We start from the raw sequence: 56,046 nt of genomic DNA, 5'->3' as shown, positions 1-56,046 counted from the left end.
TCAGGTACGCCAGGATCGGCGCCATGGAGCTTCTCGACAGGCTGGTGGAGAAGGGGCTGCGGCGCGAGCCGCCGACCCGGGACGAGGCGCTGGCGGTTCTGGCGACCTCCGACGACGACGTACTCGATGTGGTGGCCGCGGCGGGCCGGGTGCGCCGTCAGTGGTTCGGGCGGCGGGTGAAACTCAACTATCTCGTCAATCTCAAGTCGGGGCTCTGTCCCGAGGACTGCTCGTACTGCTCGCAGCGGCTGGGGTCGACCGCGGGCATTCTCAAGTACACCTGGCTCAAGCCGGAGGAGGCGTCCGACGCGGCCGCCGCGGGGGTCGCGGGCGGCGCCAAGCGGGTCTGCCTGGTGGCGAGCGGCCGGGGCCCGACGGACCGCGATGTGGAGCGGGTCTCCCGCACCATCGAGACGATCAAGGAACGGAACGAGGACGTCGAGGTCTGCGCCTGTCTCGGGCTGCTCTCCGACGGGCAGGCGGAGCGGCTGCGGGCGGCGGGCGCCGATGCGTACAACCACAATCTGAACACCTCCGAGGCGACTTACGCGGGCATCACCACCACCCATACCTACGCGGACCGGGTGGACACCGTCGGGCGGGCCCGGACGGCCGGGCTCTCCCCCTGCTCGGGGCTGATCGCCGGGATGGGCGAGACGGACGAGGACCTGGTCGGTGTGGTCTTCGCCCTGCGGGCGCTGGATCCGGACTCCGTTCCGGTGAACTTCCTGATCCCCTTCGAGGGCACTCCGCTGGCGAAGGACTGGCATCTGTCGCCGCAGCGCTGTCTGCGGATCCTGGCGATGGTCCGGTTCGTCTGCCCCGATGTGGAGGTACGGCTCGGCGCGGGCCGGGAGATCCATCTGCGCACCCTGCAGCCGCTCGCGCTCCATCCGGCCAACTCGGTCTTCCTCGGCGACTACCTGACGAGCGAGGGGCAGGCGGGCCGGGCCGATCTGGAGATGATCGCCGACGCGGGCTTCGAGGTGGAGGGCGCCGGGACGACGACACTGCCGCCGCACCGGGCGGCCGCCGGGGGCTGCGGCGGCGCCCACGCGCACGCGCCGTCCGGGGCCGGGGACGCCGCCGGTACCGCCGAGGCGGCCGGTGGCTGCGGCGGGACGGCCGGATGCGGCTCGGTATGCGGCCCGTCCGCCGAGGGCACCGATGATTCCCCGGCGGCCGAGGACCTTCGGGGCGCGGCGGCCGTGGATGCCGGGACTACCGGGGAAAGCGGGGAGGGTACGGTGCCGGACGCGCCCGGCGCCGGATCGCGGCCGCGCCCCGATCTGGTGGCGGTGCGCCGCCGGGGCGCGGGTACCGGGGTGGCCCCCAATGCCTGAGCTGCCGGTCCCCGAACTGCTGGCGCTCGACCGGGCCCATGTCTGGCATCCGTACGCCCCGATGCCCGGCCGGACCGACCCGCTCGTGGTCTCCTCGGCGTCCGGTGTACGGCTGCGGCTCGCGGAGCCCGTACACGGCCGCCGCGAGCTGATCGACGGCATGGCGTCCTGGTGGTCGGCGCTGCACGGCTACAACCATCCCGTCCTCAACGAGGCCGCGCGGGGCCAGCTGGACCGGATGAGCCATGTGATGTTCGGCGGGCTCACCCACGAGCCCGCCGTCCGGCTCGCGACCCGGCTGGTGGAGATCACCCCCGAACCGCTGCGCCATGTCTTCCTCAGCGACTCGGGATCGGTCTCCGTCGAGGTCGCGGTGAAGATGTGCCTCCAGTACTGGCGCTCGGCCGGGCGGCCCGCGAAGCGGCGGCTGCTGACCTGGCGCGGCGGCTACCACGGCGACACCTGGCAGCCGATGTCGGTCTGCGACCCGGGCGGCGGGATGCACCGGCTCTGGTCCGGGGTACTGCCCGAGCAGTTGTTCGCCGACGCGCCGCCGTCCGGTTTCGACGACTACGACGCGTCGTACGCGGAGCATCTGCGGGAGATGGTGGCCCGGCACGCCGACGAGGTGGCCGCGGTCGTCGTGGAGCCGGTGGTGCAGAACGCGGGCGGGATGCGGTTCCACTCCCCGGCCTATCTGCGGGTGCTGCGAGAGGCGTGCGACGAGTACGGCGTCCTGCTGGTCTTCGACGAGATAGCGACCGGATTCGGCCGTACGGGAACCCTGTTCGCGGCGGAGCACGCCGGGGTCTCGCCCGATGTGATGTGTCTGGGCAAGGCGCTGACCGGCGGCTATGTCTCGATGGCGGCGACGCTCTGTACGCCGCGGATCGCCGACGGGATCTCCCGGGGCGAGTTCCCGGTCCTGGCGCACGGACCCACGTTCATGGCCAATCCGCTGGCGGCGTCGATCGCGTACGCCTCGATCGGGCTGCTGCTGGACCAGGACTGGGCGTTCGAGGTCAAGCGGATCGAGGGCGCGCTGCGGGAGGGCCTGGCACCCGCGGCGGAGCTGCCGGGGGTGGCCGACGTCCGGGTACTCGGTGCGATCGGGGTGGTCCAGCTCGACCACCCGGTGGACATGGCGGCGGCCACGGCGGCGGCGGTCCGCGCGGGTGTCTGGCTGCGGCCGTTCAACGATCTGGTCTATGTGATGCCGCCGTTCGTGATGGACGACGAAGACCTCGGCACCCTGTGCGAGGCGGTCGTCGCGGCGGCGACGGCGGGATGAGGGACGTGATGCGGAACGGTACGGACCCGGCGGTCGTGGTGGTCTCCGGGACGGGCACCGAGATCGGGAAGACCGTGGTCACGGCCGCGATCGCGGCGCTCGCGCGGGGGCGCGGGCGGAGCGTGGCGGTGGTGAAACCGGCCCAGACCGGAGTCGGGCCCGGAGAGCCCGGCGATGTGGCCGAGGTGGTACGGCTGGCGGGCCCGGTGCACGGCGTCGAGCTGGCCCGCTACCCGGAACCACTGGCTCCGGCGACGGCGGCGCGGCGGGCGGGAGCGGTGGCCGTACGGCCCGGGGACGCGGCGGACGCGGTCGCGAAGGCGGCGGTCGAACACGACCTGGTGCTGGTGGAGGGCGCGGGCGGGCTGCTCGTCCGGTTCGACGAGGACGGCGGCACCCTGGCGGACGTCGCCGTACTGCTGGCCGCGCCGGTACTGATCGTGGCGCCGGCCGGGCTCGGCACCCTCAACGGCGTGGCCCTCACGGCGGAGGCGCTGCGGGCGCGGGGGGTCGAGCCGCTGGGCGTCGTCGTGGGCAGCTGGCCGGACGAACCCGGTCTGGCGGCACGGTGCAATCCGGCCGACCTTCCCGTGGTCGCGGACGCGCCGCTGCTGGGCGCGGTGCCCGAGGGGGCGGGCGCTCTGCCGCCCGGGGTGTTCCGGGACCGCGCGGCCCGGTGGCTGGCCCCGGCACTGGGCGGGGTGTGGGACGCGGCGGCCTTCACGGCGGGCCTCGCCGTCGCCTTCACGGCCGCGGAATAGGCCCCGGGGCGGCGGGCGCCCGGCCGCCGGCCCGCCGTGGGGCGCCCCGTGGTGGTGTCCCGTACCGGGACCGGAGGAGAATGGGGCTGACGCGCCCGCCCGCCGAGGAGGCCCGCGATGACCGTGCGCAGAACGTCCGCGCCACCCCGGGACGCCGTGCACCACCCCGTCTTCGCCCGGTTCTACGCCCGCTTCAGCACCCGGCTCGACACCCGGGCCGGGGTCGCGGACCACCGTCGCGAACTGCTCGCCGGGCTCTCCGGCCGGGTGATCGAGATCGGCGCGGGCAACGGTCTGAACTTCGCGCACTACCCGCGGGCCGTGTCGGAGGTCGTGGCCGTCGAGCCGGAGCCGGTCCTGCGGGGGCTGGCGCTGGAGGCGGCGCGGCGGGCCGGGGTGCCGGTCGACGTGGTGCCGGGGACGGCGGAGGCGCTGCCGGTGAAGTCCGAGGCGTTCGACGCCGCCGTGGTGTCGCTGGTGCTCTGCTCCGTACGGAACGTCCCGCGCGCCCTCGCGGAGCTGCACCGGGTCCTGCGGCCCGGCGGTGAGCTGCGGTTCTTCGAGCACGGACCGGCTGCGTCCCGGGGCATGGCCCGGGTGCAGCGGGCTCTGGACGCGACGGTGTGGCCCCGGCTGTTCGGGGGCTGCCACACGTCCCGGGACACCCTGGCGGCGCTGGACGCCGCGGGCTTCGAGCTGGGCGCGTACCGGCGGCTGACGGTGCCCGAGGGCGGCGAGCGGCTACCGACGTCCGCCTGTGTGCTGGGGGTGGCCCGGCGGCCGTTCCCGGCTCCGGGCCCGGAGGGCCGGGGTGCCGCTCCCGGCGGGGAGCCGGGGACGCCCGGAACTGCCGGGACATCAGGGATACCAGGAGCACCCGGCTGACCGTTCTCGTACGGACGGCGGAACGGGGAACCCCGTTACCGGGCCCGTCCGTTGGGCGGATGTGCTGACCACCGTGCTGTGGACGACCGGCGGACTGGCCGCCGCGGGCTCGGCCGCCCTGCTCGCGGACCGGGTGCTGTTGTGGATGGAGGCTCGCGGCTGGATCTACTGGCGGAGAACGAAGACGCTCTCGTCCATCGGCGCCGACTTCCTCCAGGAGTCGGACCCGACGGCGCGGGCCGTCAGCACCTCCATGGAACAGGAGCGGGTCCGGCGGAACGTCCGGCCGGCCGACGAGCCGCCGTTCCGGGGTGGATCTGGACGCGGGGACGGTCGTGGTCCGCCGCCGGCAGGGCGACGCGGCCGGATGACGGCGGGCTCCCCCGGCCGGGGCCGTATCCCGGCACCGGGCGCCCCGCCGGAGCCGGGCCGCAATCCGGTGGCGGGCCGAACCCCCGCCGTGTTTGGGTCCCGCCATGAGCGATCCCCGCATACACACCCGTACCGCCCGCATCGACGAGGCCGGAACCGTGCTGCGGTTCTGGCGGGAAGCGGCCGAGGGGACGAGTATCACGGACGATCCCGAGGGCGTCACCGCGTTGATCACCCGGGATCCGGAGGCGCTCATTCTCGCCGAGACCTCGGACGGCACCCTGGTCGGTACGGTCATCGCCGGGTACGACGGGTGGCGCTGCTCCCTCTACCGGCTCGCCGTGCTGCCCTCGCACCGCAGGCGTGGCGTGGGCTCGGCGCTGCTGGCGGCGGCCGAGTGGCGGTTCACGGCCGTGGGCGGACGGCGGGGCGACGCGATGGTGCTGGAGAGCAATGAGCCCGCGCACCGGGCCTGGGCCTCCGCCGGATATCACCGCGAGGACCACTGGCGGCGCTGGGTGAAGCCCTTCGCCCCGTCGGAGGTCTGAGCCCCGGAAGGCCGGCCCTCCCCGGGGAGTCCGGAACCCCGGAGCCCGGGGCCGTGTCCCTCGTACGGGGGACACGGCCCGTGGGACCCGCCGGGCGGCGGGCCGGACCGCCGCGCCGCCCGTGGCGTACACCACGAGCCCTCGGCACGGAGGGGTCGGGGATGTCACGATGGAACGGGTGCCGTCGCACCCGGTCCACTCCCCCGGCTCCGCCCGCGATCCGTCACCGGGACTCCGCGAAGCAACTTTGCCGGTCCTTTACTATGGGTGGGCCAACTGTCGTCATCGAGGAAAGGTGTGAGCGTCCGTCCATGGACGAGCCTCCCAGTAGCAGACATCGATTCCGCCTCCCGACCCCGCCCCGCCGTGGGACGGAGGTGACCCGATGACCGAATTGCTCCTCCTGTTCGTGGCGCTGCTGCTCTCCCTCGCGTGCGGTGTCTTCGTCGCGGCCGAGTTCTCCCTCACCACCGTGGAGCGCTCGGATCTCGAAGCCGCCGTCGCCCGCGGTGAACGGGGCGCCGCCGGTGCCCTCAAGGCCGTGAAGGGTCTGACCTTCCAGCTCTCGGGCGCCCAGCTCGGCATCACGGTGACCAACCTGATCGTCGGCATGCTCTCCGAGCCGTCGATCGCCAAGATCATCCGAGGCCCGGTCGAGGACCTCGGTCTCTCGCCGTCCGTGGCGTCCTCCGTGGCGCTCGTCCTCGGTACGGCCGTCTCGACGGTCGTCCTGATGGTCGTCGGCGAGCTGGTCCCGAAGAACTGGGCGATCTCCTCGCCCCTCGCGGTGGCGAAGGTGGTGGCGCCCTTCCAGCGGTTCTTCACCGCCGCCTTCAAGCCGCTGATCAGCCATCTCAACAACACGGCCAACCGGATCCTGCGGCGGCTCGGCATGGAGCCGACCGAGGAGCTGGCCTCCGCGCGCAGCCCCCAGGAGCTGGTCGCCCTCGCCCGGCACTCGGCGAAGGAGGGCGCGCTGGAGGCGGACACCGCCGAGCTGTTCGTCCGTACGCTGAATCTGGCCGAGCTGACGTCGGAGAACGTGATGACCCCCCGGGTCCAGGTCACCGCCCTCGACGTCCAGGCCACCGTGGAGGACGTGGCCAACGCGACCCGGGCCACCGGTCTCTCCCGCTTCCCGGTCTACCGCGGCAATCTGGACACCGTCGTCGGTATCGCCCATATCAAGGACGTCCTGGCGATCCCCGCCGACCAGCGCCCCCGCAAGAGCGTCTCCGAAGTGCTGCGCGAACCGCTGCTGGTCCCGGAGACACTGACCGTGGACCGGCTCCTCGACCGGCTCGGCGGCCGCTCCACCATGGCCGTCGTCATCGACGAGTACGGCGGCACCGCCGGTGTCGTGACGATGGAGGACATCGTCGAGGAGGTCGTCGGCGAGGTCCGTGACGAGCACGACCCGCAGGAGACCCCGGATCTCGCCCCCGCCGGGCGGGACGCCGACGGCCGCGCCCTGTGGTCGGCGGACGGCGCCGCCCGCACCGACCAGTTGGTCCGGATCGGCCTCAAGGCCCCCGATGGGCCGTACGAGACACTGGCCGGACTGATCGCCACCGAACTCGGCCGGATCCCGGTCGAGGGCGACCGGATCGACCTGCTGGACTGGCGCCTCGACGTGGTCGACGCGTCGGGACGGCGGGCCGCGCGGGTACTGATGCACGCACCGCTGCCAGCGGTGGACGACGAGCCGGAGGACGGCGTACGGAAGGCCAGGGCGGGGCACGGCACCGCCGGTCCCGGCTCCGGCCGTGACGGCGGGGAGGCCGGACGATGACCACGATCCAGTTGCTCATCGGTCTGGCGACCCTGGTCGTCAACGCCTTCTTCGTCGGCGCGGAGTTCGCCCTGATCTCCGTGCGCCGCAGCCAGATCGAGCCGGAGGCCGAGGCGGGCAACCGCCGGGCCAAGAGCGTCCTGTGGGGTCTGGAGCACGTCTCCGCCCTGCTGGCCGCCGCCCAGCTCGGCATCACCCTGTGCACCCTGGTGCTCGGTATCGTCGTCGAGCCCGCCATCGCTCATCTGCTGGAGCCGGTCTTCCACTCCCTGGGCGTGCCGGAGGGGCTGATCCATCCGATCTCGTTCGTGATCGCGCTGGCTCTCGCCACCTATCTGCACATGCTCCTCGGCGAGATGGTGCCGAAGAACATCGCCCTGGCCGAACCGACCCGCACGGCGCTGATCCTCGGCCCGCCGCTGGTCGCCATCGCCCGGGCGCTGCGTCCGGTGATCTTCACGATCAACGCCTTCGCCAACACCCTGCTGAAGCTGATGCGGGTGGAGACGAAGGACGAGGTCGCGGCGACCTTCTCGGACGACGAGCTGGCCCGGATGGTCGACGACTCGGGTGACGCGGGGCTGCTGGACGGCCGGGCCGCCGGACGGCTCCGGGACGCCCTGGAGCTGGGCCGCCGCCCGGTCCGGGACGTGGTGATGCCGGAGGAGCGGGTGGTGTACGCCCGGGCCGGGACGACTCCGGAGCAGCTGGAGCTGCTGTCGGCGGAGTCCGGCTTCTCCCGCTTCCCGGTGATCGACTCCAGCCGCACCATCCTCGGCTACCTCCATGTGAAGGACGCCCTGGACGCGGTACCGCGCGATGTCGCCTTCCCGGTGACGGCCATGCGGCCGATCGCCCGGGTCCGGGCGACGACCCCGCTGGACGACGTCCTGACGGCGATGCAGCGCAGCGGTACGCATCTGGCCGCGGTCCTCGACGAGGACGGCGCCCCGGAGGGCCTGGTGACCATGGAGGACGTCCTCCGCGAGCTGGTCGGCCGCACGGACTGACGTCCCGCACGGCCTCGCGTTACGGCGGCCCGTTCCGTACTCCCCCCGGGGAGCCGGGGCGGGCCGCCGCCGTTTCCCGCCTCCGGGCGGAAGGTCCGGGACGCCGGACCGTCCCGGACCTTCCGCCCGGAGGGAGACGAGCGCCCACCAGGGGCGGGGACGAGCAGTGGCCGGGTGCCCGCCCTCTCGTGCCGGGGCGCGGCCCGGGAGCGGAGGCGGGCCGATCCCGGGCCTCCGCTCCCGGGCGGGGGCGGACCGCCGCCGAATCCCGCCCGGTGTCCGCACAGCCGAACCCCGCCCGGCACCAGCGGCGGTGCGTCCCCGAGATCCCACCCACCCCGAGGCGGGGCGGGTGTTCCGTCGTACTCCGCCCGGAGCCGGGGCGAGCCGGACCGGCCCCTCTCCGGGGAGCACCGGCGGTCCGCCGCCGGCTTTCCGCCCGGAGCCCGGCAGGCCGCCCGGCCGAGGGGCAAGCGACCCCGTACTTCGCCCGGAGCCGGGGCGTACCGCCGGGTTCCCCGCCCTCCGGGCGGCGGCCGTCAGGCACCGTTCCACGTTCCGCGACCCCCGCGGCCGGGCGGCTACCGCGCGGTAGGATCGCACCGCCATGGAGATCAGCAGCGACCCCGCGACCCACCCGGGCCCCAGCAGCCTCGTCGCCCTCGGCGACTCCTTCACGGAGGGCATGTCGGATCTGCGGCCGGACGGCTCGTACCGCGGCTGGGCCGATCTGCTGGCCGCCCGGCTCGCCGCCCGCTCCCCCGGCTTCCGCTACGCCAATCTGGCGGTACGCGGCAAGCTCCTCGGGCAGATCGTCGACGACCAGGTCGCCCCGGCGGCGGCCATGCGGGCCGATGTGGTGACCTTCGTCGGCGGGCTCAACGACGTACTGCGGCCCCGGATCGACATGGACCGGGTACGCGCTCTGCTGGACCGGGCGGTCGGCGCCCTCGCCCCCGGCTGCGGCCGGCTCGTCCTGATGCACAGCCCCGGCCGCCACGGACCGCTGCTGGACGCGGGCAGGCCGCGGATGGAGGAGCTGTACGCCCATCTGGACACCCTGGCCGCCCGGCACGGCGCGGTGGTCGTCGATCTGTACGGCGCCCCGGTGCTGGGCGATCCCCGGCTCTGGGACGCGGACCGGCTGCATCTGACCGCCGGGGGACACCGCAGGGTGGCCGAGGCGGTCTGGCAGGCCCTCGGACTGCCCGCCGAGGAGGACTGGCGGGCCCCGCTGCCGCCGGCCGCCCCGCCGGGCTGGGGCGGCCGGCGCGCGGCGGACCTCCGGTTCGCCCGGCGCCATCTCGCGCCCTGGATCGGCCGCCGACTGACCGGCCGGTCCTCGGGCGACGGCCGTCCGGCCAAGCGCCCCGAGCTGCTCCCGTACGACTCCGGTACCGAGGGCCTCCCCCGCTGACCGGGCCCGGAGCGGCGGGGCCCGCTGGCCCGGCGGCGGGTCCGTACCGCGGACCGGCGCACCGGCCCGGACGGATCGCCAGTAGAATCCGGCCACGTGACTGCTGTGTCTGCGAAGCCCCGCATCCCCAATGTCCTGGCCGGCCGGTACGCCTCCGCCGAACTGGCCGCCCTGTGGTCCCCCGAGCAGAAGGTGAGGCTGGAGCGGCGGCTCTGGCTCGCGGTGCTGCGCGCGCAGCGCGACCTGGGGATCGATGTCCCCGAGGCCGCCCTCTCCGACTACGAGCGGGTACTCGACCAGGTCGATCTGGCGTCGATCGCGGACCGCGAGAAGGTCACCCGGCACGATGTGAAGGCGCGGATCGAGGAGTTCAACGCGCTCGCGGGTCACGAGCAGGTCCACAAGGGCATGACCTCCCGCGATCTCACCGAGAACGTGGAGCAGCTCCAGATCCGGCTCTCCCTCGAGCTGGTCCGGGACCGTACGGTCGCCGTGCTCTCCCGGCTCTCCCGGCTCGCCGCCGACAACTCCGAGCTGGTGATCGCGGGCCGTTCCCACAATGTCGCCGCGCAGGCGACGACGCTGGGCAAGCGGTTCGCGACCGCCGCCGACGAGCTGCTGGTGGCGTTCGGACGACTGGAGGAGCTGATCGCCCGCTATCCGCTGCGCGGCGTCAAGGGCCCGGTCGGCACCGCCCAGGACATGCTGGATCTGCTCGGCGGCGACGCGGAGAAGCTGGCGGAGCTGGAGCGGCGGGTCGCCGGGCATCTGGGCTTCGGCCGGGCGTTCACCTCGGTGGGCCAGGTCTATCCCCGCTCCCTCGACTACGACGTCGTGACGGCCCTGGTCCAGCTGGCCGGGGCGCCCTCGTCGCTGGCGAAGACGATCCGGCTGATGGCCGGTCACGAACTGGTCACCGAGGGCTTCAAGCCGGGGCAGGTCGGCTCGTCCGCGATGCCGCACAAGATGAACACCCGCTCCTGCGAGCGCGTCAACGGCCTGATGGTGATCCTGCGCGGCTACGCCTCGATGACCGGGGAGCTGGCGGGCGACCAGTGGAACGAGGGCGATGTGTCCTGCTCGGTGGTGCGCCGGGTCGCGCTGCCGGACGCCTTCTTCGCCCTCGACGGGCTGCTGGAGACGTTTCTGACGGTCCTGGACGAGTTCGGCGCCTTCCCGGCGGTGATCGCCCGGGAGCTGGACCGCTATCTGCCGTTCCTGGCCACCACCAAGGTCCTGATGGGCGCGGTGCGCGCCGGGGTGGGCCGGGAGGAGGCGCACGAGGTCATCAAGGAGCACGCGGTGGCGTCGGCGCTGGCGATGCGGGAGCGGGGCGCCGAGCGGAACGAGCTGCTCGATCTGCTGGCGGCGGACACCCGGATCCCGCTGGACCGGGCGGCGCTGGACGCGCTGATGGCGGACCGGCTGTCGTTCACGGGTGCCGCCGCCGCGCAGGTCGCCGAGGTGGTGTCGCGGGTGGACGAGGTCGTGAAGCGGTATCCGGCCGCCGCCGGGTACGCTCCCGGCGCGATCCTCTGACGGCCGTCGGCGTCCGTGCCGCTGCCGTCGCCGGAGGAGCTGCGGGCCGCCCGTGACGGCACCGTGGACGATGTCGTCGCACCGGGGCTCTCGGTGCTGTTCTGCGGGATCAACCCGAGTCTGATGTCCGCGGTGACCGGCCACCACTTCGCCCGGCCCGGCAACCGGTTCTGGCCGGTGCTCCAGTTGTCGGGGTTCACGCCCCGGCGGCTGGCCCCGGCCGAGCAGGGCGAGCTGCTCTCGTACGGGCTGGGGATCACCAATGTGGTGGCGCGGGCTACCGCGCGGGCCGACGAGGTGTCCGCGACCGAGTTCCGCGAGGGCGGCCGGGTCCTGCGGGAGAAGGTGGCGCGGCTGCGGCCCGGTTGGCTCGCGGTGGTCGGTGTGACGGCCTACCGGGTCGCCTTCGCGGAGCCGAAGGCCCGGATCGGCCCGCAGGAGCGGGCGATCGGCGAGACCGGGATCTGGGTGCTGCCGAACCCGAGCGGGCTCAACGCGCACTGGACCGCGCGGGCCATGGCCGAGGAGTACGGGCGGCTGCGGACGGCCGCCGGATGACCGGCCGGCCGGGCTCGTCTCCGGAACCTCCGGAAGAGCCGTTCCCGGGGCGGCCGAGGGACCTGTTCCCGGGGTGACGGAAGGGTTCGTTCCCGGCGTGCCGCCTTGCCCCGGGGACATGGACGGTGCGAGGGGGGCGGTCAACGAGTACCATCCGGCAGACAACGCGCCCGGGCTGCACGAGCCGGGGCTGGAAGGACACACGGTGGGGCGGCTGACCGGCGGAGACCCGTCCTTGCTGCGGCGGATCAACTCCGCGGTGGTACTCCATGCGCTGCGGGGCGCGGGATCCCCCACGCTCACGGATCTGACCCGGGCCACGGGTCTGTCCCGGCCCACGGTCGAGGGCGTGGTCGAGGGGCTCATCGAAGCGGGTCTGGTGGCCGAGAGCGTGCCCGAGGAGGGCGGTGCCCGGCGCCAGGGCCGGCCCGCGCGCCGATTCCGGTTCCGGGTGGAGGCGGGGCATCTGCTGGGGATCGAGATCGGCCCGCACCGGGTGGCGGCGCTGCTCTCGGGTCTGGACGGGCGGATCATCGGCGCGGCGTCGCGCGATGTGTCGGACACCGCGTCGGCCGACGACCGGCTGGACCGGGTCCGGGTGGTGGTCGCCGACGTACTGCGGCGGACCGGGGTCTCCCGGTCCAATCTGCGGGCCGTCGGGGTGGGTTGTCCGGGAATCGTCGAGACCGACGGAACGGTTCGGCTGGGGGTGGCGCTGCCCGGCTGGACAGGGCTCGCCCTCGGCCAGCGGATCCAGCGCTCGTTCCGCTGCCCGGTCCTGGTCGAGAACGACGCCAACGCCGCCGTCGTGGCCGAACACTGGAAGGGCGTCGCCAAGGACTGCGACGACGTGGTGTTCGTCCTGGCCGGGCTGAGCCCCGGGGCGGGCTCACTGATCAACGGGCGGCTGCACCGGGGCTTCGGGGGCGCCGCCGGGGAGATCGGGGCGCTGCACCTGCTGGGCCGGGAGATGCGGCCGGAGAAGCTGCTGTCGCCGACGGACGAGCCGCTGCACCCGCTGGACGAGCAGGCCGTGACCGAGGTCTTCGCCCTGGCAAAGCACGGGGACGTACGGGCCCAGGCGGCCGTAGACCGCTATCTCCAGCGGCTGGTGCACGATGTGGCGGCGCTGGTGCTGGCGCTCGATCCCGAGCTGGTGGTGATCGGCGGCTGGGCGGCCGGGCTCGACGGGATCCTCGCCCCGCTCCGGAGCGAGCTGTCGCGCTACTGTCTGCGCCCGCCGCGGGTGGTGCTCTCCCTGCTGCGGGAGGCGGCGGTGGCGACCGGTGCGCTGCGGATCGCCCTCGACCATGTCGAGGACGAGCTGTTCGCGGTGGAGGCCATGGCGTCGCGCAGCTGACGGCGGGAGCCGTGAGGGGCGCGATGGCCGGGGCGCCGGGGGCGAGGCCGGCCATCGGGACGCGCGGCCGGCTATCGGGGCCCTGGGCCGTGTCGTCAAAGTCCCGCCTGGCTCGCGACGCCCGGCACGCGCACTCTCCCCCGTAGTCCTTCGGGCGCGGGAGGTGCCCCCGGCGTTGCCGGGGTTTCCCCAGTACGTCCCGTACGGGGGAGACCGCCCCCCGGCTTCGCCGGGCCCCGGCTTCGCCGGGGGACCCCCACCGCTGTCGCGAATCCGCACGCACCGGACGCCGCGGGCCCCGCCCTCCGGGCGGACGGCGCCATGGTGACGACACGGCCCAGCGGGCCCGGTGCGCCACGCCCCGCGCCGGGCGGAAGCCGTACGGGAGAGCCCTGCCGCGCCCGTCGCCGGGCCGGGGTCGTATCGAGGAGCCCGCCGAGATCTCCGCCGGGCCGTACGGCGCCGAACGCGAACCGGCCGCCGCAGGACCCTGATCCGGTGGGGGACGGATCGGGCACCGGCGGCGGCCGGTCGGTGAGCTGTCGGGTCCCGGGCGGACGGTGATCCTCCGCCCCGAGCCGCGTAGGGCGACTGCCCCATGACTGGTTCCGGGAAGTTCCGAACAGTGACGCGGGTACGTGAGTTGCCCTGCGGCGGTCGCCGTACGAGGGTCACCGTGGGGGGCGGACGCCGTACGGAAACCGGCTCAGGAGGCCCGGCGTTCCTCGGTGTGGTGGCTGATCCGGACATCGCCGGAGTCGCCGAAGGTCAGCCGGCAGGTGTCCGCCCGGTAGGTGGCGACGGAGACCGCGACCGTACGACCCCGGGAGAAGTAGCGGGTCGTGACGACGAGCACGGGCGAGCCGGGCAGCCGGTCCAGTTCCCGGGCGTCGTCGGCCCGGGCCGAGCCCAGTTCGACGGCGCGGTCCTGGCCGTCGAGTTCGAGGCGCTGCAACTCGCGCAGGACGCACCGGGCACGGGCCGCGCCCGAGGGCGCGTCTATGGCCGTCAGGTCGGGCACGGAAGCGGCGGGCACATAGAGCTGTTCGGCCGCGAGCGGCTGGCCGTGGGTGACCCGAAGCCGCCGCAGGGCGTACGTCTCCTCCCCGGCCGCCGTCCCCAGGATCCCGGCCACCGCCGCGGGCGGTACCGTACGGTCGCAGTCGAATGCCTGCCAGGCGTCCTGGGGGGCGCCGGGCCAGGTGTGCTGGGTCGTCGAGACGTCCACACCGAGCCGGGGCGGGGCGACCGTGGTGCCCACTCCGCGACGGCGCTGGAGACGTCCTTCCAGTTCGAGCTGTTCGAGGGCCTGACGGAGCGTCGCGCGGGCGACCCCGAAACGGGCCGCCAGTTCACGCTCGTTGGGCAGGATCTCCCCGACCGCGAAGTCCGAGTCGAGGGCTTCACCGATCACGTTCTTCAGGTGCCAGTACTTCGGCTCCGGCACAGTTTCCAGCTGCGTGGTCCCCACCCTGATCCTCCGCGATCGCCGTGTCAGCGGCGGCTATTCCGCGCCTTCGGTTACGTTCTTTTTTAAAGGTTCCTGCACTATGCCCTGTGACGATAGGGCGGCCCGGAAACTTGGTCAAGACCAATCCTGCCCTGGTTACGCTCTGAAGTCGACCGGTTCCCCTGCGCGTTCACGAGCTGTTAGCACCCCGGACAGGAAGATGCGGAAACCCTTCCGAAGGTTTCCGGACACCGCCCCCGACGTGCGGGAAATCCGCGTCAGACCAGCATGGGGACGGGGCGGTTTCCGGACGGCGGAAGATCCTTCAGCGCACCCAGCTTGTCGGGGTTGCGAAGGATGTACACACACGCGATCCGCTCGTCCACAACACCCAATTGGAGTACGGAGTCGGGCATTCCGGCGGAGAGCACGAGAATCGAGGGGACACCGTTGACCACCACGGGCCGGAACTCCATGTCCACGGGCGGGCGTCCGGCCGCGCCGACGAGGAACCGGCCCACCTTGTCGGCGCCCGCGATGACCCGCAGCGGCGCCTTGGACTTGCCGCCGCTGTCGCCGACCAGGGTCGCGTCGGGGGCGAGCAGTACGAGGAGTTCACCGAGATCGCCGCCGCCGGCGGCGGCCAGGAACCGCTCGGTCACCTCACGGCACCGGACGGGGTCGACGTCGTACCGGGGCCTGCCGTCCTCGACATGGCGGCGGGCCCGGCCCGCCAGCTGCCGTACGGCGGCCTCGGAACGGTCGAGCGCGGCGGCGATCTCCGCGTACGGGAAGCCGAACGCCTCGCGCAGGACGAACACCGCGCGCTCGGCGGGCGACAGCGCCTCCAGCACCACCAGGACGGCGAGGGAGACGGTGTCGGTGAGCACGGCCCGCTCGGCCGTGTCGGGGACCGTGCCGCCCGGCGCCCCGAGATCACCGGTGGGGACGGGTTCGGGCAGCCACGGGCCGGGGTACGACTCGCGCCGGGCGCCGATCTGCCGCAGCCGGTCGACGGCCAATCGCGTGGTGATCCGTACCAGGAAGGCCCGCGGCTCCAGGACGCCGGAACGGTCTTTGGCCGACCACCGCAGCCATGCCTCCTGGACCACGTCCTCGGCGTCGGCGACCCGGCCGAGCATCCGGTAGGCCACACCCGTCAGCAGCGGACGGTGCTCCTCGAAGACATCGGTCCGTGGGTCGGCAGCGGGGTCGTTCACCACCGTCCCATCCCAGCTCACGGGAGTCGGTGTGTCCAGGAGAACGGGGCCGTGCGGGCGTCGGCGTGACGGGATTCACGGTCCGGGGGCGCGGACGGCGGATGCGCCGGCGCCGGGAGTCGGGCGAGGGCGGGGCGGGAGGCACGGACGGGCGGGGCGCCCGGTGAGCCGGTGGCGCCGACGGGGACCTGTCACAGGGTCCCCGTCGGCGTTCGGCGGCGACGCTCCGCCGCCGGTCCCCCGAGGGGTCGGGCGGGCCGTCACCGGAGGGTGACGGTCCGCCCCGGGGGCCGCTGTCACCGCTTCCCGGGTGCGGGAGCGGGGGCCGGGCAGGCGTCGGGCGCCGCCGTGCGGGAGTCGCCGGAGGCTTCGGCTCCGGATGGTCCGGTCGCCCCGGTCGGGGCGGTTCCGCGGGCTTCGGCTCCGGCGGAATCAGGTGCTCGGGTCCGGGAGTCGCCGGGTGCTCCTGGTGCTCCGGAGGCTTCTGGTGCTCCGGTCCGGGCGTCCCCGGACGCTCGCGCGCGGGAGCGGCGCAGGGTGAGGACTCCGGAGCCCAGCGCCGCCCCGGCGCCGACCAGGACCCCGCCCGCGGCCTGGGCGGCGCCGAACGCGCCCACCCCCACCAGCGGCGCGGTCAGGGCGGCGGAGACCGGGATCATCCCGGTGAAGAGGGTGGCGCGTTCGGTCCCGATCCGCTGGACGCCCATGTACCAGGCGACGAAACCGATCACGGTGACCACCGCCGCCTGCCAGAGCAGGGCGGCCGTCTCGGCGCCTGTCGGCACCCGGACCAGACCGGCGCCGTCCACGATCAACCCGATCAGCACGGACTCGACAGCGGCCACGGCGCAGACACAGGCCGTCAGCAGCCGGGGGCCGAGGGGCCGCAGGACGGGCGCCGCCAGTACGGCGAAGCCGACCTCGCCGACGAGCGCGGCCACCGACCAGACGATGCCCGCCGTGTCGGTACGCCCCCAGCCCTGGACGGTGAAGGCCCCGGCGGCCACCAGCAGCGCCCCGTACAGCACCGGCCGGGTGGGGCGGCGGCGGCTCGTCAGCGGCACCAGGACGGCGACCACGACCGGCGCGCAGCCGACGAAAACCCCCGGAACGGCTGGTTCCGCGGTGCGTTCGGCGGCCAGTACCGCCAGATTGAATCCAACCATGCCGATCCCCGCGACCAGCCCGATCCGGCCCCATTGGCGGGCCGTGAGGGCCCGGACGGGGCCGAGGGCCGCGCGGCCGCCGACGAGGGGCAGCAGGAGCAGGAAGGCGAGGCCGTAGCGGAGGGCCTGGCCGCCCGCGTAGGGGTAGTCGCCGAGCACGCTGTTGGCGGTGAAGGAGGCCCCGACCAGGGCGTAGGCGAAGGTGACGAGGAGGATGCCCCGGACGGCAGCGGCCCGGCCGGGGACGGGGGCCGGATCCGCCGCTGCGGGGGTCCGGGTGGCGCGTTGCTTCATGGACACGACGCTAGGGAGCGGGGCGGTCCCCTTTAAGGTCCACTTCCATGACGTCATCGAGGACCACTTCGGGCCGCCCGGCGGCGGACGGATCGCCACCGGGCGGCGGATTCGCCTGGGAGCTGCTGCTGCCGACGGCCGCCGCCCCGGCCCGGCGGCGCGGCCGGGCCCTCCAGGAGGCGCTGCGGGACGCCGTCCGGTCGGGGCGGCTGGCGGCGGGCACCCGGCTGCCTTCCAGCCGGGCCCTCGCGGCCGATCTGGGGGTCTCCCGGGGGCTGGTCACGGAGGCGTACGAACAGCTCGTCGCGGAGGGGTACCTCCGCAGCGACCGGGGTTCGGGCACCTGGGTCGGGGACGCGGTACGCGGTGGTGTTCCGGCAGCTCAGGGGCGCGTACGAGGGCGGCGGTCGACTGTGGTGGACTTCCGGCCGGGATCGCCCGACCTGTCGCTCTTCCCGAGAGCGGCGTGGGCGGCGGCCTTCCGGACCGTGGTCGGCGAGCTGCCGCACCGGGGGCTGAGCTATCCGGACCCGCGAGGACTGCCCGGGCTGCGGACGGCGCTGGCGGCGCTGCTGACCCGGCGGCGCGGAGTGGTCGCCGACCCGGACTGTCTGGTGGTGTGTGCGGGCGTCACCCAGGCCACGGCGCTGCTCGGGCTCGTCCTGCACGGGCACGGGGAGCGGGCGATCGGGGTGGAGGATCCGGGCAGCCCGGTCCACGGTCCGGTGTTCGCGGCGTGCGGTCTGCGGATGACGGGGCTGCCGCTGGACTCGGAGGGGCTGGCGACCGGGCCGTTGCTGCGGTCGGGGGTGCGGACGGTGATGACCACACCGTCGCACCAGTTCCCGACCGGGATCGCCTACTCGGCCCGGCGCCGGGTCGAACTCCTCGACTGGGCACGGTCCGTGGACGGGCTGGTGGTGGAGGACGACTACGACGGGGACTTCCGGTACGACCGGGCCCCGGTGGGCGCGCTCCAGGGTCTCGACCCGGACCGGGTGGCGTACACCGGTTCGGTGAGCAAGTCCCTGGCGCCGGGGCTGCGAATGGGCTGGCTGCTGGTGCCGCCGCGGCTGCTCGACGAGGTCGTGGAGCGCAAACGCACCATCGATCTCGGGAATCCCTCCCTCGACCAGGCCGTGATGGCGCGGTTCGTCGAGCACGGGGACTACGACCGGCAGCTCCGGCGGTGCCAGCGGGCCTACCGGGAGCGGCGGGACATCCTGGTCGGGGCGTTGACGGAGCGGTTCCCCGGGGTCGAGGTGAGCGGGATCGCCGCCGGGCTGCACATCATCGCCCGGCTGCCGGAACGGTACGGTCCGCAGGACCGGTTCATGGCGGCGGCCCGGGCGGCGGGGGTGTCCGTACGGCCGCTGACGGAGCACGAGCTGACCCCGGTGGCGGACCCGGGCCCGGGGGTGCGGCTGGTGCTGGGCTACGCCCATCTGGCGCCGTCCGAGATCGTCCGGGGGGTGGATCTGCTGGCGGCGGGGGCCGGCGGCTGAGGCCGTGCGGAGGTGGCGGTCCGGCCGGTCGGCGGGGGTGTCCGGCCCGGTTGTCCGGCCGTTCATCCGGGGTTGGGGTGGCCGTACGGCCGGAACGTCAGGCAGGGACCGCCACCGTTTCCGGCTCCTCTCGGAGGTTGACGATGCCCCTCGGCACAGGCGATTCCCCCGGTGCGTCCACCCCTCCCCCGCCCGCCCGGGGTGACACGGCGGGTACGGGTACGGGGCGGCGGGCCCTGCTCCGGGGTACGGCCGCCGCGTCCGCCGCGCTGGTGGTGCCGTTCGCGGCGGCGCCGGGCGCGGGGGCCGTCCCGGGCCCGGCGCCGGGGCCGGCGCTGAGGGGACGGCCCCGGGCGTCCTGGGGCGTCCAGTCCGGTGGTGTGACGTCGTCGTCCGGGCTGGTGTGGGCGCGTTCGGACCGGCCCGCGCGGATGGTGGTGGAGCTCTCCCCGACCCGTTCGTTCCGGCGGGTACGACGGGTACCGGGGCCGCTGCTGACTCCTGGCACCGACTTCACCGGGACGGCGGCGCTGCGCGGGCTGCCCGCCGGCGAGGAGGTCCACTACCGGGTCGTCCTCGCGGACCCCGACGACGGGCGCCGGACCGGGGAGCCGGTGTACGGCTCGTTCCGTACCGCGCCGGAACGGCGCCGGGACGGGGTCCGCTTCCTCTGGTCGGGCGATATCGCGGGTCAGGGCTGGGGCATCAACCCCGATATCGGCGGCTTCCGGGTCTACGACGAGATGCTGCGGCTGGATCCGGACTTCTTCCTCTGCAGCGGCGACACGATCTACGCGGACGGGGTGGTCGAACCGTCCGTGACCCTGCCCGACGGCCGGATCTGGCGCAATGTCACCACCGAGGAGAAGTCCCGGGTGGCGCAGTCGCTCGACGACTTCCGGGGCAACTTCCGCTACAACCTGCTCGACGCGAACGTCCGCCGGTTCAACGCGCGGGTTCCCACCGTGGCGCAGTGGGACGACCACGAGGTACGGAACAACTGGTATCCGGGGCAGATCCTGGACGATCCCCGCTATGCGGAGAAGGACGTGGACGTTCTGGCGCGACGGGCGCTGCGGGCCTTCGCGGAGTACTTCCCGACCCCGACGCTGCCGGTCTCCGGAGGGACCGGCGGGCTCGGCGGGTCCACCGGCATCGACGCGTCCGGCGGGCTCGGCCGGTCCGGCGGGCGGATGCACCGGGTCGTCCGGTACGGGCCGCTGCTGGACGTCTTCGTCCTCGACATGCGCGCGTACCGGAATCCGAACTCGCCGGGGCGACGGGCCGATGACGAGCAGGGCGTTCTCGGCGCCGGACAACTCGCCTGGCTGAAGCGGGAGCTGGCCCGGTCGCGGGCGGTCTGGAAGGTACTCGCGGCCGATCTGCCGATCGGGCTGGTCGTTCCCGACGGCGCGGCGGACTTCGAGGCGATCGCCCAGGGCGATCCGGGCGCGCCGCTCGGGCGGGAGCTGCAGATCGCCGAGCTGCTGCGGTTCGTCAAACACCGGCGGATCACCGGCACGCTCTGGCTGACGGCCGATGTGCACTACACCTCCGCCCAGCACTACGCGCCGGAACGGGCCGCGTTCAAGGACTTCGCCCCGTTCTGGGAGTTCGTCTCCGGGCCGCTGGCGGCGGGCGGCTTCCCGGCCAACGCGCTGGACGCCACGTTCGGGCCCGAGCGGGTCTTCGTCCGGGCACCCGAGCGGGCCGATGTCTCGCCGATGGAGTCGCCGCAGTACTTCGGTGAGGTGGAGATCGACGGCGGCAGCGGCTCGCTGACGGTAAGACTGCGGGCCGAGGGCGGGAAGGTGCTGTTCAGCCGGGTGCTGGAGCCGGGGCGCGTAGGGCAGTGACGGCGGTACGGCGCCGAGCGCGTCGCCGCCCCCGGCGGGCGGGGCGGGTCGGCGGCGCCGGGCCTGCGGCAGATCGCGCTGGATCGCGGTGGATCGCGGCGGCCCGCAGCGGTGGGGCCGCCTCCGCGATCACGGGCACGGGCTGGCGAGTTCTCGCCAAACCGGGCTCAGGCACGGACAATCGGCCCTGGTCGTACCGTGTTCCCCGGGGTAAGGACCCCGGGGGCACCGAAGGTGCGAACCCTCCAGGAGGCCCCCGGGCGGGGTCCGTTGTCAGTGCCGGGCCCTACGGTCCGTTCCATGACACGAACAGTGCAGGCGCTCGCCTACACCCGTCCCTCCGCGCTCAGCGCCGCGGCCGACGGGGACCTTCTCGGCCTGGAGACCTCCGGGGGACTGACCCCGGCCGGGGCCGAGGCCAGCCCGACCTTCTTCTCCGGTTTCCTGGAGTCGCCGCGGACGGCGGCCCGGGGGCTGCTGGCCGTGGCCGATGTGGCGGCGGCCCGCTATGTCCGGCCGGAGCTGCGGCGGCTGCTGGACCCGGTGGTGACGGGGAACGGTGACCGGCTGCGCTTCGAGTCGTTCTCGGGCTGCTGCGGGGTGTACGCACGGCTCGACGTACTGCGGGACGGTCTCGGCGGCGCGGAGACCGGGCGCGGCACGACCAATGTGGATGTCAACGATCCGCTGCGGAACGCCCTGTCCCGGCTGACCGGGGACAGCCCGCTCCATCTGCGGGTGGGTCCCGGCGAGATGGCGGTGACGACCCTCGACGGTTCGGTCGTGGAGAAGAAGGTCCCGCTGCCGGACCGCTGGCTGCGCGGGTTCGCGGAGGCCCAGGTGGCGACGGCCGGGTTCGATCTGCGGGCCGAGCTGTCGGCGGCGGAGGCGGTGCGGTTCCTGCGGTCGCTGCCCCGGTCCCGGACGGGCGGCTCCTCGCGGGGCGCGATCTGGGTGGTGCCGTCGGGCCGGACCCTGCGGCCGACGACCCGGCCGGTGGCGGGCGCGGTGTGCCTGCCGGGGCCGGAGCGGCTGGAGGCGTTCGGACGGCTGCTGCGGCAGGCGGAGTCCCTGCGGGTGTACGGGCCTCCGGTGGCCGACGGCGCGCCGGTGCCGACGGCGTGGGAGCTGACGCTCCCCGGGATGCGGCTGACGCTGACGCTCTCGCCGGACGCCTGGCGGGGCTTCTCCGGCGAGGGCGGAGTGCTGGAGTCGCTCTCCACCGACGAGGCCGAGCAGGACGCCGAGCTGCTGTCGGTACTGCTCGCCTGGGAGCCGGAGATCGATCCGGCGGAGCTGGCGGACCGCTCCGGTCTGCCGGTCGCCCGGGTGAAGGCGGGGCTGGTGCGGCTGGGGACCTCGGGCCGGGTGGGGTACGACGTCGCGGACGCGGCCTACTTCCACCGCGAGCTGCCGTACGACGCCGGGCGGGTGGAGCGGCACAACCCCCGGCTGGCCTCGGCCCGGGAGCTGCTGGCGGCGGGCGCGGTCACCGCGGACCCGGACGGCCGGTCGGCCGCGGTGGCCTCGGGGGACCGGGTCTACCGGGTACGGGACACGGGCGGGCGGATGAGTTGTACCTGTGTCTGGTGGGCGGAGCATCAAGGGGGGCGGGGGCCCTGCAAACACGCCCTGGCGGTCCGGATGGCCCGGCGGAGCCCGGCGGCCGGGGGCGGGGAGTCCGGCGGAGCCGTGGCCGTGCCGTCGGGCGCGGCGGTGACCGGCGGGACCGTGACGGGCCGGGGAGGCGCGCGATGAAGGAGCTCATGGAGGCGGTCCGCGAGGGCCGGGCGCACAAGGTCCCCGGGCTGCTGGAGCCGCTCGGACCGGCGGAGCGCAAGGAAGTGCTGGCGGAACTGAAGAAGTTCCGGGCCGAACTGCGCGACTGGTCCTGGCAGCGGTGGGAGGAGCGGTCGAAGGCATCGATCGCCGTCCTGGTCGCGGGAGCGGGCTGCCAGCCGGGCGCGGTGGCGGCGGCGACCTGGATCGGGGCCGCCCAGCTGCGCCTCGGGCGGGCCGTGCCGTCCAAGCTGATCCTGGAGGTGCTGGCGCACCGGGACGACGTATGGGTGGGGAAGGTGGCGCACAAGCTCGCGACCCGCGCCTCCACCACCGCGGACGACGTCCGGCTGATCGAGGCGCTGGTGGCCCGCTCGGGCTGTGAGATCCCCACCGCCGACGGGCATGTGACGGGCTGGGTGGGGATGATCGCCCGGCGGGGCGCCCAGGTGATCGCCGCGATGGGCGAGGACCCCAGGGCCGCGGTGCTGGCGCCCCGGATCTTCGAGCTGTCCCGCATCCCGGCCGCCGTCCTGTGGGAGGGCTTCCGCGAGCCCGGTGACCCCTGGCCCGCCGGCATCGCGGACCTGGCCCGGCGGGGGCTGGTGGAGCGGGCGGCGCTGCTCGACGCCTGTACCGCCCGGATCCTGCGCGGAGGGCGGCCGGGCGAGATGGCGTTCTGTCTGGCGGTGCTGCGCGCCCTGGAGCCGGACGACACGGAGCTGCGGGCCGGGATCCCGGACTGGCTCGGCATGGTCTCCGACGGCACCCCGATGGTGGCGGCGTACGCGCAGAAGGCCCTGACCGGACTGGAGCAGCGGGGCGAGCTGCCGGAGGACGCGCTGGCGGCGATGTCGGAAGCCGTGCTGTTCCGGCCGGAGAAGGCCCTGGTGCGCTCGCAGCTGACCCTGGTCGACCGGGTGCTGAAGCGGCGTCCTGAGGCGGCGGAGCGACTGCTGCCGGTGGTCGGCGAGGCGTTCGGCCAGCCGGACACCGGGCTCCAGGAGCGGGCGCTGAAGCTGGTGGCCCGTCATCTGAAGGACGTAGGGGCGACGGTCCGTGAGGACCTGGCCCTGGCCGCGGAGCGGTTGAGTCCGGCCCAGCGGGAGGAGGCCCGAGCCCTGCTGGGCGGCTACGGGATGGCGGAGGACGAGCCGTACCAGGAGGCGCTTCCGCCGGTCGTGCCCCCACGGGCCGTCGAACCGGCGCCGACGTCGGTGGCCGAGTTGGTGGAGCGGTTGCTGGTGGTCCGCTGGTCCGGGGAGCGCGCCCTGGACTTCGAGCGGGTCGTCGACGGGATGGTCCGGCTGGGCGCCGAGGACCGGCCGGCCCTCGCGGCGGCGCTGCGCGAGGCGATGCCGGAGCGCTGGTGGGCCGCCGAGCCGGACGGCGGGACCGCCGGTCGGGAGCATCATTTCCGGGAGGAGGATCCGCGACTGGAGTTCCTGATGGCCGTCGTCGCGACCCGGCTCCCCTTCGACGTCGAGACGCTGCGGAAGGACGGCAAGGACGCCAGATGCCCGAGTGAGGCGCTGGAGGCGCTGCTCTCGGCCCGGCTCCGGGAGATCGGCTACCGGCTGTTGACGGATCCGCAGCCGTTCCTGCTGGCCACCCCCACCCTGGACACCGGGGCGCTCGATCCGCTGGTGCTGGTGGAGCGGCTGCGGGAGTACGGTCGGCTCGGGGCCGAACCCGGTCCGGTGGACTTCGGCCAGGCCCTGCTGCGGGTCCGGCGGGGCGCGGGTGGCGTCGCGGCCGAGCGGGCCGCGGAACTGGGCACCGCCGAAGGCGACCGGCTCGCCGCCTGGCTGCGGGGCGAGGGGCCGGAACTTCCGGCGCTGCGGACGCCGAGTTCGGGGTCCGGTCCGGCTGCGGGCGGGGACACCGGTGTCGTGGCGCGGATGGTGCTGAACCCGTTGCGCGACGTCCGGGAGCTGCTGACGGTGAAGCAGTCGTTCCCGCGCCCGTTCCACTGGCTCGGCCGCGAGGTGCGACTGCATCCCTGGTGCCGTCGTATGACCCAATGGCAGTCCTTCTGGCGGTTCGCCCTGCCGTACGAGCGAGAGGCGCTCGCGTACTGGCTGCGGGACGGGCTGGACATGTGCGGTATCGGGGAGAGCCGTGGGATCACGGCCGGGCTGCTCGCGTTCGCCGAGGCGGAGGCCGATGACGGGCCCGCCGGGCCGGAGTTGCACCGGGCGCTGGGCATCGGGCTGAACGCCGAGCGCTCCGACGACCGGTTGGCGGCGGTGGACGCCCTGCTGTCGCTGGCCGCCCGGGAGCAGCTCGATCACGCCCGATTGGCGGTGGAGCTGGCCGATTTGGTGGATCATGGGGTGGTGAAACCGACCCGGCTCGCCGACGCGCTGGACACGGCCGCGTCGGGCGGGGCGTACGGGACCGTCTGGTCGGTCCTCGGCCCCGCCCTGCCCGGTCTGGTGCGGTCCGTCCCGGGCAACCGGGGTCTGGGCCGGATCCTCGCGGTCGCGGCGGAGTGCGCCGAACGCAGCCGTCCGGCGGTCGCCGAGGAGATACCGGGTCTGGCGGAGCTGGCCGGGCGGAAGGGCACCTCGCAGGTGGCGGTGCAGGCCGCACGGCTGGCCCGGGCTCTCTCCGGCACGGCTTCCCCGGCGGTGCCCGTACTGGCGGACACCATTGACCAAAAGAGCACATAGGACATCGAATGCACGCTTTACCCATCAGTCACACATCGTTTGTGATCACGCAACACGCCACCGCCACAGTGGTGGGCATGACTGATGCGAACTCACCGGTACGCGCCCGCCGATCCCACGACCGACGACGGGCCCTCATCGGACTGACCGCGGTGCTCACGGCGGCGATCGCCGCCGGGGCGCTCGCCCATCGGACCGAACAGACCGCACACACCCCGGCCGGTCCCGCTTTACTGATGGCGGCCTTCCTCGCCGCCGGGGCCGCCGTGACCGTGCGGCGGTGGGCACGACGGCGCGGCGCGCACCCGCCGGACGGTACGCCCGGTGCCGGTGATCCCGGCACCCCGGGCGGCGCACGGGCCGACGGCGCCGCGGACGGCACCGGACCCGGTGGCCCGGAGGGGCAGGCGGGCGGCGGAGCCGTCCTGAGACGGGTACGGACGACCGTCCGGGACGAACCCGGCGCCCTGGCGGCGCTCTGCGCGGCCCTCGCCGACCTGCGGGTCGACGTGATCACCCTCCAGACGCATCCACTGACCCGGGGCACCGTGGACGAGTTCCTGCTCCGCACTCCCGGGTCGCTGCAGCCGGACGCGCTCCGGGCGATGATCCTGCGGGCGGGCGGCACGGATGTGTGGATCGAGCGCGCCGACGAGCACGACCTGGTCGACACCCCCACCCGGGTCCTGGGGCTGGCGACCCGGACGGCTCTCGACCCGGCGGAGCTGCCGCTGGCGCTGCGGCAGTTGCTCGGCCGCTGCACCGTCCGCTCCCGGCCGGACCCGGCACCGGAGGCCGACCCGGCCGGGGAACGGGCGCCGGTTGAGGGCGTACTGGAGGGGACCGTGATCCGGCTGCGTGATCCGCGGGGCGGCACGGTCACCGTCGAACGGCCGTATCTGCCCTTCACACCGACCGAGTTCGCCCGGGCCAGGGCCCTGATGGAGCTGGACGCCCGGCTGGATCCCCGGACCCCGCGCGGCGAGGAGCCGCACACCTTGCCGGAGGGCGAGGAGATCGTGGTGCGCCGGGCCGACGAGAGCGATCTGGAGGCCGCGAAAGAGCTGCATCTGCGGTGCTCGGAGAGGACCCTGCGGGCGCGGTACCACGGCCCCGTCGGCGATGCCCACCGCTATCTGGACCATCTGCTGAGCCCGCGCCACGGGCGGACCCTCGCCGTGGAGACCACGGCCGGGCGGCTGGTGGCGCTGGGGCATCTGCTGTGGGACGGGGACGAGACGGAGATCGCTCTCCTGGTGGAGGACGCCTGGCAGCGCAGGGGTATCGGCTCCGAACTCCTGGGGCGACTGGTCCTGCTGGCCGTGGAGACCGGTTCCCGGGGGGTGTACGCGGTGACCCGTTCGTCGAACACGGGCATGGTCGCCGCGATGCGGAGCCTCCGGCTGCCCCTCGACTACCAGCTGGAGGAGGGCACCCTGGTGATCACCGCCCGGCTGGACACCGCCACGGGGGACTCGCTCCTGCTCTGCGAAGCCGCGGAGCACTGAAGACCGCCGAGAACCGCGGAACACCGCGGAAGACGGCCGAGAACCGCTGAAAGGGGCCGGGTCCGGGGCGCAGAGGGGGCGGGGCCGACCGAGGCCCGGCCGTGCGACCGGGCCCGTACCGGCCACCGGTGGGCTTCGGGACCGGGCACGGGACCGTCGAGAACGCGCCAAAGATCCCACCGCCGCATCCGGACAGGAACAGGGCCCCGGCAGCCGTCCGGGGCCGACGGCCGACTCCCCTCCGGGCGGGGGCGATCCGGTCGCCGGATGAGGCGCGGGGGGTACGGGTGACGGGGTCCGGGCCGGTGCCGGGCGCCCGGGAGCGAGCGCGGGAGGGCCGGTGCCGCGCCGGTGCCGGAGCCACGTCCGAAAACCGGTGGCCCCGTGAAAAGGCCGGGATCCCGGGGGCACCGTCCGGCCGGAGCGGACCGACCGGTTCGTCCGCATTACCCGAACGGGTGATGAGGCCGGGTTCGTTCACCCACCGGCGGGCCCGCCCCGGACACCGTCGACGGAGCCGCCCCGGCGGCGGGTGGAACCGTACGGTGGCCGCCGAGGGCCCTGGCACGGCCCCGGGCGCGGCGGCCGGAGCACCGGGGCGGGGCTCGCCCTCCTTCGGGGCGGCGCGGGCGCACGGTGGTTCACCGGCCATCGGGCGGTCGTTCGGAGGGCCGCGGGTCCCTCACGATGGTGACGCCGCCACCCCCGCTCATAGAGGATGTGTGCATGTCAGTCACCGCCAGCACCCCGCTGCCCCGTCAGGTCGCCGACAGCTATCTCGACGCGCTCATCGCCCTCGATCCGATCACCGGCACCTATCTCGGGGTCAAGGAAAGCGCCGCGCTTCTGCCCGACTTCTCCCCCGAGGGCCAGGAGGCCCGCGCCGCCCTCGCCCGGCGGACCCTCGCCGAACTGGCGGAGGCCGAGAAACGTCCCGGCGCGGAGAGCGACGCCGAGCGGCGCTGCGGCCGCCTGCTGCGGGAGCGGCTCACGGCGGAACTCGGGGTGTACGAGGCGGAGGAGGGCCTGCGGGCGGGAAGCATCCTGGACTCCCCGGTCCACCTGGTGCGTACGGTGTTCACGGTGACCCCGACCGCCACCGAGGAGGACTGGGCGGCCGTCGTCCGGCGGCTGCACGCCGTCCCGGCCGCCCTGGCGAGCTATCGCGCCGCCCTCGCGGAGGGCCTGGAGCGCAAGCTGTACGCCGGGCCCCGGGCCACCCGCGCCACCGTCGGCCAGCTGACGGAGTGGATCGGGACGGGCAGCGGCTGGTTCGGGGAGTTCGCGGCCGACGGCCCGGAATCCCTCGCCGACGAGCTGGCCGAGGCGGCCGGGGCCGCCACCGACGCGCTGGCCGCGCTCCGGGACTGGATGCGCGATGTCTACGCCCCGGCGGTGGCCGACGCCCCCGACATCGTGGGGCGGGAGCGCTACGCCCGCTGGTCGCGCTACTACAACGGGACCGATCTCGACCTGGACGAGGCGTACGCGTACGGCTGGGCGGAGTACCACCGGCTGCTGGCGGAGATGCGGATCGAGGCCGACCGGATCCTGCCGGGCGCGGGCCCCTGGGAGGCGCTGGCCCATCTCGATGTCCACGGCCGCCACATCGAGGGCGTCGAGGAGGTCCGGAACTGGCTGCAGGGCCTGATGGACCAGGCGATCGAGGCGCTGGACGGCACCCACTTCGAACTCGCCGAGCGGGTCCGCCGGGTGGAGTCGCGGATCGCCCCGTCGGGCAGTGCGGCGGCCCCGTACTACACCGGCCCGTCGGAGGACTTCTCCCGGCCCGGGCAGACCTGGCTGCCGACCATGGGCGCCACCCGGTTCCCGGTCTACGACCTGGTCTCGACCTGGTATCACGAGGGTGTGCCCGGCCACCATCTCCAGCTGGCCCAGTGGGCGCATGTGGCGGACCAGCTCTCCCGCTACCAGGCGACGGCAGGCGGTGTCAGCGCCAACTGCGAGGGATGGGCGCTCTACGCGGAGCGGCTCATGGACGAACTGGGCTTCCTCGCCGACTCCGAGCAGCGGCTGGGCTATCTGGACGCGCAGATGATGCGCGCCTGCCGGGTGATCGTGGACATCGGTATGCATCTGGAGCTGGAGATCCCGGCGGACTCGCCGTACCACCCCGGGGAACGCTGGACGCCGGAGCTGGCGCAGGAGTTCTTCGGGCGGCACAGCGGGCGCCCGGCGGAGTTCGTGGAGAGCGAGCTGACCCGCTATCTGTCGACGCCCGGCCAGGCGATCGGCTACAAGCTCGGCGAACGGGCCTGGCTGCTGGGGCGGGAGAAGGCGCGGGCGGCACGCGGTGACGCCTTCGACGCGAAGGCGTGGCACATGGCGGCGCTGTCGCAGGGCTCGCTCGGTCTCGACGATCTCGTGGACGAGCTGTCGAAGCTGTGATCCGCGGCGGCCGGCGGACGGGTCCGTCCGCCAGCCGTTCCCGGCGGCGGGAGGCACGGCCCCCGTGGGTCCCGCCCGCCGGTATCACCGGGCGTCAGCGGGTCAGCGGCGGAAGCCGCCCTCGGAGTTGATCACCTCGCCGGTGATCCACTCGGCTTCGTCGGTGGCCAGCCAGGCGATCAGCCGGGCGGGATCGTCCGGCATGCCCCAGCGCCCGCCCGGGAAGCGGTCGGCGACCGCCCGGTAGTCGTCGCCTTCCAGGTAGTCGGTGTCGACGGGGCCGGGGTTGACCGCGTTGACGGTGACCGCGAGATCGGCCAGATGGGTGGCGAGCGAGCGGGTCACCGAGGCGTTGGCGCCCTTGGCGAGGGCGTAGGCCAGTTCACCGGGCATACCGCCCGCGATGTCCTGGCCCGAGGTCATCAGCACCACCCGGCCGCCGGGCGTCCTGGGCGGCAGTCCGGCCCGCAGCCGGGCGTACGCCTGGACCAGCAGCACCACCGACCGGGTGTCGACGGCGAAGTGGGCGTCCAGCATCGACGCGTCGATCACGTCGAGGGTGCCGTCCTGGCCGCTGAGGGCGTGGTTGGCGACGACGATGTCGAGGCGCCCGCCGAACGCCTCGGCGGCCGCGGTGATCAGCGCGCCGGGCGCGGCCGGGTCGGACAGGTCGGCGGGGCCGTGGAACACCCGGGCCCCGGCGTCGCCGAGGGCGGCGCGGACCCCTTCGGCGACGGCCTCGGGTCCGCCGGGTTCGGCGCCCCAGGGTTTGGCCTCGTCGTGCGGTACGTGGTGGTGGAGATAGACCCCGGCACCGTAGGCGGCGAGCCTGCGGGCCACCGCGTATCCGATGCCGCCTCTTCTGCTCGCGCCGGTCACCAGGGCGGTACGGCCGCGCAGCGGCAGGGGGTCGCGGCGCAGCGCCGCGGGCTCGGGATGGGGAAGCATCGGCATGACGCCCCATCATGAGTGATCACGGGGTGGTCGGCATCCGGTTTTGCGGGCGGCGGGCGCGGGCCGGTCAGCAGCCGCAGTCGGCCGCGCCGGCGGGCGCGGTCAGCGGGTCGGGGGCGCGGCGGTCGCCGCCCTCCCAGGTCTCGTACCCGAAGCCCTCCCGTACCCAGTACTCGAATCCGCCGAGCATCTCCTTGACCCGGTAGCCGCGTTCGGCCAGGGCGAGCGCGGCCCGGGTGGCGCCGTTGCAGCCGGGTCCCCAGCAGTAGGTGACGACGGGCACGGCCGGGTCGAGCAGCCGTTCGGCCTGCTCGGGGACGAGGGCGGTGGGCAGATGCCGGGCGCCGGGGATGTGGCCCTGCTCCCAGGCGGCGGTGGAGCGGGTGTCGACGAGGACGAACCCCGGATCTGCGGGCCCTCCCGGCGCTCCCCCGGCGGTCAGGGCGGCGGCGACATCCGAGACGTCGGTGTGGAAGGCGAGGCTCGCCCGGAAGTACGCCGCCGCGTCGGCGGGTGCCGCCGGGGGCGTACGGAGGACCGCGTCCGGGGCGGGAGCGGCGGGGGCCTCGATAGTCGCGTTGGCGTTCATGGCAGTGAATCTACGGGCGTCTCCGCCGCCCCCAAAGGTACTTTCCCCGGCATACGACTTGATCGGCCGGGGATTCCCCGGTTCCCTTACTTCATGAGCGACTATGTACCGGACGCCACCGACTGGCGTCTGCTGGAGGTCCTCCAGCATCGTGGCCGGGCCGGTTTCGCGGAGCTGGCGCGGGAGGTCTCGATGTCGGCGAGTGCCGTGACCGAACGGGTCCGCAGGCTGGAGGAGGCCGGGGTCATCACCGGCTACGGCGCCGTGGTGGACCGGGGGAAGCTGGGTCTGACCATCACGGCCTTCGTCCGGCTGCGCTATCCGAACGGGAATTACAAGCCGTTCCACGATCTGCTGGACACCACCCCGGAGATCCTGGAGGCGCACCATGTCACGGGCGACGACTGCTTCGTACTGAAGGTCGCCGCCCGCGATATGGGTCATCTGGAGCAGGTCACGGGCCGGATCGGCGCTCTGGGTTCGGTGACGACCAGTGTCGTCTACTCCTCGCCGCTGCCGGGGCGGCCGGTCAGCCGCTGAGCACGGGCCGGTCGGCGGCCCCGGCCGGGCCGTGGTCACCGGGCCGGGTCTCGCCGGGCCGGAACAGCGCCAGCAGGCTCAGGCCGAACATCAGCACGCCCAGCGGCAGATGGACCGACGGGATGTGCGCGACGCCGACCAGGACCTGGACCGTGGCGAGGGCGAGGAAGCCCGACGCGTACAGGACGGGACGGGGCGAACCGTCGTGCCGTTTCCACACCAGGACCGCGACGAGCAGATAGAGCATCGTCGTCCCGTACGTCACCCGGGCCCCGGCGTCGTGCAACTGTGCCCCGAAGGACGTGTCGGGCAGGAGTCCGGCGGAGACCGCCTGGAGGAAGATGGTCAGGGTCTGCAGGGCGATCGCGATCCGCAGGAACGTGGCGCCGGGCCGCTCGTTCGCCGCGGCCGTCCGCGTGGTCATATCACTGTCCCCTTGTCCGCCGTCGTCGGGCAGTAGATCGGTAAGGTCTCACCAGCCCGACGAAACGGGGCGGCGAAAGGTAAGGCGATGGGGGCGGCCGGAGGCAAGGACACCGCCGCGACCGGCGGCGACGCGATAGCCGGGGAGCAGCGGCGGCTGCTCAATGTCGCGTACCGGCTGCTCGGTTCGGTGACCGAGGCCGAGGACGCCGTCCAGGACGCCTACGCCCGCTGGTACGCGCTGTCGCCCGGCGGCCGGGCGGCGATCCGGTCGCCCGGTGCCTGGCTGACGACGGTGACCGGCCGGATCTGTCTGGATCTGCTCGGCTCGGCCCGGGCCCGCCGGGAGCGTTATGTCGGCGCGTGGCTGCCCGAGCCGCTGCCGGGTCTCGCCGGGCGGGAGCTCCGGGGCGGCAGCGGTCGCGCCGGTGCCGCTGACCCCGCCGACCAGATCGTGCTGGACGAGTCGGTGACCACGGCCTTTCTCGTGGTGCTGGAGTCGATGACACCGGCCGAGCGAGTGGCGTTCGTGCTGCACGACGTCTTCCGGTATCCGTTCACCGAGATCGCCGGTGTCCTCGGCCGCACCCCGGCGGCCTGCAAACAGCTGGCGGCGTCCGCCCGGCGACGGGTGGGCGGGGTACGTGCCCCGGTGGCGGCGGACGACCGGGCCGAGGTGGTGCGGCAGGTCAAGGAGGCGTGGGAGAACCGGGACATCCCGGCCCTCGTCGGTCTGCTCGATCCGGCCGCCGTGATGACCGCGGACGGCGGTGGTCCGGCGGGGGCCGCGCCGCGCCCGGTCGAGGGCGGTGCGAACATCGCCCGCTACATGGTCGCCGTCGCCGACAGGGCTCCGGGACTTGAATTGCTGGAGCTGCCGGTCAGCGGTCTTCCGGGGCTGGTGGCCCGGCGGGCCGGGACCGTGGTGACCGTGGCCTCGTTCGGGATCGCCGACGGGCGGGTCACCCGGATCTGGGTGGTCCGCAATCCGGCGAAGCTGCGGCCCTGGGCCGGGGACGGCGGTACGGCCGGGCCCTGACGGTACGGGCCCGGCGGCCTCCCGCGCTACGCGTCCGGCGCGCCGGTCCGGAGCCGTACGGTCGAGCCGTGGCGCTCCTTGACCACCTCCAGTTGGATGGGGACGCGGCGGCGCAGATCGGCGACATGGCTGACGATGCCGACGCTGCGGTCCCGCTCCCGCAGGGAGTCCAGGACGTCCAGCACCTCGTCCAGGGTCTGTTCGTCGAGGCTGCCGAAGCCCTCGTCGATGAAGAGGGTGTCGAGGCGGACGCCTCCGGCCTCTTCGGTGACGACGTCGGCCAGCCCCAGGGCGAGGGCGAGGGAGGCGAAGAAGGTCTCGCCGCCGGAGAGGGTGGCGGTGTCGCGTTCCCGGCCGGTCCAGGCGTCGAGCACCCGCAGACCCAGGCCGGAACGCCCGCCTCCGGAGCGGGCGTCGGAGTGGGTGAGGGAGTAGCGCCCGGCGGACATCCGCAGCAGCCGGCCGGTGGCGGCGGCGGCGACCTGTTCGAGGCGGGCGGCCAGGACGTAGGACTCCAGCCGCATCCGGTGTTCGTTCTGGGCGGAGGTGCCCGCGGTGAGGGCGGCGAGCCGGGCCACCCGGGCGTGTTCCGCGCGCAGCGGTACGGAGCCCCGGACGGCGGCGGCCGCCTCGGCGGAGAGGGCGTCCAGTTCGGCGGCCCGGTCGCGGGCGGAGGCCAGGGCGGCCGAGGCGTTCCGCAGGGCGCGGTCGGCGGTCTCCAGTGTCGCCGCGGCGGCCGCCGGGTCGGCGGGCGGCAGCGCGGCGGCGGCGCGGGTGCCGGGTTCGGCGAGCCGGTCGGCGACGGCGGCGGCCTCGGCCCGCCAGAGGTCGGCGGCGCGCTGGAGTCCGCGGTGTTCGGTGTCGTCGGCGACGGCCGCAGCGGCGGCTTCGGGGGTGGGGAAACCGGCCCGGTAGGCGGCGTCGGCCGTCCGTCCGTCGGCTTCCTTGAGGCGGCGGGCGGCCTCGGCGGCGGCGCGGACCGCTTCGGCGGCCCCGGCGGCGAGCCGGGCCAGCCGCTCCAGTTCGGCGGCGCGTTCGGCGACGGACCGGGCGCCGCCTCTGGCCCGGTCCAGTTCTTCGGTGAGGGCGGCCAGCTCCCGGTCGAGGGCTTCGCGTTCGGCGGTCCGGGCGGCGACGCGCTGGTCGACGCGATGCCGGTCCCTCAGCCGCTCCTCGTGTTCCCGTTCGGCCCGGTCGAGGGCTTCCCGGGCGGCGTGGATCCCGGAGGCGAGGGCCCGGGCCTCGCCCAGGTCGCGCTCCACCCCGGCGACCAGGGCGGCGAGTTCGGCGGCGGACGGGTCGCGGGAGTCCGGCCCGGCCCCGGGGGCGTCGGCCGGCTCGTCGTCCCGGGCCCGGAGGCGGGCGGCGGCGAGGGCCGTCCGGATCCGGTCCAGCCGGCGCTCGGCCCCGGAGCGGTCCTCCTCGGCCCGGGTATGGGTCTCGTAGGCCGCGTCCTCGTCGGCGGGGGCGACCCGGTCGGTGCCGGGACGGGCCGGGGCGGGGTGGTCGGCGGAGCCGCAGACGGCGCAGGGCTCGCCGGGGACGAGCCCGGCGGCCAGTTCGGCGGCGATCTGGGCGAGTCGGCGCTCCTTGAGGTCGAGCCAGGCGGTACGGGCCGTGAGCGCGTCCTCGCGGGCGGTCCGCAGCGCGTCCTCGGCGCCGGTCGCCTCGGTGGCGAGCCGGTCCCGCTCCCGGGCGGCGTCCCGGCGCAGCCGGGCGGGGCCGAGACGCCCGGCCAGTTGTTCGGCGCGGGTGGCGGCCTCCTGGGCGGCGGCGAGCCGGTCCTGGTGGCGGCGGCGCAGGGCGTCCCAGCCGGCCAGCCATTCCCCGGCGTCCTGCCGGGCGTCCTCGTCGGCGCGGGCGGCCCGGTCGAGCGCGGCGCGCTCGCGGGCGATCCCGGCTCCGCGGTCCTCGGCGCGCCGGGCGGCCGCCAGGGCTCCGGCCTCGCGGCGGAGGTCACGTTCGGTTCCGGCGAGCCGGTCGGGGTCGGCTTCGGCGAGTCCGGCGGGGAGGGCGGCCCGGGCGGCGGCGAGCGCGGCGGCGGCCGTGCGATGGTCCCGCTCGGCGGCGGCGCGGAGCGTGAGGGCGGGGGCCACCCGCTCGGCCCGGCGGGCCTCCTCCAGCCGGGCCAGGACCTCCTCGTGGGCGGGGCGGGCGGCCTCGGACGCCGCCCGGCGGCGGCGGGTCTCCTCGTACCGCCGCCGGAGCCGGTCGTGTTCCCGTGCGGTGTCGAGGGCGGCCCGGGCCTCGTTCCGCCGGTCCTCGGCGAGGGCGACGGCGCCGCGCGCGGCGTCGAGCCGTTCGCGGGCGCCGGATCGGGCGACGGCCGCCCCGGCGAGTACGGCGTCGGCGAGTCCGGGGTCGCCGGGCCGTCCGTCGGGCGGGGGCCAGTCGCCGGTGGCGCCGGCGGCGGCCTGGGCCATCCGGTGGGCGAGGGCGAGGAGCCGTTCGTCGCCGGTGCGGACCCGGGCCTCGGTGGTACGGCGCCGTTCGGCGAGCCTCTCCTCGACGGCGGCGAAACAGCGGGTGTCGAAGAGGCGGCCGAGGAGTCTGCTCCGGGCCTCGGCGTCGGCGCGGAGAAAGCGCGCGAAGTCGCCCTGGGGCAACAGGACGACCTGGCAGAACTGTTCCCGGCTCATTCCGATGAGCTGTTCCAGCTCCTCGCCGATCTCCTGGTGGGAGAGGCTGAGGGCGCGCCAGGTGCCGCCGGGGGCGTCGTACTCCCGGAGCAGGCTGCGGGCCCGCTCGGGGGTGAAGCCGGTGCCCCGCTTCTTGCGGCGCTGCTGGGCGGGGAAGCGGGTGATCTCCAGCCGCCGCCCGCCGAGGGTGAGTTCGAGCAGGACCTCGGTGAAGGTGTCGGCGGCGGCGTGGTCGCTGCGCAGGGGGGTGCCGGGGCTCTGGCGGGCGCCGGGCACGGTGCCGTAGAGGGCGAAGCAGACGGCGTCCAGTACGGAGGTCTTCCCGGCGCCGGTCGGGCCGTGCAGCAGGAAGAGGCCGTCGGTGGTCAGGGCGTCGAAGTCGATGTCCTGGGTGGTGCCGAAGGGGCCGAAGGCGGTGAGGGCGAGGCGGTGCAGCTTCATCCGGCGGCCTCCGCCTCGGCGGTGCGGACGGCGTCGAACGCCGCGTTCAGTACGGCCCGCTCCTCGGCGTCCGGGCCGCTGCCCCGGACATGGGCCACGAAGTCCTCCGCGATCTGCCGCCGGTCCCGGCCGCGCAGCCGCCGGGCGTAGGAGAGGGTGTCGTCGGCGGGGGGCCGGTCGGGGGCGAAGACCAGGCTGAGGGTGTGCGGGAAGCGCTCCGTCAGCCGGGCCATGGGTTCGGCGGGGCGGACCGGGTCGGTGAGGGTCGCCTCGACGAAGGAGTCCTCGTACCGCTCGTGGGCCGGGTCGGCCAGCAGGTCGTCCAGGCGGCCGGTGAGCCGGGCCAGGGGCCTGGGCACGGGGCAGTCGATCCGTTCGGCGGTGACGGCGCCGTCCGGGCCGAGGTCGACCAGCCACATCGTCTTGCGGTGCGCGGCCTCGGAGAAGGAGTAGGCGAGCGGGGAGCCCGAGTACCGCACCCGGTCGGTGATGGTCTGGCAGCCGTGCAGATGGCCGAGGGCGGCGTAGTCCACCCCGTCGAAGACGGCGGAGGGCACGGCGGCGACCCCGCCGACGGTGATGTCCCGCTCGCTGTCGCTGGCGGCGCCGCCGATGACGAAGGCATGCGCGAGGACGACGGAACGGGTCCCGGGCGGGCGGCCGGCGAGATCGGCCCGGATCCGGTCCATGGCCGCCGTGACCACGGTCTCGTGTCCGGCCCGCTCGACCCCGAACGCGTCCTTGACCAGGGCCGGTTCCAGATAGGGCACCCCGTAGAGCGCGATGTCGCCGTGGGTGTCGGCGAGGACGACGGGGTCGGCGCAGCCCTCGGGGTCGGTCCGCAGATGTATCCCGGCGCGCTCGATGAGCCCGGCGGCGACGCCGAGGCGGCGGGCCGAGTCGTGGTTGCCGGAGATCATCACGGTCGGTACGCCCTCGGCGGCCAGCCGGTGCAGGGTCCGGTCGAAGAGTTCGACGGCGGCGAGCGGCGGCACCGCGCGGTCGTAGACGTCTCCTGCCACCAGCACCGCGTCGACCCGGTGGGTACGGACCGAGTCCACGAGGTGGTCGAGAAACGCGGACTGGGCGTCGAGCATGCTCACCCGGTGCAGCGACCGGCCCAGATGCCAGTCCGACGTATGCAGGAATCTCATGATCCCCGAGAGTATCGGCGGGGTCTGACAGCCAGGGCGGATCGGGGGATCCCGCGGTGATCAGGCGTCGCCATACGCCTCGCCGCCCAGTTCGAGGGCCGCGGTCCCGGCGGTGGCGTCGGCGAGCCAGCCGCGGAAGGCGTCGACGTCGGCGTCCGGGAGGGCGATCTCGATCGCGACCCGCTCGGCGTAGCCGACGGAGCGGACGGTACGGCCGGTGGCCCGCAGATCGTTCTCCAGCTTCCCGGCCCGCTGGTGGTCGACCGTGACGACGGCCAGCCGGTAGCGGCGGCGGACGACGGTGCCGAGGGCGTCGAGCGCCTCGCCGACCACTCCCCCGTAGGCGCGGATCAGTCCGCCCGCGCCGAGCTTGACCCCGCCGTAGTAGCGGGTGACGACGGCGACGGCGTAGCGGATGTCCCGCCGGGTGAGCATCTGGAGCATGGGCACCCCGGCCGTGCCGCCGGGCTCCCCGTCGTCGCTCGCCTTCTGGACGCCGGCGTCGGCGCCGATGACGTAGGCGAAGCAGTTGTGGGTGGCGGTGGGGTGCTCGCGGCGGATCCGGGCGACGAACGCCTGGGCCTCCTCCTCGGTCGCCGCGGGGGCGAGCGCGCAGATGAAGCGCGATCGGTTGATCTCGGTCTCGTGGACGCCCGCGCGGGCGACGGTCCGGTACTGCTCCTGCATCCGGCCACCCTATGCTTCACCCGATCGAGGGGGTGCGGAGGGGAATGCTCCGCGCGGGTGGCCCGTTGTCGCAAGCATGTACGGAGACGACGAGACCATCCGCAGGATCCTCACCTCGACGGGCAACACCTGGGCGGTGGTGGGCCTGTCGAACAACGAGTCACGGGCGGCGTACGGGGTCGCGCGGGTCCTCCAGCGCTACGGCAAGCGGATCGTGCCGGTCCATCCGAAGGAGGAGACGGTCCACGGCGAGCGGGGCTACGCGACGCTGGCGGACATCCCCTTCGACGTCGATGTGGTCGATGTGTTCCTGAACGGGGCACTGGCCGGGCAGGTGGCGGACGAGGCGGTCGCCAAGGGCGCGAAGGCGGTCTGGTTCCAGCTCGGCGTGGTCGACGAGGCGGCGTACGAGCGGACCCGCGCGGCCGGACTGGACATGGTCATGGACCATTGCCCCGCGATCGAGATACCGCGGCTGGGCTGAGCCCGGACGGACAGACGGACGGGGCGGGGCGGATCCCGTCGCCCCTCCCGGGCCTGCCTCAGGCCCCGGCCCGGGGCGGGTCGCGGACGGCCGGGTCCCGGGCGGGCCGTACGGCTCGGGGGCGGTACGGATCCCGGGGTCGTACGTATCAGGGGTGGGTCAGACGCCGAGCCCTTCGAGGACGACGGCGTTGGGGAGAGCGGCCAGCGCCTTCCCCGGGACGATCAGCTTGCCGCGCCGCAGCCCGCTGCCCAGCAGGACCCACGGCGTGTCGGCGACCGCCGCGTCCACCAGCACCGGCCAGTCCCCGGGGAGTCCGATCGGGGTGATCCCGCCGTACTCCATCCCGGTCTGCCCGGTGGCGGTCTCCTGCGGGGCGAACGACACCTTGCGGGCGCCCAGCCGCCTGCGGACGACCCCGTTCACATCGACCCGGGTCTGCGAGAGCACCACGGCGGCGGCGAGTGAGGTCTCGCCGCCGCGCTTGGCCGCGACCACGACACAGTTGGCGGACTGCCGGAGCAGCTCTTCGCCGTAGTGGGCGACGAAGGCCGCGGTATCGGCGATCGCCGGGTCGGTGTCGACGTGGATCAGCTGGTCGGCGGGGATGTCGCCGGTCCAGTTCCGTACGGCGTCGGCGACCGGGGCGACGAGCACGCCGAGGGCGTCGGGGGCGGGCAGGGCGGTGTCGAAGGAACCGATGGGAGCGCGCATGATCGCACGGTAGCAAGTGCCCGGGGGCGCCCCGACCGGCCGCCGCGGCATCCCGCCCGACCTCGACTCCCCTTCCGCCGGGGCGGGTTGGGCCACCCGTGGATGCTGCTGCCCTGCCACCGCTCGGGCACCGCCCGGTCCGGCGCCCCGAAAACGCCCGAGCGCGCCCCGGGGTCAGCGGGCGGGGGGTACGGCGACGGCCATCTTCAGCGACACGGCCTCCGTGCCGTCATTGCGGTAGGTGTGCGGCGCGTTCGCCTCGAAGACGACCGAGGCCCCCGCGGGCACGGTATGCGGCTCCCCGTCCACCACCAGGGTGAGTACGCCCGCCGTGACATGGATCAGCTCGATCGTGCCGTCGGGGTGGGGGTCGGACGAGCTGCCGTCACCGGACTCCAGCCACCAGGACCACAACTCCAGGGGCCCGCGCAGCTCGGTCCCGACCAGCAGTTCGTTGAAGCTGCCCGCCGGGGTCGACCACATCCGCATCGCGTCGCCCGGGGGCACCACCCGGACCTGGGGCCCGTGGTCGCGGTCGAGCAGGGTGGCGATGCTGACCCCGAGCGCGTCGGCCAGCTTCACCGCGATACCGACACTGGGGTTCGTCCGCGCCTGCTCGATCTGGATGATCATGCCCCGGCTGACGCCCGAGCGGGCCGCCAGGGAGTCGAGGGTGTAGCCCCGCTCGCCGCGCCAGCGCTTGAGATTCCGGGCGAGCGACTGCGTCAGATGATCGAGGTCAGCCACATTCCGTCCAAGATAGTAAATGACATAGTCGAAGATCCTGCACTACCGTGTGCTGTACCGCCGGGTCCAAAACACTGTACTGCGAGGTCTCTCCATGGTCGCATTGTTCGCCCTGACCACCGCCCTGCTGATGGGCCTGGCCGACTTCGGCGGCGGACTGCTGACACGGCGCGTCCCCGCCCTCACCGTCGTCGTCGCCTCACAGGCCATCGCGGCCACCGTCCTCGGGGCGATCGTGCTGGCGACGGCGGCCTGGCGGGAGGCGGGTCCCCAGCTCTGGTACGCGGTGGCGGCCGGGGCCCTCGGCCCGGTGGCCCTGCTCTGCTTCTACAAGGCGCTGGCCCTCGGCCCGATGGGGGTGGTCTCGCCCCTGGGCTCCCTGGGGGTCGCGGTCCCCGTCACCGCGGGGCTGCTGCTCGGCGAGCGCCCGGGACCCGTGCAGTTCGCCGGGATCGGGGTGGCCGTCCTCGGCATCCTGATGGCGGGCGGGCCCGAGTTGCGCGGCGCGCCCGTACGGCGGAACACGGTGGCGCTGACCTGTGTCGCCGCCTTCGGCTTCGGTGCGGTGATGACCCTGATCGCCGAGGCGTCGACCAGTGTCACCGGGCTCTTCCTCGCCCTCTTCGTCCAGCGCGCGGTCAATATCGCCGTCGGCGGTACGGCCCTCGCGGTCGCCGCCCGCCGGGGCCACCGGGTACTTCCGGCGGACCGGGACGGCGGCGCCCGGGCGCTCCGGTCGGCGCTGCCGCTGCTGGCCTTCGTCGGACTGGCGGACGTGGCCTCGAACGGCACCTACGCCCTGGCCGCCCAGACCGGTCCGGTGACCGTCGCCGCCGTCCTGTCCCATCTCTATCCGGTCGTCACCGTCCTGGCGGCCCTGATCGTGCTGAAGGAGCGGCTCCGGGGGGTGCAGGCGACCGGGGCGGGTCTGGCGCTGGTCGGCTCGGTCCTGCTGGCGGGCGGCTGACAACCCTTCGGCCCGGAGACGCCGCCGCCCCGAGCCCACCGCCGGAACGCCCGGGACGTGGCGGCATCCTCCGGCGGCACGAGGGCTCAGCCCTCTCCGGACGGCTCCCGATCCGCGCGGTCCTCCGCCAGGGCGAGGAGTTCCCCGGGCGTCACGCCGTCGGGTACCGGAACGGGCGGCGGTGTCCGCAGCGGCGGCTGCCAGCCCCGTACGGGATCCCAGCTCCGGACCGCCCGCGCGGGCGCGCCCGCGACCACGGTGTGGTCCGGCACCTCGCCCCGTACCACCGCACCGGCCGCCACGACCACGTTCCGTCCCAGCCTGGCGCCCGGCAGCACCACCGCCCCGGTGCCGAGCCAGCAGCCCGGGCCGATCTCGACGGGCGCGGAGCGCGGCCACTGCTTGCCGACGGGCGTCCCGGGATCGTCGTAGCTGTGATTGGTCGAGGTGATGTAGACATACGGACCGCAGTACGTGTCCCGGCCCACAATGACCCGGTCGTCGGCGACGATATGGCTGCCCCGGCCGAGGACCACCCCGTCGCCGATGGTGACGATCGGGCCGGGGCCCAGATCGAGCCCCGGCAGCATCCCCGCCGTCAGCGTGACCTGCTCGGCGACGACACAGTGCTCGCCGAGTTCGATCCATGCCTCGCCGAAGACCGTGCCCTGGGGGAACGCCAGCCGGGTGCCCGGTCCGATCGACCGGAAGCGGAGCCGCCCGGGGCGCTCGGCCGTCACGGCGCCCGCGGTCCGCACGCCGTCCCACAGCCGGTGGACGGCACGGTTCGCCATCCCCTGCCACCAGGCGGAAGGCGAGGAGAACGAGAACGCGTTTCGGCCCTTGGACACCCGCACACGGTAGTCCGCCGGAGCCGTACGCTCAGGGGCCCGGGGCTGTGATGTTCACCCCACGCGGCGCCCGCGCCCGGACACTCCGGCCCCGGACCGTCGCCGCGGACAGGGCCCTCCCTCCCGCCACCGACCGCCGGGCCGTTACCACGATCCCGGTCGCCACAGAGGGACTTCGGGACGAAGTCCTCCGTTCTGTGGGGAGTCGTCGCGGTCCGGGCTCCCCGGCTGCCGCCCGTGGCTAGCATGAGCGCCACGCCCGTGCGGAAGATCACCGTCAACTCCCGGCGTCCGCACACACGTTCGACCGAACGCCGGTCGGCCCCTTCTCGCCCGGCCTCCGCGGTCACCCACCCCGGATCCGCCACGCACCCCGCACCTCCGGCGGTTCCGACAGCCTCCAGCAGCGAAGGACCCCATGTCCGTGCCAGCCCCGAAACCGCACCGGATACGAACACCGCGCCCGCTGCCCCCGGCCGCACCGCCCCTCGCGGTCGCGCTGGCCGCCGCGGCCGGGGCCTGGGCGATCGCCGCGGCCCCCGCCGCGGCCCGGGCCTGGGCCGCCGTCACCGTCACCGCGGCCTGGGCCGTGGTCGCGATCGGGATCGTCGCCGCGACGCTCGCCGCCCGGCGGCTGCGGGCCGCCGCGGGCGCCGCCGACGAGGAGGCGCGGAGCCTGCGGTCCCGTGCGTCCCGCGCCGACGAGGACGTCGTCCGGATGCTGGAGGTGACCCTGCCGCTGGTGGTGAAGCGGCTGCGGGACGGGGACCCGCTCGACCGGGTGCTCTCCGAAGTCCCCGCCCCGGCCGACACCGGACTGCGGGCGGTCCTGCGGCTGTGCGCGGCGGAGGTCGCCAAGGGCGAGACCGTCGCCAGGGCGGCGACCGCCGACAGCGTCACCGCCGTCCGCCGCCTCGCGCGCTCCGCCGACGAGGTCGACCGGCTCACCGCGGTGACCCTGCCGGAGGCGGTGGCCCGGCTGCGGTCGGGCTCCGCCGCGGGAACGGCGCTGGCCTCCGTCGAACAGCCCGGTGACGACCGGCTGCGGGTGCTGCTCGACGCGGTGGTCCGCGAGGTGGCCCTGAGCGAGCGGCGCGCCGCGGCCGTGATGGGCGCGGGCACCAAGACCCTCAGCCGGGTCCAGGCCCTGGCCGTCAGCATGCTCGCCGATCTGCGGGACATGCAGGATCGTCACGGCGGGGAGACCTTCGGGGAGTTGCTGGGGATCGACCACAAGACGTCCCAGCTGGGGCTCGCGGCGGACCGGCTGTCGCTGCTGATGGGCGGCCGGACCGGCCGGACGTGGAACAAGCCGATCGGGATGGAGTCCGTGCTGCGGGGCGCGGTGGGCCGGATCTCGGCGTACCGGCGGGTACGGCTCCACTCCACCAGTACGGCCCGGATCGCGGGCTACGCGGCCGAGGGCGTCATGCATCTCCTCGCCGAACTGATGGACAACGCGGCCACCTTCTCGCCGCCCGTGGACGAGGTCCACGTCTATGTCGAGGAGCGGGCGGCCGGGCTGGTCGTCACCATCGAGGACAGCGGCCTGAAGATGGCGGAGGCCCAGCTCGAGCGGGCCGAGGAGGCGGTGTCGGGCCGGGCGTCGGATCTCGCGTTCCTGCCCAGCACCCGGATCGGCCTGGTCGTGGTGGGGATGCTGGCGGTCAAGTACCACATGACGGTCACCTACCGGCCGTCGTCCCGGGGCGGTACGGGGGTGGTGGTCCTGCTGCCACCGCAGCTCCTGCACCAGGAGAACCGGGAGCCGGGGACGGCGGCGGGGACGGCTCGGCCGGCGGGACCGGAGTCCGGTACGCACCGGATCGCCGGAGCCGCCACCGCGACCGTCACGAGCACGGGCGTCACGGGGGCCACCGGGGTCACTCGCGAGGCCGTTTCCCCGACCGGGGCACCGGACGACCGGCCCCCCGGGCCCGGCCCGTTCCCCGGGGGCCGTACCGGGCCGGTGCGGGAGCATCCGTACGACACCGCTACGGGCACCGCTCCCCCGGCCGCCCCCGGATCCGCCCCCGGCGAGCCGGCCGGAGTTCCTGCCGACCCGCCGGTCACCGCCCTCCCCTTCGTCCCGACGCCCCGTCCGGCGGCCGGTGGCGGCGGTCCCGGCATGGCGACACCCAACGGTCTGCCGGTACGTCCCCGGGGCCGCACGATGGCGGCGGCGGACCGGGGCCGGACCGATGCCCCCGACCCGGCGGCCGTCACCGCCGCCCGGCCGGGGCGTGACGCGGGAGCCCGGTTCGGCGCCTTCCACCGCTCGATGAGAGCCCGCGGCAGGCCGGAGCACGACACCGCGCCGCCCACGGGGGCCGACGGTCCGGACGGAGGTGGCGGACCACCGGCCACCTCGGTCCGGACCGCCACCCGTGCCGAAGACCGGCTGCCGACGCCTGACGCCTGACGCCTGACGACACCGAGAGACCGACCGAGAGACAGGAGGAAGGGGCCATTGCTCCCGGCCACCGGTGGCGCCCGCCCCGTCCCGACCATGCAGACCACGGACACCAGCCTCACCTGGCTCCTGGAGGGCCTGATCGACCGCACCCGGGGCACCCGGCACGCCCTGGTGCTCTCCCGCGACGGGCTGAAGCTGTGCTGGACCCCCTATCTGACACTCGATCAGGCCGATCAGCTGGCCGCGATCTGCTCGGGTATCCAGGCGCTGGCCCAGGGCGCGTCGGTCGAGTTCGGCGACGGCACCGGCGGCGTACGCCACTCGATGACGGAGTTCCACGGCGGACTGCTGTTCATCGTGGAGGCCGGGGAGGGCGCCCATCTGGCCGTGGTGGCCGAGGACGGCGCCGACCCGGGCGCCGTCGGCCACCACATGACGGAACTGGTCGACCAGATAGGACACCATCTGCGTGCCGAACCCCGAACCCCGCCCGCTCCGGAGAGTCCCCGCCCATGACCCGTCTCCCCGTCGACCTGGGGGAACCGGACCGGCTCTACACCGTCACCGGCGGACGCTGTGCCGTCGGTGCCGATACGGAGCGGACGTTCGACCTGGTGACCCTGGTGGTCGGCGAATGCGGCCCGGCGCCGGGCATGCAGTCCGAGCACGCCCGGATCCTCGAACTGGCCCGGCACCCCGTCTCCGTCGTCGAGTTGTCGGCACAGCTCCGGCTGCCGGTGACGGTGGTCCGGATCCTGCTCGGAGATCTGCTGGCGACGGGCCGGATCACCGCCCGGCGGCCCCGGCCCGCCCGCTCACTCGTCGGCCTGCCCGACTCTGCCCTTCTGGAGGAGGTGCTCCATGGACTCCGCAACCTCTGAGCTGCCCGCGTTCACCCCGCTGACGGATTCGGCCGATACCGGACTGAAGATCGTGATCGTGGGCGGGTTCGGGGTCGGCAAGACCACCTTGGTGCGGTCCGTGAGCGAGATCCGTCCCCTCAACACCGAGGAGGTGATGACCCAGGCCGGGATCGGGGTCGACGAGACGGCGGGCCCGTCGGCCAAGTCGACCACGACGGTCGCCTTCGACTTCGGCCGGATCAGTCTCAACGAGCGGATGGTGCTCTATCTCTTCGGGGCGCCCGGTCAGGAGCGGTTCTGGTTCCTGTGGGACCGCCTCTTCGCGGGTACCCTCGGCGCGGTCGTCCTGGTGGACACCCGCAGGATGAGCGATTCCTGGTACGCGATCGACCGGCTGGAGAACCACGGCACCCCGTTCGTGGTCGCGGTCAACCGCTTCGAGAACGATCCGGCGGTCTTCTCCCTCCGGGAAATACGGCAGGCGTTGTCGCTCGCGCCGCACGTCCCGCTGGTCGACTGCGACGCCCGGGTCCGCGCCTCGGGGAAGTACGTACTGCTCAGCCTCGTCAACCACCTCCGTGATCTGACTCTGGCCCGGGAGACCACCCCATGACCGACCGCAGTACGACGACCGCGCCGGACGCCCCCGGCACCCCCGGCAATCCCGCGGCGGACGAGCCCGGCCCGGCCGCCTCCGCGGTCCGGCGCGGCGGCCCGGCGGCGCCCCCGGCGTCCGCCGGGCACCGGGCCACCGCCGACCCGTCCGAAGCCGGCTCCCCGGCGGCAAGCGGCGCCGTCCCGTTGCGCGTTCCCGCCGACGGCGAGTCCCCGGCCGCGATCTACGCCGGCCTCAGACGGCGGCACGGCCGGGTCGCGCCGGTCGTGGCGGACGACGGGGGCACCGCCTGGCTCGTCCTCGGCTATGCCGAGGTCGGCTATGTCACCGCTCACGAGGAGCTGTTCGTCCGGGACACGTCCCGCCCCGGTCCGTGGCCGGAGGCGGCGGAGAGCACGGGTCCGGCGCCCGCCGTACCCGGCCGCGGCCCACGGCGGCCGGGCCCGTCGGCGGCCCGGGCGCTGGCCGCGGTGGACCAGTTCGAGCTGGCCGAGGGGTGCCGGGGCGTGGCCCGGCGGCTGGTGGACGGCTTCGCGGGCAGCGGACGGGCCGAGCTGATGTCCGCGTACGTCCGGGCCGTATCACTGCGCGCGGCCGTCCTGATGTGCGGACTGCCGCCGGACGCGGGCGCCTTCGAAGGGCTGGTGGGCGATCTGCGGACCGCCCTCGCCGAGGACGGCCCGGAACGGTCCGGCACGTCCGGAACCGATGCCGTACGGGACGGTATGCCTCCGGGCGGCGCGGTACGGGGCGGCGGGGACGAGCTGCGGCGGTCCGCCTACGTCCGGGCCGGGGAGCGGCTGCGCCGGCTGGTGGCGGCCCGGCGCTCCGGCCCCCGGCCGGATGTGATCTCGCGGCTGCTGGCCGATCCGGCCGCCCCCGACGACGGCGAGGTGGTACGGGAGGTGTTCGCCCTCGTCGCGGCGGCGCACCGGCCGACTGCGGACTGGATCGGGAACGCGCTGCGGCTGCTGCTCACGGACGAGCGGTTCGCCCGGGACGTCTCCGGGGGGCGGCTCAGTGTCGGCCAGGCGCTGAACGAGGTGCTGTGGCTGGACACCCCGGCGCAGACTGTCGGCGGGCGGCGGGCCGTACGGGACACCCAGCTCGGCGGCCACCGGGTCCGGGCGGGTGACCGCGTCCTGTTGTCCCTCGCGGCCGCCAACACGGATCCGCAGATCTGGCCCGGGGGGCGGCCCGGGGGCGAGAACGCGGCCCATCTTTCGTTCGGCGGAGGTGGCCGGCGCTGCCCCTATCCGGCCCCGCTGCTCGCCGAGACGATCGCCAGGACGGCGGTGGAGACACTGCTGGAGCGGCTGCCGGACACCGTGCTCGCGGTGGACCCCGAGCGGCTGGCCTGGCGGCCCTCGGTCCGGGAGCGGGGGCTGGTGGCGCTGCCCGTACGGTTCACCCCGGTGATCCGCTGACCAGGAGTCCGCGGAACAGGGGGTGGCAGAAAGCACGCCGAGCCTCCGTCGCCGCTGGTATGCGGCCGACGGCGCGTCGGCCGCATCCGGAGTAGTCGTCCCCGGACAGCGCTCCGATATCCGCGGCGGCCTGCTCCGTCGCCTGCGGCGGCGATCTCCGGCCACCGGGGTCTCCCGTCCGGACCAGCCGGGGACGCCGAGCGGGGCCGACGCCGTGGATCCCGAGGCGGAGGGTTTCCCTCACGCCATTCACCTGAAGAGGGCCGCCGGCCGACGAGAGGCCGTCTGGTGCTCAGCTGTCCAGGCGACGCCCGGCGAGCCGGGTGACCATCTCGGGGTCGTGGTGGTCGAAGAACAGGGAGCCGCCGGTGTCGAGGGTCGCGATCCGGGCCATCTCCTCGTCGGTGAGCCGGAAGTCGAAGACGTCGATGTTCTCGGCCATCCGCTCGGTACGCACCGACTTGGGGATGGCGACGACCTCGCGCTGGGTGAGCCAGCGCAGCACGATCTGGGCCACGGACTTGCCGTACCGCTCGCCGATTCCGGCGAGCAGCGGGTTGGTGAACAGGGCGTTCCTGCCTTCGGCGAAGCCGCCCCAGGACTGCATCCGCACCCTGTGCTCGCGCATGAGGTCCTGGTAGGAGGCGCGCTGGAAGAACGGATGGGTCTCGATCTGGTTGACCTGCGGGGTGATCTCGTTGTTGAGGATCAGGTCGATCAGCCGGTCGGGGTAGAAGTTGGCGACACCGATCGCCTTCGCGAGACCCTCGCGGTTGAGTGCCTCCATGGCACGCCACTGGCCGTAGACATCGCCGAAGGGCTGGTGCATCAGGTACAGGTCGAGGTAGTCCAGGCCCAGCTTGGTCAGCGACGTCTCGAACGCGCGGCGGGTGTTGTCCTGGGCAGGGGCGTCCTGGACCCACAGCTTGGTGGTGACGAAGAGCTCCTCACGAGGGATGCCACTGGACCTTGTGGCGCGGCCGACGGCTTCTTCGTTGCCGTAGGCGGCTGCGGTGTCCAGCAGGCGGTAGCCGGCTGCCAGCGCCTCGGAGACGGCGCGCTCGGTGTCCTCGGCGGGGATCTGGTAGACGCCGAAGCCGAGGATCGGCATCTCGACGCCGTTGTTCAAGGTCACGTACCGCATGGGGAAGCCCCTCGCTGTCGTCGGGAGGGCGGCCGGTGGCCGGCGTCGAGGCGCAGGGCCACAGGCCGCTGCCGTACACACAGGAGGCTACGACGCGCTCCACGGGGTCGGCGGGCCGGACGATTCCCGGGTCGGGCCGGTCCTCGGCTCGGACGTCACCGGCTCCGGCTCCGTACATCACTGCCGCACATATGAGGGCGCTACTCCGAACGGGTGGGGCGGGCTCGGGGGGTGGCGGATGTCGGCGTTCGAGCATCCGGGCCCGGGCCTCGGCGCGGGTGACAGGGCTCCCTCGGGCGCCCTGTCACCGGCCGGGAACCCGATCACCGCCTGTGCCGCCCGCCCGCGCGCCGTCGCGGGCGCCGCTCCCGACGCCCCGGACCTGACCGGACTCGCCGGCGCGCCCCTCCACAGGAGTTCTCAGGCGAGGCCAGGTTCGGGGCGCTGCCGGGCATGGTTTGTGACGGCGTCCGGGGTCTGACGGCCCCTCAAGGGGCCTTTCCGAGCGACGCGGACGACTTCGGGCGCCACCCCTGCCCGTGCTGACGTGCCGGATCAAGGCCCACGGCCCCGTTCTGGAAGAACCCGCCGGACCCCCGCCCGGGAGGATACGACCCCGGCGGGGCCCTTCCCCTCGGCCATCGGGCGGGTCGGCCGCGGAACCGCCGCTTTCACGCCGCCGCCAGGGCCAGGGTCGGGGACTGGCGGGAGGCTCGGACCGCCGGGTAGAGCCCCGCCATGGTGCCGATGGCGAGGGTGGCGGCGAAGCCGCCCGCGGCGGCCCAGGGCGGGACCACCCAGGGCAGGCCGCCCGAGGCCGCGTACAGGCCGGTGGCCGCACCACCCAGGAGGACTCCCGCGATACCGCCGAGGCCCGAGAGCATGAGGGACTCGGTGACGAACTGGATCCTGATCTGGCCGCGGGTCGCGCCCAGGGAGCGCCGCAGTCCGATCTCGTGGCGGCGTTCCAGGACCGAGATGAGCATGGTGTTGGCCACGCCGACGCCGCCTACGAGCAGGGCGATCCCACCGAGTCCGAGGAGGAGAGTGGAGAACGCGCCCTCGGTCGCCGCCTTCGCCCTGAGCGCCGACGACGGGTCGCTGACGGAGACGTTCCGCGGGTTCCGCGGGTCGATCGTCGGTGCCAGGAGCTTCTGGACCTGGCGTACGGACGCGTCTGTGGAGCGTTCGTACACGGCCGTCGGGTGCCCGTCGAAGCCGAGCAGCCGCTGGGCTCCGTCCCAGCCGACCAGGGCCGAGCGTTCGAGCTCGGGTGCGAGGGGCAGCGGATCGAGGATGCCGAGGACGGTGAAGTAGCGGTCGTCGATCCAGACCTGCCGTCCGGGCCGGTCGATACCGAGTCGTTCGGCGGCCACGTGTCCCAGCACGAGCGACGGGTAACGGCTGTTGGCGGCGTTCAGCCAGGTGCCGGAGGCGATGGTGCCGCGCAGCACGCCGAGCAGTCCCTCCGTGGCCGCCTTCACCGCGATGCCGCCCGTCTCTTCCTCGGGGATCTTCTCGGAGCGTCGTACGGAGCGGGCGAGGTCGCCGGTGCCTCCGGCGTGCCGGACGCCCTGGATGCGGCCGGCCATGCCGACGGCATCCTTCGGCAGCTTGACCTCCTGCCCGCTGAACATGCCCTCGCCCGGCTTCGCGACCAGCATGTTCGTCCCGAGCGCGTCGAGTTGGCGCAGCAGCTGCGCCTGGCTGGAGGCGGAGATGCCTACGACCGCGATCATCGTCGCGATGCCGATGGCGATGCCGAGCGCCGAGAGCACGACGCGTACCGGCCGGCTGCGCAGACCGGCGGTGCCGACGTGCAGGACGTCGCCTGGGCCGAGCCGGGTGGCCTTGAGCGCACGGTCGGCGGTGTGCGGCGGGTTTCCGCGGGGCATCAGGCCACGACCTTTCCGAGGGTCGTGTCTGCGACGACCCGGCCGTCCCGGATGCGGACCTGGCGCGGCAGCCGGTCGGCGACCTCGGTGTCGTGGGTGATCACCGCGATCGTCGAGCCCTCCGCGTTCAGGGTGTGCAGCAGTTCCATGACGGTTTCGCCGGAAGTCGAGTCGAGCGCGCCGGTGGGTTCGTCGGCCAGGAGCAGATCGGGCTGTCCGACGACCGCGCGGGCGATGGCGACGCGCTGTTTCTGGCCGCCGGAGAGTTCGTGCGGCCGGTGGCGCCTCCGGTCGGCTAGTCCGACCCGGCCGAGGGCCTCGTCGGCCAGTCGGCGGCGGCGGGCTCGGGGCAGACCGGAGTACAGCAGCCCTTCGGCGACGTTCTCGACCGCGGTCATGCCGGAGGCGAGGTGGAATGCCTGGAAGACGAAGCCGATGTGGCGGGCGCGCAGAGCGGAGAGCCGGCGGTCGGACAGGGCGGCGATGTCGTGCCCGGCGATCTTCACGGTGCCGGTGGTGGGACGGTCCAGGGTGCCGACGATATGCAGCAGGGTCGACTTGCCGGAGCCGGAGGGTCCTACGATGCCGACGAGTTCGCCCGCGCGCACGGTGAGGTCGATGCCGTCGAGGGCGCGGACCCCGCCCGCGTACCGCTTGACGACTCCGGTGAGTTCCACGACGGGCGGTCGCGCGATGCCGGTCATGCGGACGGCACCCCGACCTTCATGCCCTCGCGCAGCCCCTCGCCGCTGACCTCGACCCTGCCCTGGCCGAACATGCCGAGCTCGACCTCGACGTCTCTGGCCCTGCCGTTCTCGACGACCTGGACGCCGAAGCCGCCGTCGGGGAGGGCGAGCAGAGCGTTGACGGGTACGGACAGGACGTCCTTGCGGGTCTCGCCGGTGAGCTCGACGGTGACAGGTGACTGGTCCACGCCGGTGACTTTGTCGGGGTCGTCGAAGGAGACCGTGATGTCGATCTTCGGGGTCTTGTCCTGGGGGTCGTCGCCGACCGTCGCGGTCCGGCCGACGGCCGACACCTTGCCGGGCAGCCGGGTGCCGTCCGGGAGCGTTACGTGCGCTCGGGTGCCCGCCCTGGCGGATCCGGCCTCCGCGGCCGGGATCCGGAAGCCGACGACGCGTTCGGAGCCGGTGACCGTGAGGACCGGGGAGCCCGGGGTGATCCGGTCGCCCACCGCGATCCGGTCGCCGCCGGAACCGGCCCCCGTCTCCTTGACGCGTACGGCGCTGCCGGCGAAGGCGATCTGGTCCGGGCCGACGGTGCCGGTCCGCCGGAGGTCGTGGGACTTCTGCCAGCGTTCGACGGCGGCGGCGGTCTTGGCGGTGTACTCCTCGTCGACGTCGAAGCCCGTGTACCCGAGGGCGGCGAGGTTCTCCTCCCATTGCCGGACGTCCTTGCCCTTGGCGCCGGTCTTGAGTGTCCGGTACATGGGCTCGGCACCGTACATCAGGCGTACGGCCCGGCCGTCGATCTCGTAGACCCGCTCGTTCCGCTTCACGACGGAGCCCGTCGGGGCGAGCCAGGTGAGGGTTCCTCCGGCACCACCGCCCGCGGCTGCCCCGGCGTTGATCCTCCGCTCGCCGAGATGGCCGAGCGTGCCGTCCCGCCGTGTGCTGTCGCTGAGGTCGACACGGGTGACGGAGGCGGTCGTGGACGACAGCCCCGGGGAGCCGGCCGGAACGGTATCGCGGCTGTCCGGGTTGGCCAGGACGGTGACGGCGGCGCCTCCGCCCGCGACGGTGACGACCGCCGCGACGGCGAGCACCAGCCGGCGCCGGCGCGGCGGGCGTGCGCCCGTCTCGCCGCGGCTCATCGGCCCACGCCCCGGCATGCCTCGGCGGCCTTGTCGAACTTCTGCTTCTCGGCGCCCCGCGGTATGGGCATGGCCTCCTGCATGCCGCCGCCGGAGTTCGGGTCGGGCATGTCGAAGCCGTTCTCGCGCATGCACTTGGCGTACGCGAGCGCCTTGTCCTTGTCGGCCTGGGCGGGCTCCTCGCCGAAGCCGGCGCCGCCCGTCTTGGCCTGGCAGGTCTTGAACGCCTTCTCCACCTTCTCCTTCGGCATTCCGTCGCCGCCGATGCTGAGTCCGGCACCGTTCCGGCCCGGCTCGGGCTCGGGCACGTCGAGGCCCTGCTCGCGCAGGCACTTGCGGAGTTCGAGGGCCTGGTCCGCCTTCTTGCCCTCCTCGGACACGCTTCCGTCGTTCTTCCCGCTCCCTTCGGAACCGGAGCAGGCCGTGGCGAAGAGGGCGAGGGCGGCGGCCAGCAAGGGGGCGGCGGCCGCGTGAGTGATCCGTCGAATCGTCATGGCAGGAGGTTGCCGCGAAGGGTTGTTTCGTCTCTCTCAACGATTTTGCTTACACCGACGAAAGGTCCCCTTCGGGTACACAGGGGCCATGCGTGTACTGGTGGTGGAGGACGACGCGTTCCTCGCCGAGATGATTGCCGAGGGACTGCGCCGGGCCGCGCTCGCCGTGGACGTAGCGACCGACGGCCAGCGGGCCCTGCGCAAAATCGAGTTCGGGGAGTACGACGTCCTCGTCCTGGACCGGGATCTCCCGGGCCTGCACGGCGACGACGTGTGCCGATACGTGGTCGAGCAGCGGCTGATGACGCGGGTGCTGATGCTGACGGCGGCCGGGACGGTACGGGACCGGGTCGAGGGCCTGGGCCTCGGCGCCGACGACTACCTGTCCAAGCCCTTCGCGTACGACGAACTGCTCGCCCGGGTCCTGGCGCTCGGCAGGCGCGCCCGGCCCGCACTGCCACCGGTCCTGGAGGGCGCCGGGATCGTCCTGGACACCGCCCGGCGTCAGGCCAGCCGGGACGGGCGTCACCTTCAGCTCTCCCGCAAGGAGTTCGGGGTGCTGGAGGCGCTGCTGCGAGCCGAGGGAGCGCTGGTCAGCGGCGAGGACCTGATCGAGCAGGTCTGGGAGGAGCACACGAGCTACCGTACGAACGCGGTACGGGTGACTCTGAGCAAGCTGCGGGCCAAGCTGGGCGAGCCGCCGGTGGTGGAGACCGTGCCGGGCGCGGGCTACCGGATCGTCTCGTGAACGCCGTAGGGCCGCGGGCCGCCCGCCGTCGGACAGCGCCGCTGGCTCTCCTGCTGCCGGTCCGCAGCGAACGGGCCCGGCTGACCGCCCTGTACACACTGCTGCTGGTCCTCGTCGGCGCCCTGCTCACCGGTGTCGTGTACGTGCTGGTGCAGGAGGGCCTGTACTCGTCGATCAGCACGGCCATCAGGACCGCGGTGCCGGCCAGGCGCGTCCAGGACCCGTCCTCGCCCCGGCAGACCGCCGCGCCCGACGGGTCCACGATGCTGCCGACCGCGGCGTCCGGGTGTCCGGTGCCGACCGTCGGGGCGATCGTCCCGGGAGAGAGTCCGGCGATCGCGCGGGAGGTGAGCGACGCCGCCGAGTCCGCGGCCCTCGACCGGCTGCTCACGGTCTCACTGATCGTCTTCGTCTGCTACGCGGTCATGTCGGTCGCGATCGCCTGGTGGACGGCCGGCCGGGTGCTCCGGCCGATCGCCGTGATCACCGATACGGCCCGCCGGCTGTCGGGCGAGAACCTGCACGAAAGGATCGCCCTCGACGGCCCGCCCGGTGATCTCAAGCGGCTCGCGGACGCCTTCGACGACATGCTCGAAAGGATGGAGCAGCTCGTCTCCGCCCAGCAGCGGTTCGCGGCGAACGCCGCCCACGAGTTGCGCACCCCGCTGGCCGTGCAGCGCGCCGCCGCGGAGATCGGGCTGGCGAGCGACCCGTCCCCCGAGCGGGTGGAGCGGATCCGGTCGAAGCTGATCGAGGTCGCCGACACCAGCGAGCGGACGATCGAAGGGCTGCTGCTGCTCGCCACCTCCGACCAGGGCCTGCGGGAGCGCCGCCGGGTGGCGGTGCAGGAGCTGGCGGAGCAGGCGGCGGCCGCCCTGGCGGGCGAGGCGGCGGAGCGCAGGGTGAGCGTGTCCGTCCGGGCCCGGCCACTGACCGTCGACGGGGATCCGGTGCTGCTGGAGCGGCTCCTGCACAACCTGCTGGCGAACGCCGTCCGCCACAACGTGCCGGAGGGCCGGGTGGAGGTGCGGACCGGCCCGGAGGGCATCGAGGTGACGAACACCGGACTGCCGGTGCCGCCCGGCACCGTCCGGCTGCTCTTCGAACCGTTCCGCCGGCTGAACGAGCGCACCCACGGTCCCGGGGAGGGGGTAGGGCTCGGCCTGTCCATCGTGGACACGATCGCCCGCGCCCACGGGGCGAGGGCTTCGGCGACGGCCAACCCCGAGGGCGGCGGGCTGACGGTGCGGGTCGCCTTCCGGGAGCACCGGCCCGGGCCTCGGCGCTGACGAGGTCGTGGCGGTGGAGAGTGACGCCTCGCGGCTCCACCGCGTGAACCTGTGCGAGCCTGCCGGTGGTGCGACGGTCGTCAGTTCTCGCCGGGGTTCGGGGCAGCGGCCGGCGCTGCCGGGGGCCGGGGTGCCCGGTCGCGTGGGCGGGGAGTCACGCCGTTCCCGGGCCGTGGGCTCGCGGTGCCCCCGCCGGACCGCAGCGACCGGCGCCGGGCGTCCCCTCTGTCTTCGGCTCTGATCCCGGCCGTCGGCTGCGCGGGTGCCCGGGTAACGGGGGCGGGCCGCCGCACCGCCCGGCCGTACGAGGTCAGGAGTGGGGCCGGAGGGTCCAGGCGATGGTCATCACACCGGTGACATCGCCGTCGGCCCGCCGGATCTCGACCGTCACATCGAATTCGGGCCGCTCGCCCCGGTCCAGTTCGGCGAGGACGTCGGCGACCGGGCGGCCGAGTGTGGCGACCGCCGTGACCTCGCCCTTCGCCAGCTTCCGGTAGCCGATCTCGGCCCGTACGGCGAGCGGTACGGCCCGGTGGAGCTGGTCGCCGAAGGCGGCCAGCACGATCGCGCCGCTCGCCGACTCGGCGAGGGTGAACATCGCGCCGGCGTGCGGTCCGCCGACATGATTGTGGAACTCTGCCTGGTCCGGCAGTCGCAGCACCGCGCGTTCGGCGGTGGCCTCGTCGAACTCCAGATTGAGGGTCCGGACCATCGGAACGGTGGCGGCGAGCATCTCGGCGACGGACTTCTGATCAGCGCTCATGGCCGCGATGTTACCCACGGGTAGGGCGGTTGGCCATACCTTCGCGCGGAGTGACCGGCCGCCCGGGGCCGCCGCCGGGACGTCTCGGGGAGGGAGGGGCGGCGGACCGCCGGACGGCGGATCCCCGCCACCCCTTAGGGTTACTCGCCATGTGGCCAGGACAGCAGCAGCCGCCCGGGGGCGAGAACCCGCAGCACCAGAACCCGCCGGGGCAGGGCGGACCCCCGCCCGCCCCGTACCAGCAGCCCGGTTATCCGCAGGCGCCGAATCCGTATCAGCAGCCGGGGCAGCAGTCGTACCCGGGACCGGCGGGCTCCGGACAGCCCAACCCGTACCAGCAGCCGACGGTTTCGCAGTACGCCGTCTCCGAACCTCCGACCCGGCCGCCGGGGGCACCCCTGCCCTCCGGCGGGCCGGAGAAGAAGAAGACCGCGGCCGTCGCCGTCGTCGCGGCGCTGGCCGTGGTCGCGACCGCCGTGGTCACCGGTGTCGTCGTCCTCGGGGACGACGAGAAGGGCGGCGAACGGGCCGGTGGCGGGTCCGGCTCGTCGGCCGCGCCCAGTGGTACGGGGGAGCAGACCGCGTCCTCCGCGCCCCCGCCCGCGCCGCAGCCGACCGGGCCCAACCCTCGGGCGGGCAAGGACGCCGAACCGACGATCCCCGGCTGGAAGGTGGTCGTCAATCCCGGTCACGGCACGATGTTCGACGTCCCGCCGGAGTGGAATCTGATGGGCGCCGGAATGCAGTCCGGCTTCGAGGACGAGAAGAAGGGCGACGGCTCACCCGCCGTCGTGTTCTCCGCCCCCGCACAGCTCAAGCCCACCTGGTGTCTGGCCGACCTCAACAAGGACGGCAAGATGGAGGACTGGAGCCTGGCCGCCGCGGGCACCAGAGGCGGCCGGGGCGCCAAGAGCACCGCCGACGCCGCGTACAACGACGCCTACAACTGGGCCTGGGCCGCCTACGCCCAGACCGATCCGGACGGCACCGTGAAGGTCGTCAAGCCGAAGCCGTTCACCACCACGTCGGGGCTCTCCGGCAGCATGTCGACCGCGCGGGCCACCGGGACCAAGAAGCGCCACAAGTGCGAGACCGACGGCAAGTCGGTGGCCTTCAGCTTCAAGGACGCGCGGAGCGAGATCAAGACATTCGTGCTGTACGCCAATACGGGGATCGCGGACGAGTTGCCGGACGCCACGATCCAGCGCGTCCTCGGCTCCGTACGTCTGGCGGGAACGACCGCCGCACCGTGATCCGGCCCCCGGCCCCGGCTCCCGGCGACCGGGGGCCGGGCCGGGCCGGGGCGGCGGTCAGCCGATGCCGAACGCGCCCTCGGGCGGCTCCGGCGATCCCTGCGCGTCGGCGTCGGTCACCGGCCGGGCGTCCCCGGCCAGCCGGGCCGCCGCGGCCCCGTACTCGACCCGGGCCGGAAAGGCGTCCGCCGCCGTCCGCCGGGCCAGCGCCGCCGTGTCGAGGGGGCGGTGCGAGGCGAGCAGCAGCACATTGCCGAACCGCCGTCCCCGGAGGACCGAGGGCTCCGCGATCAGCGCCAGCTCCTCGAACACGGTTTTGAAGGTGGCGAGCTGGGAG

General features: G+C 74.2%; 48 protein-coding genes and 1 pseudogene (1 of these 49 only partly in view). 29 read left to right on the top strand and 20 right to left on the bottom strand.

Going from position 1 to position 56,046, the window contains the following annotated elements:
- Nucleotides 1-23: 23 nt before the first annotated feature.
- From bioB to ABZ714_RS17395, 11 genes are all read left to right on the top strand, one after another.
- Nucleotides 24-1,343 carry a biotin synthase BioB gene (bioB, locus tag ABZ714_RS17445; RefSeq protein WP_358826096.1) on the top strand — a complete coding sequence of 440 codons (1,320 nt, stop codon included), beginning with the start codon at nucleotides 24-26 and terminating at the stop codon, nucleotides 1,341-1,343.
- A complete protein-coding gene (locus ABZ714_RS17440; protein ID WP_358826095.1) occupies nucleotides 1,336-2,634 on the top strand; it encodes an adenosylmethionine--8-amino-7-oxononanoate transaminase in 1,299 nt (432 codons plus the stop codon). Before bioB ends, ABZ714_RS17440 begins: the two co-directional genes overlap by 8 nt.
- A gap of 8 nt (nucleotides 2,635-2,642) precedes the next feature.
- Nucleotides 2,643-3,395, top strand: coding sequence for a dethiobiotin synthase (bioD, locus tag ABZ714_RS17435; RefSeq protein WP_358826094.1), 753 nt, complete (start codon nucleotides 2,643-2,645; stop codon nucleotides 3,393-3,395).
- Between the two features lie 117 nt (nucleotides 3,396-3,512).
- A complete protein-coding gene (locus ABZ714_RS17430; RefSeq protein ID WP_358826093.1) occupies nucleotides 3,513-4,280 on the top strand; it encodes a class I SAM-dependent methyltransferase in 768 nt (255 codons plus the stop codon).
- A 476-nt stretch (nucleotides 4,281-4,756) separates the two neighbouring features.
- A complete protein-coding gene (locus ABZ714_RS17425) occupies nucleotides 4,757-5,200 on the top strand; it encodes a GNAT family N-acetyltransferase (protein ID WP_358826092.1) in 444 nt (147 codons plus the stop codon).
- Nucleotides 5,201-5,585: 385 nt separating this feature from the next.
- Nucleotides 5,586-6,992 (top strand): hemolysin family protein, encoded by a 1,407-nt coding sequence (locus ABZ714_RS17420; RefSeq protein ID WP_358826091.1) that lies wholly within the window; start codon nucleotides 5,586-5,588, stop codon nucleotides 6,990-6,992.
- Nucleotides 6,989-8,002: a hemolysin family protein gene (locus ABZ714_RS17415; RefSeq protein WP_358826090.1), complete on the top strand. Its 1,014-nt coding sequence runs from the start codon at nucleotides 6,989-6,991 to the stop codon at nucleotides 8,000-8,002. Before ABZ714_RS17420 ends, ABZ714_RS17415 begins: the two co-directional genes overlap by 4 nt.
- A gap of 607 nt (nucleotides 8,003-8,609) precedes the next feature.
- The gene (locus ABZ714_RS17410; RefSeq protein WP_358826089.1) at nucleotides 8,610-9,419 is read left to right on the top strand and encodes an SGNH/GDSL hydrolase family protein; all 810 of its coding nucleotides are present in this window, start codon (nucleotides 8,610-8,612) and stop codon (nucleotides 9,417-9,419) included.
- Between the two features lie 96 nt (nucleotides 9,420-9,515).
- On the top strand, nucleotides 9,516-10,958 hold the full coding sequence (gene purB, locus ABZ714_RS17405; RefSeq protein WP_358826088.1) for an adenylosuccinate lyase: 1,443 nt from the start codon (nucleotides 9,516-9,518) through the stop codon (nucleotides 10,956-10,958).
- A gap of 15 nt (nucleotides 10,959-10,973) precedes the next feature.
- Nucleotides 10,974-11,516, top strand: coding sequence for a G/U mismatch-specific DNA glycosylase (mug, locus tag ABZ714_RS17400; protein ID WP_358826087.1), 543 nt, complete (start codon nucleotides 10,974-10,976; stop codon nucleotides 11,514-11,516).
- A 205-nt stretch (nucleotides 11,517-11,721) separates the two neighbouring features.
- Complete coding sequence (locus tag ABZ714_RS17395; RefSeq protein ID WP_358826108.1) at nucleotides 11,722-12,876, top strand: ROK family transcriptional regulator; 1,155 nt, start codon at nucleotides 11,722-11,724, stop codon at nucleotides 12,874-12,876.
- A 706-nt stretch (nucleotides 12,877-13,582) separates the two neighbouring features.
- On the opposite strand, the gene ABZ714_RS17390 is transcribed toward ABZ714_RS17395, so the two are convergent.
- The 3 genes from ABZ714_RS17390 to ABZ714_RS17380 all read right to left on the bottom strand — a co-directional run bounded on the left by ABZ714_RS17390 (nucleotide 13,583) and on the right by ABZ714_RS17380 (nucleotide 17,006).
- Complete coding sequence (locus ABZ714_RS17390) at nucleotides 13,583-14,347, bottom strand: GntR family transcriptional regulator (RefSeq protein ID WP_358826086.1); 765 nt, start codon at nucleotides 14,345-14,347, stop codon at nucleotides 13,583-13,585.
- A gap of 257 nt (nucleotides 14,348-14,604) precedes the next feature.
- Entirely contained in the window at nucleotides 14,605-15,567 is a 963-nt protein-coding gene (gene sigJ, locus ABZ714_RS17385; protein ID WP_358826085.1) for an RNA polymerase sigma factor SigJ, read from the bottom strand.
- Nucleotides 15,568-15,842: 275 nt separating this feature from the next.
- Entirely contained in the window at nucleotides 15,843-17,006 is a 1,164-nt protein-coding gene (locus tag ABZ714_RS17380) for a DMT family transporter (protein WP_358826084.1), read from the bottom strand.
- Nucleotides 17,007-17,053: 47 nt separating this feature from the next.
- On the opposite strand from ABZ714_RS17380, the gene ABZ714_RS17375 reads away from it, so the two are divergent.
- The 6 genes from ABZ714_RS17375 to ABZ714_RS17350 all read left to right on the top strand — a co-directional run bounded on the left by ABZ714_RS17375 (nucleotide 17,054) and on the right by ABZ714_RS17350 (nucleotide 28,738).
- Nucleotides 17,054-18,511, top strand: coding sequence for a PLP-dependent aminotransferase family protein (locus tag ABZ714_RS17375; RefSeq protein ID WP_358826083.1), 1,458 nt, complete (start codon nucleotides 17,054-17,056; stop codon nucleotides 18,509-18,511).
- Nucleotides 18,512-18,654: 143 nt separating this feature from the next.
- Nucleotides 18,655-20,367, top strand: coding sequence for an alkaline phosphatase D family protein (locus tag ABZ714_RS17370; RefSeq protein ID WP_358826082.1), 1,713 nt, complete (start codon nucleotides 18,655-18,657; stop codon nucleotides 20,365-20,367).
- 300 nt (nucleotides 20,368-20,667) lie between these two features.
- Nucleotides 20,668-22,125 carry an SWIM zinc finger family protein gene (locus tag ABZ714_RS17365; protein ID WP_358826081.1) on the top strand — a complete coding sequence of 486 codons (1,458 nt, stop codon included), beginning with the start codon at nucleotides 20,668-20,670 and terminating at the stop codon, nucleotides 22,123-22,125.
- Nucleotides 22,122-24,821, top strand: coding sequence for a DUF6493 family protein (locus ABZ714_RS17360; protein WP_358826080.1), 2,700 nt, complete (start codon nucleotides 22,122-22,124; stop codon nucleotides 24,819-24,821). The genes ABZ714_RS17365 and ABZ714_RS17360 overlap by 4 nt, the downstream gene beginning before the upstream one ends.
- Before the next feature lie 77 nt (nucleotides 24,822-24,898).
- Nucleotides 24,899-26,329 carry a GNAT family N-acetyltransferase gene (locus tag ABZ714_RS17355; RefSeq protein WP_358826079.1) on the top strand — a complete coding sequence of 477 codons (1,431 nt, stop codon included), beginning with the start codon at nucleotides 24,899-24,901 and terminating at the stop codon, nucleotides 26,327-26,329.
- Between the two features lie 726 nt (nucleotides 26,330-27,055).
- Entirely contained in the window at nucleotides 27,056-28,738 is a 1,683-nt protein-coding gene (locus tag ABZ714_RS17350; protein WP_358826078.1) for a DUF885 domain-containing protein, read from the top strand.
- Nucleotides 28,739-28,840: 102 nt separating this feature from the next.
- On the opposite strand, the gene ABZ714_RS17345 is transcribed toward ABZ714_RS17350, so the two are convergent.
- Together ABZ714_RS17345 and ABZ714_RS17340 are read right to left on the bottom strand one after the other, a co-directional pair.
- The gene (locus tag ABZ714_RS17345) at nucleotides 28,841-29,692 is read right to left on the bottom strand and encodes an SDR family oxidoreductase (protein WP_358826077.1); all 852 of its coding nucleotides are present in this window, start codon (nucleotides 29,690-29,692) and stop codon (nucleotides 28,841-28,843) included.
- A gap of 67 nt (nucleotides 29,693-29,759) precedes the next feature.
- Entirely contained in the window at nucleotides 29,760-30,281 is a 522-nt protein-coding gene (locus tag ABZ714_RS17340) for a rhodanese-like domain-containing protein (RefSeq protein ID WP_358826076.1), read from the bottom strand.
- A gap of 93 nt (nucleotides 30,282-30,374) precedes the next feature.
- On the opposite strand from ABZ714_RS17340, the gene ABZ714_RS17335 reads away from it, so the two are divergent.
- A complete protein-coding gene (locus ABZ714_RS17335; protein WP_358826075.1) occupies nucleotides 30,375-30,821 on the top strand; it encodes an Lrp/AsnC family transcriptional regulator in 447 nt (148 codons plus the stop codon).
- Here ABZ714_RS17335 and ABZ714_RS17330 read toward each other — a convergent pair.
- Nucleotides 30,811-31,245: a hypothetical protein gene (locus ABZ714_RS17330; protein ID WP_358826074.1), complete on the bottom strand. Its 435-nt coding sequence runs from the start codon at nucleotides 31,243-31,245 to the stop codon at nucleotides 30,811-30,813. The genes ABZ714_RS17335 and ABZ714_RS17330 overlap by 11 nt on opposite strands.
- 87 nt (nucleotides 31,246-31,332) lie before the next feature.
- Here ABZ714_RS17330 and sigJ (ABZ714_RS17325) point away from each other — a divergent pair, with 87 nt between their 5' ends.
- Nucleotides 31,333-32,283 (top strand): RNA polymerase sigma factor SigJ, encoded by a 951-nt coding sequence (sigJ, locus tag ABZ714_RS17325; RefSeq protein ID WP_358826073.1) that lies wholly within the window; start codon nucleotides 31,333-31,335, stop codon nucleotides 32,281-32,283.
- A 26-nt stretch (nucleotides 32,284-32,309) separates the two neighbouring features.
- Here the strand turns inward: sigJ (ABZ714_RS17325) and ABZ714_RS17320 are convergent, their stop codons facing one another.
- The 3 genes from ABZ714_RS17320 to ABZ714_RS17310 are packed head-to-tail and all read right to left on the bottom strand — an operon-like array spanning nucleotide 32,310 to nucleotide 37,204.
- Entirely contained in the window at nucleotides 32,310-35,363 is a 3,054-nt protein-coding gene (locus ABZ714_RS17320; protein WP_358826072.1) for an SMC family ATPase, read from the bottom strand.
- On the bottom strand, nucleotides 35,360-36,517 hold the full coding sequence (locus ABZ714_RS17315) for an exonuclease SbcCD subunit D (RefSeq protein ID WP_358826071.1): 1,158 nt from the start codon (nucleotides 36,515-36,517) through the stop codon (nucleotides 35,360-35,362). Before ABZ714_RS17315 ends, ABZ714_RS17320 begins: the two co-directional genes overlap by 4 nt.
- Before the next feature lie 60 nt (nucleotides 36,518-36,577).
- On the bottom strand, nucleotides 36,578-37,204 hold the full coding sequence (locus ABZ714_RS17310) for a YigZ family protein (protein ID WP_358826070.1): 627 nt from the start codon (nucleotides 37,202-37,204) through the stop codon (nucleotides 36,578-36,580).
- A 76-nt stretch (nucleotides 37,205-37,280) separates the two neighbouring features.
- Between ABZ714_RS17310 and ABZ714_RS17305 the strand changes: the two genes are divergently transcribed.
- Entirely contained in the window at nucleotides 37,281-37,688 is a 408-nt protein-coding gene (locus ABZ714_RS17305; protein ID WP_358826069.1) for a CoA-binding protein, read from the top strand.
- 159 nt (nucleotides 37,689-37,847) lie between these two features.
- On the opposite strand, the gene ABZ714_RS17300 is transcribed toward ABZ714_RS17305, so the two are convergent.
- Nucleotides 37,848-38,402 (bottom strand): YbaK/EbsC family protein, encoded by a 555-nt coding sequence (locus tag ABZ714_RS17300; RefSeq protein WP_358826068.1) that lies wholly within the window; start codon nucleotides 38,400-38,402, stop codon nucleotides 37,848-37,850.
- A 174-nt stretch (nucleotides 38,403-38,576) separates the two neighbouring features.
- The gene (locus tag ABZ714_RS17295; protein ID WP_358826067.1) at nucleotides 38,577-39,149 is read right to left on the bottom strand and encodes an XRE family transcriptional regulator; all 573 of its coding nucleotides are present in this window, start codon (nucleotides 39,147-39,149) and stop codon (nucleotides 38,577-38,579) included.
- Nucleotides 39,150-39,243: 94 nt separating this feature from the next.
- Here ABZ714_RS17295 and ABZ714_RS17290 point away from each other — a divergent pair, with 94 nt between their 5' ends.
- Nucleotides 39,244-40,116 carry a DMT family transporter gene (locus ABZ714_RS17290; protein ID WP_358826066.1) on the top strand — a complete coding sequence of 291 codons (873 nt, stop codon included), beginning with the start codon at nucleotides 39,244-39,246 and terminating at the stop codon, nucleotides 40,114-40,116.
- A gap of 86 nt (nucleotides 40,117-40,202) precedes the next feature.
- Here ABZ714_RS17290 and ABZ714_RS17285 read toward each other — a convergent pair whose 3' ends face one another.
- Nucleotides 40,203-40,973, bottom strand: coding sequence for an acyltransferase (locus tag ABZ714_RS17285; protein ID WP_358826065.1), 771 nt, complete (start codon nucleotides 40,971-40,973; stop codon nucleotides 40,203-40,205).
- 412 nt (nucleotides 40,974-41,385) lie between these two features.
- On the opposite strand from ABZ714_RS17285, the gene ABZ714_RS17280 reads away from it, so the two are divergent.
- The 5 genes from ABZ714_RS17280 to ABZ714_RS17260 all read left to right on the top strand — a co-directional run bounded on the left by ABZ714_RS17280 (nucleotide 41,386) and on the right by ABZ714_RS17260 (nucleotide 46,289).
- Nucleotides 41,386-43,389, top strand: coding sequence for an ATP-binding protein (locus tag ABZ714_RS17280; RefSeq protein WP_358826064.1), 2,004 nt, complete (start codon nucleotides 41,386-41,388; stop codon nucleotides 43,387-43,389).
- 87 nt (nucleotides 43,390-43,476) lie between these two features.
- Nucleotides 43,477-43,899 (top strand): roadblock/LC7 domain-containing protein, encoded by a 423-nt coding sequence (locus ABZ714_RS17275; RefSeq protein WP_358826063.1) that lies wholly within the window; start codon nucleotides 43,477-43,479, stop codon nucleotides 43,897-43,899.
- On the top strand, nucleotides 43,896-44,264 hold the full coding sequence (locus ABZ714_RS17270) for a DUF742 domain-containing protein (protein WP_358826062.1): 369 nt from the start codon (nucleotides 43,896-43,898) through the stop codon (nucleotides 44,262-44,264). Before ABZ714_RS17275 ends, ABZ714_RS17270 begins: the two co-directional genes overlap by 4 nt.
- Nucleotides 44,245-44,859, top strand: a complete 615-nt coding sequence (locus ABZ714_RS17265; protein ID WP_358826061.1) for an ATP/GTP-binding protein — start codon at nucleotides 44,245-44,247, stop codon at nucleotides 44,857-44,859. The genes ABZ714_RS17270 and ABZ714_RS17265 overlap by 20 nt, the downstream gene beginning before the upstream one ends.
- Nucleotides 44,856-46,289, top strand: coding sequence for a cytochrome P450 (locus ABZ714_RS17260; RefSeq protein ID WP_358826060.1), 1,434 nt, complete (start codon nucleotides 44,856-44,858; stop codon nucleotides 46,287-46,289). Before ABZ714_RS17265 ends, ABZ714_RS17260 begins: the two co-directional genes overlap by 4 nt.
- A 292-nt stretch (nucleotides 46,290-46,581) precedes the next feature.
- Here ABZ714_RS17260 and ABZ714_RS17255 read toward each other — a convergent pair whose 3' ends face one another.
- The 6 genes and pseudogenes from ABZ714_RS17255 to ABZ714_RS17230 form a co-directional block, all read right to left on the bottom strand.
- Nucleotides 46,582-47,433, bottom strand: coding sequence for an aldo/keto reductase (locus ABZ714_RS17255; RefSeq protein WP_358826059.1), 852 nt, complete (start codon nucleotides 47,431-47,433; stop codon nucleotides 46,582-46,584).
- 25 nt (nucleotides 47,434-47,458) lie between these two features.
- A pseudogene (locus ABZ714_RS17250) lies at nucleotides 47,459-47,611 on the bottom strand (IMP dehydrogenase); the annotation flags it as partial.
- A 493-nt stretch (nucleotides 47,612-48,104) separates the two neighbouring features.
- A complete protein-coding gene (locus ABZ714_RS17245; RefSeq protein WP_358826058.1) occupies nucleotides 48,105-49,328 on the bottom strand; it encodes an ABC transporter permease in 1,224 nt (407 codons plus the stop codon).
- Complete coding sequence (locus ABZ714_RS17240; protein ID WP_358826057.1) at nucleotides 49,328-50,032, bottom strand: ABC transporter ATP-binding protein; 705 nt, start codon at nucleotides 50,030-50,032, stop codon at nucleotides 49,328-49,330. The genes ABZ714_RS17245 and ABZ714_RS17240 overlap by 1 nt, the downstream gene beginning before the upstream one ends.
- Nucleotides 50,029-51,162 carry a peptidoglycan-binding protein gene (locus ABZ714_RS17235; RefSeq protein ID WP_358826056.1) on the bottom strand — a complete coding sequence of 378 codons (1,134 nt, stop codon included), beginning with the start codon at nucleotides 51,160-51,162 and terminating at the stop codon, nucleotides 50,029-50,031. The genes ABZ714_RS17240 and ABZ714_RS17235 overlap by 4 nt, the downstream gene beginning before the upstream one ends.
- Nucleotides 51,159-51,656 carry a hypothetical protein gene (locus tag ABZ714_RS17230; RefSeq protein ID WP_358826055.1) on the bottom strand — a complete coding sequence of 166 codons (498 nt, stop codon included), beginning with the start codon at nucleotides 51,654-51,656 and terminating at the stop codon, nucleotides 51,159-51,161. Before ABZ714_RS17230 ends, ABZ714_RS17235 begins: the two co-directional genes overlap by 4 nt.
- 88 nt (nucleotides 51,657-51,744) lie before the next feature.
- Here ABZ714_RS17230 and ABZ714_RS17225 point away from each other — a divergent pair, with 88 nt between their 5' ends.
- Together ABZ714_RS17225 and ABZ714_RS17220 are read left to right on the top strand one after the other, a co-directional pair.
- Nucleotides 51,745-52,404, top strand: a complete 660-nt coding sequence (locus ABZ714_RS17225; protein ID WP_358826054.1) for a response regulator transcription factor — start codon at nucleotides 51,745-51,747, stop codon at nucleotides 52,402-52,404.
- Nucleotides 52,405-52,445: 41 nt separating this feature from the next.
- Nucleotides 52,446-53,693 carry an ATP-binding protein gene (locus ABZ714_RS17220; protein ID WP_358826107.1) on the top strand — a complete coding sequence of 416 codons (1,248 nt, stop codon included), beginning with the start codon at nucleotides 52,446-52,448 and terminating at the stop codon, nucleotides 53,691-53,693.
- 310 nt (nucleotides 53,694-54,003) lie between these two features.
- Here the strand turns inward: ABZ714_RS17220 and ABZ714_RS17215 are convergent, their stop codons facing one another.
- Nucleotides 54,004-54,456, bottom strand: coding sequence for a DUF4442 domain-containing protein (locus tag ABZ714_RS17215; protein ID WP_358826053.1), 453 nt, complete (start codon nucleotides 54,454-54,456; stop codon nucleotides 54,004-54,006).
- Between the two features lie 149 nt (nucleotides 54,457-54,605).
- Between ABZ714_RS17215 and ABZ714_RS17210 the strand changes: the two genes are divergently transcribed.
- The gene (locus tag ABZ714_RS17210) at nucleotides 54,606-55,709 is read left to right on the top strand and encodes a hypothetical protein (RefSeq protein ID WP_358826052.1); all 1,104 of its coding nucleotides are present in this window, start codon (nucleotides 54,606-54,608) and stop codon (nucleotides 55,707-55,709) included.
- 57 nt (nucleotides 55,710-55,766) lie between these two features.
- On the opposite strand, the gene ABZ714_RS17205 is transcribed toward ABZ714_RS17210, so the two are convergent.
- Nucleotides 55,767-56,046, bottom strand: partial view of a fused MFS/spermidine synthase gene (locus ABZ714_RS17205; protein WP_358826051.1) — the 3' portion only. 599 nt of this gene lie beyond the right edge of the window; 280 of the gene's 879 nt are visible here — the last part of the coding sequence; its start codon lies off the right edge, out of view — the gene reads right to left on this strand; the stop codon is at nucleotides 55,767-55,769.

This window comes from Streptomyces sp. NPDC006798, assembly GCF_040635975.1.
Taxonomy (GTDB): domain Bacteria; phylum Actinomycetota; class Actinomycetes; order Streptomycetales; family Streptomycetaceae; genus Streptomyces.
The sequence above is the reverse complement of the archived record's forward strand: the minus strand, read 5'-3'. Positions and strand labels throughout refer to the sequence as shown.

Coding starts and splice junctions, on each gene's coding strand:
- bioB (WP_358826096.1), top strand. CDS start 24: ATGGAGCTTCTCGACAGGCTGGTGGAGAAGGGGCTGCGGCGCGAGCCG.
- ABZ714_RS17440 (WP_358826095.1), top strand. CDS start 1,336: ATGCCTGAGCTGCCGGTCCCCGAACTGCTGGCGCTCGACCGGGCCCAT.
- bioD (WP_358826094.1), top strand. CDS start 2,643: ATGCGGAACGGTACGGACCCGGCGGTCGTGGTGGTCTCCGGGACGGGC.
- ABZ714_RS17430 (WP_358826093.1), top strand. CDS start 3,513: ATGACCGTGCGCAGAACGTCCGCGCCACCCCGGGACGCCGTGCACCAC.
- ABZ714_RS17425 (WP_358826092.1), top strand. CDS start 4,757: ATGAGCGATCCCCGCATACACACCCGTACCGCCCGCATCGACGAGGCC.
- ABZ714_RS17420 (WP_358826091.1), top strand. CDS start 5,586: ATGACCGAATTGCTCCTCCTGTTCGTGGCGCTGCTGCTCTCCCTCGCG.
- ABZ714_RS17415 (WP_358826090.1), top strand. CDS start 6,989: ATGACCACGATCCAGTTGCTCATCGGTCTGGCGACCCTGGTCGTCAAC.
- ABZ714_RS17410 (WP_358826089.1), top strand. CDS start 8,610: ATGGAGATCAGCAGCGACCCCGCGACCCACCCGGGCCCCAGCAGCCTC.
- ABZ714_RS17380 (WP_358826084.1), bottom strand. CDS start 17,006: ATGAAGCAACGCGCCACCCGGACCCCCGCAGCGGCGGATCCGGCCCCC.
- ABZ714_RS17375 (WP_358826083.1), top strand. CDS start 17,054: ATGACGTCATCGAGGACCACTTCGGGCCGCCCGGCGGCGGACGGATCG.
- ABZ714_RS17370 (WP_358826082.1), top strand. CDS start 18,655: ATGCCCCTCGGCACAGGCGATTCCCCCGGTGCGTCCACCCCTCCCCCG.
- ABZ714_RS17365 (WP_358826081.1), top strand. CDS start 20,668: ATGACACGAACAGTGCAGGCGCTCGCCTACACCCGTCCCTCCGCGCTC.
- ABZ714_RS17360 (WP_358826080.1), top strand. CDS start 22,122: ATGAAGGAGCTCATGGAGGCGGTCCGCGAGGGCCGGGCGCACAAGGTC.
- ABZ714_RS17355 (WP_358826079.1), top strand. CDS start 24,899: ATGACTGATGCGAACTCACCGGTACGCGCCCGCCGATCCCACGACCGA.
- ABZ714_RS17350 (WP_358826078.1), top strand. CDS start 27,056: ATGTCAGTCACCGCCAGCACCCCGCTGCCCCGTCAGGTCGCCGACAGC.
- ABZ714_RS17345 (WP_358826077.1), bottom strand. CDS start 29,692: ATGCCGATGCTTCCCCATCCCGAGCCCGCGGCGCTGCGCCGCGACCCC.
- ABZ714_RS17340 (WP_358826076.1), bottom strand. CDS start 30,281: ATGAACGCCAACGCGACTATCGAGGCCCCCGCCGCTCCCGCCCCGGAC.
- ABZ714_RS17335 (WP_358826075.1), top strand. CDS start 30,375: ATGAGCGACTATGTACCGGACGCCACCGACTGGCGTCTGCTGGAGGTC.
- ABZ714_RS17330 (WP_358826074.1), bottom strand. CDS start 31,245: ATGACCACGCGGACGGCCGCGGCGAACGAGCGGCCCGGCGCCACGTTC.
- sigJ (WP_358826073.1), top strand. CDS start 31,333: ATGGGGGCGGCCGGAGGCAAGGACACCGCCGCGACCGGCGGCGACGCG.
- ABZ714_RS17320 (WP_358826072.1), bottom strand. CDS start 35,363: ATGAAGCTGCACCGCCTCGCCCTCACCGCCTTCGGCCCCTTCGGCACC.
- ABZ714_RS17315 (WP_358826071.1), bottom strand. CDS start 36,517: ATGAGATTCCTGCATACGTCGGACTGGCATCTGGGCCGGTCGCTGCAC.
- ABZ714_RS17310 (WP_358826070.1), bottom strand. CDS start 37,204: ATGCAGGAGCAGTACCGGACCGTCGCCCGCGCGGGCGTCCACGAGACC.
- ABZ714_RS17305 (WP_358826069.1), top strand. CDS start 37,281: ATGTACGGAGACGACGAGACCATCCGCAGGATCCTCACCTCGACGGGC.
- ABZ714_RS17300 (WP_358826068.1), bottom strand. CDS start 38,402: ATGCGCGCTCCCATCGGTTCCTTCGACACCGCCCTGCCCGCCCCCGAC.
- ABZ714_RS17290 (WP_358826066.1), top strand. CDS start 39,244: ATGGTCGCATTGTTCGCCCTGACCACCGCCCTGCTGATGGGCCTGGCC.
- ABZ714_RS17280 (WP_358826064.1), top strand. CDS start 41,386: ATGTCCGTGCCAGCCCCGAAACCGCACCGGATACGAACACCGCGCCCG.
- ABZ714_RS17275 (WP_358826063.1), top strand. CDS start 43,477: ATGCAGACCACGGACACCAGCCTCACCTGGCTCCTGGAGGGCCTGATC.
- ABZ714_RS17270 (WP_358826062.1), top strand. CDS start 43,896: ATGACCCGTCTCCCCGTCGACCTGGGGGAACCGGACCGGCTCTACACC.
- ABZ714_RS17265 (WP_358826061.1), top strand. CDS start 44,245: ATGGACTCCGCAACCTCTGAGCTGCCCGCGTTCACCCCGCTGACGGAT.
- ABZ714_RS17260 (WP_358826060.1), top strand. CDS start 44,856: ATGACCGACCGCAGTACGACGACCGCGCCGGACGCCCCCGGCACCCCC.
- ABZ714_RS17255 (WP_358826059.1), bottom strand. CDS start 47,433: ATGCGGTACGTGACCTTGAACAACGGCGTCGAGATGCCGATCCTCGGC.
- ABZ714_RS17245 (WP_358826058.1), bottom strand. CDS start 49,328: ATGCCCCGCGGAAACCCGCCGCACACCGCCGACCGTGCGCTCAAGGCC.
- ABZ714_RS17240 (WP_358826057.1), bottom strand. CDS start 50,032: ATGACCGGCATCGCGCGACCGCCCGTCGTGGAACTCACCGGAGTCGTC.
- ABZ714_RS17235 (WP_358826056.1), bottom strand. CDS start 51,162: ATGAGCCGCGGCGAGACGGGCGCACGCCCGCCGCGCCGGCGCCGGCTG.
- ABZ714_RS17230 (WP_358826055.1), bottom strand. CDS start 51,656: ATGACGATTCGACGGATCACTCACGCGGCCGCCGCCCCCTTGCTGGCC.
- ABZ714_RS17225 (WP_358826054.1), top strand. CDS start 51,745: ATGCGTGTACTGGTGGTGGAGGACGACGCGTTCCTCGCCGAGATGATT.
- ABZ714_RS17215 (WP_358826053.1), bottom strand. CDS start 54,456: ATGAGCGCTGATCAGAAGTCCGTCGCCGAGATGCTCGCCGCCACCGTT.
- ABZ714_RS17210 (WP_358826052.1), top strand. CDS start 54,606: ATGTGGCCAGGACAGCAGCAGCCGCCCGGGGGCGAGAACCCGCAGCAC.